Origin of the sequence: Parabacteroides sp. HGS0025 (assembly GCF_000969845.1) — a bacterium.
GTDB classification, from domain to species: domain Bacteria; phylum Bacteroidota; class Bacteroidia; order Bacteroidales; family Tannerellaceae; genus Parabacteroides; species Parabacteroides gordonii.
Genome location: NZ_KQ033902.1, coordinates 4363870 through 4421540, shown reverse-complemented (window position 1 = coordinate 4421540; position 57671 = coordinate 4363870). Strand labels below are relative to the sequence as shown.

Genomic DNA, 57671 nt, shown 5'->3' with positions numbered 1-57671 from the left:
CCCCATACATCGGGTCCGATAAAGATCACTTTATCGTTGAACATCTGTTGTAATGTATGTGCTTTTGTAGAAAGTACCGTGTAGATTCCTCCCACCTTATTACAGACTTCCCAACTGCTTTCAAAGAGATATTCTGGCGTTGTTGTCTTTGTATCCATAAACGATTTTGTTTATAATCAGAGAATTCGAAGGTGCAAAGATACATTATTTTTATATTTTTTGCCCGGTGTATGAGTTATTTAATGAAGTAATTCGTAGATTTGTGGATATTTAAATGCAAATGTTATGGCTAAAAGAAGAATTTTGAAGAAAGAAATCAGTTATGTGGCTGGTGAGTTATTTTCTGAGGTGTTAGTGTGTAAACTCTTTATTCCTGGTATCAATGAAGATAAAGCTGATGCGCTGATGGCAAGAATACTTGATATGCAGGATGAATTTATCCGTCGTGCCGGTACTCCGGATGCGAAAGAGAATAAGACACTAGTAAAAGAATATTATCGTAAACTCAGAGTCGATTTGCAGACAGAAGTAAACGCCGTTGCAGACGAAATAGGAGCGCTAAGCAAAGAAAAGTAAATAAATGAAGAAAGCTATCAGTAGGGCACTTCTTCGCATGACCGGATGGAAACTGGGGCCAATAAGCGAAGATGTGCCTAAGTGCGTGATATGCGTTGCCCCGCATACCAGCAACTGGGATTTTATTGTCGGTAAGTTATTTTATACGGCATTAGGGCGTAACGCCAGTTTTCTTATCAAAAAGGAATGGTTCTTTTTCCCGTTCAATCTGTTGTTTTCGTGGCTGGGTGGTGTACCTGTAGACCGACATAAACGGACTTCGGTAACCGATCAGATGGTTGAGGTGTTTAACGAGCGTAAAATTTTTCAGCTGGCTGTGACACCGGAAGGAACACGTAAAAGAACGGAGGAGTGGAAAAAAGGTTTTTATTATATAGCAGAGAAGGCACGGGTTCCTATTATGATCGCTTATTTCGACTATGCAAAGAAGGAAGTCGGAGTGAAGGGATTGTTTTATCCGACCGGAGATGTAGATAAAGATATTCATACAATTCGCGAACATTATCGGGATGTGACAGCTTGTCACCCGGAGAATTTCGTACAAGTTTAATTTACTATTATGGCAGACAGTTTACGTATCAGCATGATCCAGTCCCATATTATATGGGAAGACAGAGACGAGAATCTTGGTTATTACGGAGAGTTACTCCGGCGTGTAAGCGGAAAGACGGATATTGCCGTACTTCCGGAAACATTTACAACCGGTTTTTCCATGGAAGTGGAAAGATTGGCTGATACGATGGAAGGCCCTACTATCCCGGCTATAAAGGGATGGGCCGGCAAATATAATCTGGCTGTCGCCGGTAGTTTCATTGCGAAAGAAAACGGAAAGTATTTTAATCGTGCTTTTTTTATTACTCCCGAAGGAGAGGAATATTATTATGACAAGCGTCATTTGTTCCGGATGGCTGGTGAAGACGAGCATTTCACTGCCGGTGATAAACGCACGATCATAACCTACAGGGACTGGAATATCTGTTTGCAGGTTTGCTATGACCTCCGTTTTCCGGTATGGAGCCGGAATGTAAAGAATGAGTATGACTTATTGATCTATGTCGCAAACTGGCCTGAACCTCGTAAAAAGGTATGGAAAGCATTATTGCCGGCCAGGGCTATTGAGAATATGGCTTATGTTTGCGGTGTAAACCGGGTGGGTATAGATGGTAAAGGATTCACGTACCGGGGAGATTCCATGATCTTTTCACCGAAAGGAAAGAAACTGGCGGATGCCGGCAAACGTGAAGAGATAACACGTACCTGCACCTTAAGTAAGAGTGAGCTTGAAGAGTTACGCGCAAAATTCCCGGCGTGGAAGGATGCAGATGCTTTTTCGATTCTCTGAATGATAGAACGATTGAAAAAAGAGCGGTTATCGGATTTGTTCCGGTAGCCGCTCTTTTTTATGAGATAACTAAAGGCAGTGATATTGTAAAACAGCTTCCTTTGTTTTCTTCTGATTCCAGTTCTATGACTCCTCCGAAACGATGGATGATGACCTGGCATATAGCTAATCCTAATCCTGTGCCTTGTGCAAATTCATCCAGCTTATTGAAACGTTCGAATACCGCCTTCTGTTTTTCTTTCGGAATACCGATTCCCGTATCTTCAACGAAGATATCTACAGCCAGTCGTTTAGGGTTATAACTATAGCCGATCTTGATATATCCGCTTCTGGTGAATTTGGAAGCATTGTTGATGAAATTAGTTACGACCTGTGTCAGGCGGTGTTTGTCGGTATTCAGCATAACTGCTTCTTCCGGTTTTTCTATTTTTAATTCGACACCCTCCGGCATGAGTAATCTGTGGGTCTGATAAACATTATTCATCAGATCTGATAGGTTGCATTCGCTGAACGAAAACTCCATTCTGCCTGACTCAATACGCGACAAGTCCAGGATATCGTTTATCAGTTTTAAAAGAAGGTCGGAATTGGTGTTTATCAGTTTCAGAAAATCATTGCGCTCACTGGATGATAGCTCGACATCTTCTTCTGCTATGATGTTTGAAAATCCTACGATCGCATTCAGCGGAGTCCGTATCTCATGACTCATATTGGCAAGGAATGCCGATTTCATTTTGTCCGATTCTTCTGCCTTTTGTCTAGCATAGATCAGTTCCTGCTCTGCTTCTTTTCCTCGCTGGATATTCAGGCAGAGGCCGCTAAAGAAATCATCCTGTTTATTATATGTATATCTGAATTCCCACCATTGATAATCCTTATCATTGAATTTGCATTGTATTTGCGAGATATTATTTTCTAAATCACCGGATATGGCCATTTCTATATTCATATTGAATATATGCAAATGTTGAGGGAGGATATAACTGCGGAATTCCTCTATGCTGAAAGGATTTTCCTTTAAACCTACAGCTGTATAGAAGTCCCTGTCAAAATAGAACTTATTGTTTCTTAACTGGAAAGCGAAGACATTTCCCCCGGCTAATGCCAAAGACAGGAATTGTTCTCCTTTTCTCAGACTCTCCTGTGCTTGTTGTTTATTACGGTTTTCACGCAGGTAAAGATAGGTCAGGTATATTATGAGCAAAATAACTGTTATACCTATACAGATACCGAAAGATATGATATGAGATTTATATTTTTCGAAAAAAGGCATATTGACGATCTGATAGTTGCCGGGTATTTGGTTGAGAGGAATGTTCCATCGAACCATTTCTTCCCAATCGATCAGATATTCTTTTGGACTTTTTGTAATGGGAATACTACTGAGTGGCTTTCCGCGTAACACTTCACTGGCTGTTTTTACAGAGAGTTCGATTTGTGCGTGATAAGGTGTAATGTAACCTCCCAGTAAACCTTCTTTTAATCCAAAACCTTCGTTGATTACGGTGATAGTAGGTGCACTGGAAAATAGCCCCAGTCGTTTGGATGTAAAATCACGTTTACTTTGTACGAAGACAGAGTAGCGGGCTAATCCGGATAAGGCCCATAATAGCTGGGCTGATTCTGTTTCCCGCCCATTGGTTAGTGCATAGTATGTTTTTGACGGTTTGTTAAGTACTGTTTTCTCTATTATCAGGGAACTGTCTTTAGTTAATATGTATTGATTTTTATCGTCTACCGTGAAATGATAGCCAGCAACATAATTTATGCCCTGTGCTTTTAGCTCATTGAGAAAAGAACCGGTTGTTTGCTTTCCTAGATAGGTGTTGTCTGTCCAGATATTAATTCTCATAGGCCCGTATATATCTTCTGACATTTTGATTGTTTTCAGAAATTCCGGGCGATCCCAATAGCCGGTTATATTGGGGTGTTTTTTCAGCAGGTTCCAGTTTGGATAGTTAACGCCGGCGAAAATAGTTGGAACTTGTTTGGATAGCGGATGGTCACTATTCATAAATGAATAACATGCCTGATCATCATATGTCAGAACTATATCCGGGCGCCAGCCGTCAAGTGAATCCAGATAGTTGTAAATTCTAGCTTTTTCTTCTTTATCCATGTATGACTCACAATCCAGATAAAAAGTCCGAATATCCGTTTTTATGTGATTTCGTTTGAATTCATGGAGTATTTTGTGTTCTGTACCAATATATCCGTCGTACTCCGGTTCGTATGATTGAATAACCAGTATCCGTTTTAAGTCTGATGCCGATTGATTGCAGGAAAAACAGGCAGCCAGTAACAGTATGCCTGTGAGGTGGAATAGATATTTAGTTAATGCCGTTTGCATAAATACTAGTGTTACTTTTCCGGGTTATCGTGATCAAGCGACTGAAACCGTATTGTTTATATTTAAGGGAGCAAATATAACGAGTAGTTTTTGAATATCAACGAATTTTGGTTTTTTAATTTACAGGGTCAAAAAAAAGCGACTGCCGGAGGTTAGTCCGACAATCGCTCTTCATCTTATGTGGAAAATGTAATCTTATTATTTTACTTCTTCGAAGTCTACATCTGTTACGCCACCGTCTTTAGTTCCACCGGCGTTATTGTTTGCCTGTTGCTGTCCGAAGTCTGGTCCCGGTTGTGCACCGCCCTGAGCATTCTGGGCATTGTACATTTCCTGGCTTGCAGCCTGGAATACCGTATTCAGTTCAGCCATAGCTGCGTCGATACCTGCAACATCCTGCGCTTTGTGAGCTTCTTTCAGCTTATTCAATGCAGCTTCGATAGGAGCTTTCTTGTCAGCCGGAAGTTTGTCGCCCAGGTCTTTCAACTGTTTTTCAGTCTGGAAGATCATACTGTCAGCCTGGTTCAGCTTGTCGATACGTTCTTTTTCTTTCTTATCGGCTTCTGCGTTAGCGGCAGCTTCGTCTTTCATACGTTTTACTTCGTCATCGCTCAAACCGCTGGAAGCTTCGATACGGATGCTCTGTACTTTACCTGTACCTTTATCTTTTGCAGATACGTTCAGGATACCGTTTGCGTCGATATCGAAAGTAACTTCGATCTGAGGTACACCACGTTGTGCAGCAGGTATGCCGTCCAGGTGGAAACGACCGATCGATTTGTTATCCTTAGCCAGAGAACGTTCACCCTGCAGGATATGGATTTCTACGGACGGCTGGTTGTCGACAGCAGTTGTAAATGTTTCCGATTTCTTAGTAGGGATAGTTGTGTTAGCTTCGATCAGCTTAGTCATCACACCACCCATTGTTTCGATACCCAGAGACAGCGGAGTAACATCCAACAACAATACGTCTTTTACTTCACCTGTCAATACACCTCCCTGAATGGCAGCACCTACGGCTACTACTTCATCCGGGTTAACACCTTTGGAAGGAGCTTTACCGAAGAATTTTTCAACGATAGCCTGTACAGCCGGGATACGTGTAGAACCACCTACCAAGATTACTTCGTCGATGTCGGAAGTATTCAAACCTGCGTCTTTCAATGACTGGCGGCAAGGTTCGATACAAGCCTGGATCAGGCTGTCAGCCAATTGTTCGAATTTAGCACGAGTCAGTGTCTTAACCAAGTGCTTTGGAATACCGTTAACCGGCATGATATACGGCAGGTTGATCTCAGTACTTGTTGTACTTGACAATTCGATCTTTGCTTTTTCTGCTGCTTCTTTCAAACGTTGCAAAGCCATCGGATCCTTACGCAGGTCGACACCTTCTTCACGCAGGAATTCTTCTGCCAGCCAGTCGATGATTACGTGGTCGAAGTCATCACCACCCAGGTGAGTATCACCGTTAGTTGATTTTACTTCAAATACACCGTCTCCTAATTCCAGGATTGAAATATCGAATGTACCGCCACCAAGGTCGAATACAGCGATCTTCATATCTTTGTTAGTTTTATCAAGACCATAAGCCAATGATGCGGCAGTCGGTTCGTTCACGATACGGCGAACATTCAGACCGGCGATTTCACCGGCTTCTTTTGTTGCCTGACGTTGAGCATCGCTAAAGTAAGCCGGAACAGTGATCACTGCATCTGTAACTTCCTGTCCTAAATAATCTTCAGCTGTTTTCTTCATCTTCTGAAGAACCATAGCTGAAATTTCCTGCGGAGTATACAAACGACCTTCAATGTCAACACGCGGAGTGTTGTTGTCGCCGCGTACTACTTTATAAGGTACACGATTGATTTCTTTTGATACCTGATCGTATGTTTCACCCATGAAACGTTTGATAGAGAATATAGTTTTTTCCGGATTGGTGATAGCCTGACGTTTTGCGGGATCACCTACCTTACGTTCGCCGCCTTCCACGAAAGCTACGATTGAAGGAGTAGTTCTTTTACCTTCGCTGTTAGCAATAACAACCGGTTCGTTACCTTCCAGTACGGCAACACATGAGTTGGTTGTTCCTAAGTCGATACCAATAATTTTTCCCATAATTCGATAATATTTTAATTGTTATTATTTTTCGTCTTTGCTTTTTCTCTTGTCGAGTTGCACCAATTAGTATACAAAACGTATGCCAAAGTAACAATGAACGCTTCCGAATTGTTTTTGTTGTCAGAAATAATGACAATACGGCAGATGTTAAAACGATATATTTTTATCTTTGTGCCATAGGACGGATGATGACATAATTTATATGTAAAGAAGAGACTATTATCAATTAAATCGTTTATAAAATGAAAAACTATCTAGTTTTTACCATGACTGCACTTTTATTGGGAACTTCCTGTTCTTCCAAAAAAGAACAGACCGAAGGTTTTTCCGGTGCTCAGGGAGAGGTAAAGCTTATAACGCTTGATCCCGGACATTTCCATGCAGCCCTGGTACAGAAAGTATCTTATCCACAAGTTTGTAAAGATGTTTATGTGTACGCACCCGGAGGTTTTGATGTAGATGAGCATCTGAAGCGTATCGAGGGGTTTAATACACGCGCAGAGAATCCGACCGGGTGGAATGAAATTGTTTATACGGGTTCCGATTATCTGGAGAAGATGCTTGCCGAAAAGAAGGGGAATGTAATGGTTCAGGCCGGTAATAACGGAAAGAAAACCGAGTATATAAAGAAGACGCTTGAAGCCGGCATCAACGTGCTTTCTGACAAGCCGATGGCCATCAACAGTCAGAATTTTCAATTGCTGGAAGAGTGTTTTGATATTGCAAAGCAAAAGAATATCCTGTTGTATGACATTATGACGGAAAGGAATGAGATCACCACCTTATTACAGCGTGAACTTTCAACGATCCCTGCTATCTATGGAGAACAGTTGAAAGGATCTCCGGAAGAACCGGCTATTGTGAAGGAAAGCGTACACCATTTGTTTAAGCTGGTGGATAATAAGCCGTTGACCCGTCCGGTGTGGTATTTTGACGTGACTCAGCAGGGAGAGGGGATTGTGGATGTGACGACTCACCTGGTGGATCTCGTTCAGTGGGAAGCTTTCCCGGATCAGATCATCGACTATAAAAGAGATATTGAATTTGTGGATGCGAACCGTTGGACGACTTCAATCAGCCCGGAAGAGTTTAAGCAGGTGACGGGTACGGATGCTTATCCTGATTTCCTGAAAAAGGATGTGGAGAACGATACGCTGAAAGTATATTGCAATGGTGATATCGTATATAAGATCAAAGGGGTAACGGCCAAAGTTTCAGTTATCTGGAATTATACTTTCCCTGAAGGTGGTGGTGATACTCATTTCTCTGTCATGAAGGGAAGTAAGGCCGACTTGATTATCCGTCAGGGTAAAGAACAGGGGTATAAGCCGGAATTATATATTGAGGTATTGCCCGATATTGATCTGGCTGCTTATGAAAAAGAACTGGCTGCTGCCATGTCGACCGTGGCGGATAAATATCCGGGAGTTGCTTTGGATAAGGTTTCGGATAATGTATGGCAAGTTCAGATCCCTGCAACATACAGGGTAGGGCATGAAGCTCATTTCGGACAGGTGATGGAAAATTATCTGCAATATTTGAAGGATGGAAAATTGCCGGACTGGGAAGTCCCGAACATGATCGCCAAGTATTATGTTACAACGCATGCGTTGGAGATGGCGAAGGCAAAGAAGTAAAATAGAAACAAAAAGCCCCGGAGTTTGTCACGAGGGCACTGAAAAAGTCCTTTTTATAGCAATCGGCTTCTAATTAGTCAGCACATATCCACCAATATATTGGGATATGTGCTGACTTTTTCTTATCTTTATAGGTATAAATCAAGCAGATATGGTACCATCTCAACAGACCTTCCAATTCAGTCAATACTCAAGTTTATATGACTTGATAGTTCCGGCAGACAATTTATTACGCCGTATAAACGACCTTATCGACTTCTCCTTTATCCACAAAGAGCTTTTGAATAAATACTGTATTGACAATGGACGAACAGCAGAAAGCCCTGTACGGATGTTCAAATACCTTCTGCTGAAAACCATCTTTGATATATCGGATGTAGATGTAGTTGAGCGTTCGCGTTATGATATGTCTTTCAAGTATTTTCTTGGTATGTCACCTGAAGAGACAAAACTCATCAATCCGAGTTCTTTGTGCAAATTCCGCAAACTTCGCCTCAAAGACAAAGATATGCTGAACCTCCTTATTGGCAAGACCGTATCCATCGCCATCGAAAAAGGCATTATTAAATCGAAAACGATCATTGTTGACGCCACTCACACAGGTTCTCGCAGTAACCCTTACTCTCCGATTGAGGTTTTAAGACTCCGCTCAAAGCAACTTAGAAAGAGCCTTTATGATACCGATGAGTCCATAAAGGAGCATTTACCTAATAAAAACGAAGATGACAATTTAGAGAATGAACTTGATTATGCCAAAGCTTTACTTGATGTGGTATCAACAGATGAAACACTGATAAATGTCCCCAAAGTTAAAGAGCGCCTTAATATGCTCCGAGAGACTCTGACAGACATAGCAGATCACTATGTTACATCCAAAGACGAAGACGCACGCATTGGACACAAAAGTGAAGACGATTCGTTTTTCGGATACAAGACTCACATCGCCATGAGTGATGAACGCATAATAACTGCAGCTACAGTTACTTCGGGAGAAAAAGGCGATGGTCCCCAACTACCTGAGCTCATAGAACAAAGCCGCAATAATGGTATGGTGGTAGAAACCGTTATTGGCGATGCCGCCTATTCAGGAAAAGATAATATTCAACTCTCTGATGAGAGTGAAAACGGATTTGAACTGGTAGCCCGACTTAATCCGGGTATAAGTCAGGGGCATCGTAAGGAAGAACAACTATTTGATTTTAACAAGGATGTAGGCATGTTTGTATGTCCGGCAGGGCACATGGCAATACGACGTGCTAGACAAGGGAAAAAGAATCAGCCGAAAAACCAAACTATAGTATACTATTTCGATGTTAATAAGTGTCGTGTATGCTCACGAAGAGAAGGGTGTTACAAAGAGGGATCAAAAACAAAGACCTACTCGGTAGTCATTAAATCAGACGAACACCAACGACAGTTGACTTTTCAAGGTACTGATGAATTTAAGGCCAAGTCTCGAACAAGATACAAAATTGAAGCTAAAAATGCGGAACTAAAGCAAGTATTCGGATATGACAGAGCCTTATCATACGGGATCTCTTGCATGCAACTGCAAGGTGCTATGGTCATATTTGCTGCAAACATCAAGAGAATACTCAAATTAATCTAAAGTGAGGGCTGTTTTACAATAATTGATCGAGAAATGGGCTTAATGGCTCATGTGAGCGATTCTATAAGCATTTCAAAGAGTCTCGTTCAATAAAAGAAAGTTGCCAAATCCAAAGTTAGGACTTGACAACTTTAATTTTTTAGCGCAACGGAAGAGATTTGTCTGAAAATCTAAAAGGTTTTTCAGTGCCCTCGTTTGTCACTTCGGGGTTTTTTTATTACTTCATTTCCTTTTCTTCCATCATGTCGAGTTCATTCTTGTCGGAATCGATAAACTTGTATTCCAGAAAACCCAGACTTTGGTTAGGAATGACTTTCATACTTTTTGAGTACTTTAGTTTCCATTTCATACTAAGGGGAAATAATCCCTTATTAACGAATGCTGCAACGTAGGGGTGTACGTGCAGGGCGAATTTCTTCACATTGTGCTTATTCACTAAACAATCGATCTTTCCTTCCAGATTGTCGGTAAACAGGATCGACGGTTTGATTGTTCCTGTGCCGAAACAGGTAGGACAAGATTCCGTTGTATCTACATCCATAGCCGGGCGAACCCTTTGGCGGGTAATCTGCATCAGTCCAAACTTACTTAAAGGCAGGATGTTGTGTTTGGCCCGATCGTTTGCCATCGCTTTAGACATGTGCTCGAATAACTTCTGTCGGTTGGCAGCCTCTGCCATATCGATGAAGTCGACCACAATAATACCGCCCATGTCGCGAAGACGAAGCTGGCGTGCTATTTCGTCGGCGGCGGCTGTGTTTACGTCGATAGCTGTTTTTTCCTGGGCGTCGCTTCCTTTGGAGCGATTGCCGCTGTTTACATCTATCACGTGCATGGCCTCGGTGTGCTCGATGATCAGGTAAGCTCCACTTTTATACGTAACCGTACGTCCGAACAACGATTTGATCTGCTTGGTGATACTGAAATTGTCGAATATCGGCAGTTCACCGGTGTATCGCTGTACGATCTCTTCCCTTCCGGGAGCGATCAGACTGACATAATCGCGGATGTTATGGAATACGTCCGCGTCGTTTACGTAAATGTTTTGGAAAGAGGGATTGAATATATCGCGGAGCAAAGCTACTGTACGTGCCGTTTCTTCATATACGATCGACGGAACTTTTAGCTTTGGAACCTTGACGATGTTTTCTTCCCATCGTTTCACTAATGTCTTTAATTCATGGTCGAGTTCAGCAACACGTTTACCTTCTGAAGAGGTACGCACTATTACGCTGAAATTTTTCGGCTTGATACTCTGGATCAGCTGCCGTAAACGGGCACGTTCTTCGCTCGACTTGATTTTTGTGGAGACAGAGACCTTATCGGCAAATGGTATCAACACGATATATCTTCCGGCAAAAGATAGTTCGGAAGTCAATCGCGGACCTTTCGTAGAGATCGGCTCTTTAGCAATTTGCACCAACACCTCTTGTCCGACTTTCAGCACGTTACTTATACTTCCGTCTTTTTCAATTTCAGGAAGTATCTGCACTTTTGAAATAGCAGGAACCTTTTTCTGGTCGCTGAGTGCTTGTTTGAGGAACTTCTGCTGGGTGTTGAAGTTTGGACCTAAGTCCAGATAATGAAGAAATGCGTCCTTTTTATACCCTACATCAATGAAAGCAGCATTCAACCCCGGCATCAGTTTTTTTACTTTACCAAGATAAATATCACCTACGGCAAACGAGACATTGCGGGCCTCCTTCTGGAGTTCCACAAGGTTCTTGTCTTCCAATACGGCAATAGATACCTCTTTGGGTTGTACATCTACTACTAATTCACTTATCACTTAAAAAAGGGTTTTTTAATTCAGACCTTTCTAAATACGCAAAGAACAAACTTAAAAGGTCACTTATTAAGTTTGTTCTTTAGAGTTTCTTGATAGACTTATTTTTTCTTATGTCTATTCTTCTTCAGTCTCTTTTTGCGCTTGTGCGTAGACATTTTATGTCTTTTTCTTTTCTTTCCGCTAGGCATTGTTTCTAAATTTTAAATTAAACTATAATTACTAATTACTTAACTTCGTTCAGGAAGGTTTTAGCCGGCTTGAATGAAGGGATGTTATGCTCAGGAATAATGATCGTAGTATTCTTTGAAATATTACGAGCAGTCTTCTGAGCTCTCTTCTTAATAACGAAACTACCGAATCCTCTCAGGTATACGTTTTCTCCTTCAGATAATGAACTTTTTACAATATCCATAAAAGATTCTACGCTATTCAATACCGTCTGCTTGTCGATGCCGGTACTTTTTGCAATTTCGCTAACAATATCTGCTTTAGTCATGTCTATAAATTAATTAATGATTTGGACCTATTAATTTTTTGGAATGCAAATATATAGCTTTTTATTTAAGTGGAAAAAGAATTGCCCGCCATTTTTTAATAAAAAAGATTCCTTACAATTCATTATATCTGCGTATGTTTGCATTAATCAACGAGTTGGGAGTTTGAAATGTACGAAAAGAGGACAAATATGTCGCATTTGAAAAAGGAACTGAAAACCAGCAATATGCTGTTAGACTGGTATAAAACGAATAAAAGGGCTTTACCCTGGAGGGAGTCGTCCGACCCCTACATTATCTGGATATCGGAAATTATTCTTCAGCAGACCCGTGTCGCTCAGGGAATGGATTATTTCTATCGTTTCACCGAACGTTTCCCGGATGTGGCTTCTTTGGCTTCGGCCGAGGAAGATGAAGTACTAAAATATTGGCAGGGATTAGGTTATTACAGCCGTGCCCGGAATCTGCATGCGGCGGCTAAAAGTATTATGGATAAGTTCGGAGGTGTTTTCCCTTCCGAATATAAAGATGTCCTGTCTTTGAAGGGGATCGGAGAATATACGGCGGCAGCCATTGTCTCTTTTGTCTGGAATAAACCTTATCCGGTTGTCGATGGGAATGTTTTCCGGGTGTTATCCCGTTTGTATGCGGTCGATACGCCTATCGATACGACAAGCGGGAAGAAGCAGTTCACTGAATTGGCCGGGATCGTGATGAATCCGGAAAAGGCCGGAACCCATAATCAGGCGGTCATGGAGTTTGGAGCCTTGCAATGCGTCCCTCAGAATCCGGACTGTGAAGCCTGCCCGCTGAAGGAATGTTGCATGGCGTATGCATCTCATACTGTGCAAAGCTTTCCGGTGAAACAGAATAAGACAAAAACGCGTCCCCGGTATTTTCATTATCTATACATTATATATAAGGGGCAGACGTGGCTTTCACGCCGGGGGAAAAAAGATATATGGGAAGGCCTTTACGAATTTCCGCTCATCGAGACCGAACAACCGGCCGATTTTGCCGCTTTGCAGGAAACGGATGCTTTCCGGCATTTGTTCGACGGTGCCGGGAAGCTAAATGTTTCGGTCGATATACCGGAAATAAAACATGTGCTGTCCCATCAGGTATTGCATACCGCTTTTTACCGGGTAGAGATAGAGAAAATCAGTGACGCTTTAAATTCGTATCTGGCTGTTCCGTATAAAGATATCGAACGATATGCCGTTCCCCGTCTTGTACATATTTATTTGGAGAAATTAAATGGAAACTTGTCAGAATGATCGAATTTATGTTTCTTTGTAAGATATTAAAAGAATTATTACTATGTCATTGAATAAAGTCATTTTGATCGGTAACGTGGGTAAAGATCCCGACGTACGTTATTTTGACAGCGGTGCAGCTGTTGCAAACTTCCCTTTGGCAACTTCGGAAAGAGGTTACACACTTGCAAACGGTACGGTTGTACCTGAAAGGACAGAATGGCACAATATTGTGGTGCGCCGCGATCAGGTAGCCTTTGTCGAGAAATGGGTGAAGAAAGGCTCGGGTGTCTATGTGGAAGGAAAGATCCGTACCCGTAGCTACGACGATCAAAGCGGTGTGAAACGCTATGTTACTGAAATTCATGCAGACCGCATCGAATTTTATAATACCGGAACAAGACCGGCTGACGGAGCATCTGCCAATACCGGAACAAGTTTCCAGCAGGGTGGACAGCAACAGGCAACATCCTATCAGCAACCGGTTTCGCAACAGCCGGATATTTCTTCGGATTCAAACAGTGCGGATGATCTCCCGTTCTGATATTGTTTAACTAATACGGTTCCCCTTGGACTCAGACTATTATTTATCGGGCTTATTTGACCAGGTTACTATACAGGCGCTTACAGCAGGCCCTGTTATAGCATTAAGCCTCGCTTGTATACTGCTGTTAGTGTCCGGCTTCGTGTCGGCATCAGAAGTGGCATTTTTTTCTCTTACCCCGGGTGACATTAACGACATCCGGGAAGAGAATTCTCCTTCAGATCCACTTATCAGACAACTACTGGATCGTTCCGAATATCTGCTTGCGGCTATCCTAATCGCAAACAATTTTGTGAATGTTGCTGTCGTTATGCTTTGTACCTACGGTATCAATGCCCTGATCAACTTCTCGGCGGTGCCTGCTTTAGGTTTCGTACTTGAAACGATCATACTGACCTTTTTACTTTTACTTTTCGGCGAGATCATGCCTAAGATCTACGCACAAAAGAACTCCCTTCGTTTCGTTCGCCGTTCGGCTTCCGTATTGAATATGGTCGAGCGTATCTGCCGGCCGCTGTCGAAGGTGCTGGTGACTTCCACCTCCGTTATTAATAAGGCGCTGGTCAAGAAGAAATACGATCTTTCCGTCGATGAGCTATCCAAAGCGCTCGAACTGACTTCTACCGGAATACCGGAGGAGAAAGAGATGTTGGCCGAGATCATCAAATTCTATAATAAGACGGCAGACGAGATCATGACTCCCCGTCTGGATATGGAAGATATCGAGATAAAGACAAGTTTCCGTAATGTGATCGATTTCGTTATTACTTCCGGTTATTCGCGTATCCCCGTGTATGCCGATTCGGAAGACAATATCAAAGGGATCCTTTATATAAAAGACTTGTTGCCCTATATCGAAAAGCCGGATACATTCCGTTGGCAAAGCTTGATCCGTCCGGCCTATTTTGTGCCTGAGACGAAGAAGATCGACGACCTGCTGGAAGAGTTCCGGACAAACAAGATACACATGGCAATCGTGGTCGATGAGTTTGGCGGCACTTCCGGTATTGTTACGATGGAAGATATTCTAGAAGAGATTGTCGGAGAGATATCCGACGAGTACGATGAAGACGAAAAGCAATTCATCCGTCTGGCGGATGGCAGCCTGATCTTCGAAGCCAAGATCTTGCTGACAGACTTTTTCCGTGTGATCAATGCCGATCCGTCCGAGTTCGGAAAACTGACGGAAGATGTGGAAACGCTGGCCGGCCTTCTATTGGAGATAAAGGGTGATTTCCCGCGTCGCAGGGAGATTATCGACTACAATGATTATCGTTTCCAGATACTGGAAATGGATAACCGCCGTATCTTGAAAGTTAAATTCAATCGCATCCCGGAAGGCGGGAAAGGAGAGGAGTGATGAAGTCTGTTCCGGCAATCCTGGTTTCCCTGTTTATCTTTTTGTGTATCTCCTGTACGGAATATACACCGAAACCGCGCGGCTACTTCCGTATCGAGCCGCCGAAGGCCCGTTATCAGGCATTGCCTCTGGACAGTTTGCCTTATACCTTTAATGTATCCCAGTTGGTTACGGTTGAACTTCCCCCGGTGGGAAGTCCCGAAGGATGGATCAACCTGTCTTATCCCTCGTTGGGTGTGAAGGTGTATTGCAGCTACCTGCCTGTAACCCGGAGCACATTACAGACAGCAGCGGTCGAATCCCGTTCGCTGGTTTCCCGGCAGGCCAAACAGGCCAATGCGGTGAAGGAGCAAGGGTATAGCAATCCCGAAGAACAGGTATATGGCTCTTTGTTCCTGCTCGATGGAGAGTCGGCTTCCCCCGTGCAGTTCATGTTGACGGACAGTGTTTCAAACTTCTTCCGTGGCGCTTTGTATTACGACTGCGTTCCGAATGCGGATTCGCTGGCTCCTCTGACCGACTATTTACGGCAGGATATCATCGAGTTGATACAATCCTTTAGCTGGAAGAAGTAATGCCTGTCCTTTTTAAACATACGCGCCCCTTGTTTGGAGTCTGGAAGATCGAGGAGACTTCGGACGAATTGTTATCTATGCTCGGTTTCCGGTCGGAATATCAACCTTTCCTTCAGAATATAAAAACGGAGAAGCGGCGCCAGGAATGGTTAGCCAGCCGTGTGCTGCTGAAAGAACTATCAGGATCGGAATGGCTGATCGCTTATCACGAGGACGGTGCGCCCTATTTACCGGACTCTGCTTACCATCTGAGCATTTCTCATACCAATGGTTATGCCGCAGTTTTATTGCAGGAACAACCGGCGGCAGGTATCGATATCGAGTATTATTCTACCCGGATATTGAAGATACGTAGCCGCTTCATATCTCCCGAAGAAGACGCTTCCGTCGACCCGGATAATGCAGTGAAGCACCTGCTCGTTTACTGGTGCGCCAAGGAAGCCCTGTTCAAGATGATCCGGCAGCAAGACGTCGACTTTATCGAACATCTGCATATCGAACCTTTTACTTATGCGGACTCCGGACAAATTAAAGCCTATGAAACCCGTACCGGAGATACCCAGTCCTACACCTTAAGCTATGAGGTGCGCCCTGATTTTGTCTTTGTTTACAGCTTACCTTCCGGCTCCGGTATTTCGAGGTAATACCGTTCTGATCTCTTTTGTCTGTCCTTGTCTCATTATCATAATATATTTCACCTTATTATCATATATTGTGGCAACGTTGTGCCATATATTATGATACTGGAATGTCATAATATATGAGAATGCAGTATCACAATATATGATACTGCAATGAAGTGCCAGATCAAAAAAATTAAAACATAATATCTGTTATCTTGTTTTAAATTATAGAGTATCTGCCTTGCGGATTACATTTATAATAAGATATGGGGCAAAAGAAGAAAATAGCAAAGTATATTTTCCCGGCAATAGGATTGCTGGTCGTGGCTCTTACTGTCCTGAACCTGTATCTGAGCAACCGTCTTGAAAGATATCTGAAAAAAGAACTGAGCCGCCGGACAGCGGAAGCTACGGATGGTTTTTATGCGCTCTCGTTCGACGACCTGTCTATCGGTTTTGTAAAGGGAGAGTTGAAGATAAAAGGCATCAGGCTCGTGCCCGACACAACGGTGTTCCGGCAATGGGCGGCTATCGATAGCTTGCCCCGGACATACGTGAAGGCCGAAGTCGGTGTGATCGATTTTAAAGGGGTGAACCTGACATGGCGCTGGAGTTATAAGAAACTGCATTTTAACTCTTTCGAAATAAAAGATCCGAAGATAGAGATCTTTGATTCGTACAACTCCGACCGGACAGAGAAGAAGGTGAGGAATGTCAGCACTAAATCTTTGTATGAAGTGATCTCACCCTATATAAATGTATTGAGCGTGCGGACACTGAACCTGGAAGATGCCAGTGTCTCTTACACGGTGGAGAATCCGGCGACACCGATCGTCTATGCTTTGGCCGATGTCAGTTTCCGGGCGTATGGTTTTATATTGGATGAGAACTCTTCGCGAAGCGGTAAATTGCTTTATTGCGATAACTTTGAATTTGTCACTCACCAACCGCAGACGCTGCTGGCCAATAACGACTTCGTACTGGAAACCGACAGCATCAAACTGAGCACGCAGGATTCGATAATCTATATAGAAAAGATCAATCTGATCCCGCAGGAGAAGTTGTGGGTAGAGAAAAACCAGAAACCGGACAGCTATGTCGACGCACTGGTTAAAACCGTTGAGGTGAATGGCATACAGTTTAAACGGGAAGAGGCTTTGAATTATCTTACTGCCCGTTCGTTCGAAATCTCATCGTCAGACATACAGGTCTTTAACCAGGCAGGAAATACGGCGTCAAAAGATACCGTGGCTGACACTTCGGTGAAAGTGGATGCCGACTCGTTGGTACAGGCCTTGTCTCTTTACGATATCATATCGCCCGTGTTACACAGCGTCTCTATTCAATCTATCGGCATCCGGGATGCAAAAGTAGCTTATTCGCAGGTGGTGAAAGATTCGGTGGAGGTATATAAACTGGATAACTTTAATTTCCAGGCGAATGACTTCCGGGTGGATTCCGTTTCGGAGGTGAAGCATGGTCTGTGGTATTCAACCAGTTTCGCTTTTGAAGCGACCGGGATCAGTGGGATGATGACAGCCCGTAACCATCGCCTGGACGTGGAGCGTATGGCATTGAACACGGAAACGGGTGATTTCAGCATCGAGAATATCCGTCTGAAACCCCTCTCCATGCGGTCGCGGAACGACTATATGTCGGGAAGTATCGATACGATCGTCCTGAAAGGTTTACTGTATGATAAAGGGATCAGTGCCGACCTGTTTAAGATAGACCGTCCTGTCATCCGTTATAATAAAGCGCCTTCTTATAGCCGGAAAAATAAAGAACTGAAGGTTCCGGTCGATACCCGGGGGGATATTGAAGGGATATTGAATCCGTTGCTTCAGTATTTATCCATCAAAAAGATCCGTTTGAACCATGCCTTTGTGACGTTGAACGATAGGAGCGTTCCTGATCCCGTCGTTTACAGGTTGAAGGATTTTAATTTCGATGCAACCGATTTCCTGATTGATGATAGTACGAACCGAAGTAAAGGACTGTTCTTCCAGTGCGACCACTTTGGATTCAGCCTGAAGAATTTCGATAATTATTTACCGGGAAAAGAGTATCGCCTGATTGTCGGTAAAGGCGACTTTTCAACCCGGAAAGGTGTGCTTCGTTTACAGGATGTGAAGTTACTTCCTCAGGATTCGTTATGGGAAAAGCCTTCAGACTGGCAGGTTCGCTTTGAAACTCCCCTGATCTCAATTTCCGGTATGAACCGTTTACCCGAAAAGCTTGCTCAAAGCCTGGAGACGGGAACAGTTCATATACAATCGCCGGATATCGGGATAATCAAAAAAGACGGAACTTTCTTTCAAGCCTGCCTGAAAGATTTTGCAGTCAGCAAGGTCGTATGGGATAGCCTGCATTTGGCTGTTGGAGATATTCTGCTGGCTGACCCTGTGTTTTCTTATCAATTGGAGAATGCGCCGGATAAGGAGAAAAAGCAACCGGCAGAAAAGGAGTTGAAAGATATATATGAAGTATTGGGGCGTTTTACCCCTGACCTGTCTTTAGGAAAGCTGGATGTATCGAATGCCGTGCTGAATAGCGATACGGCCAGTCTGTTGCTGGAAGGGTTACACGTAAACACGGCAGGCCGTTCGTTTAAGCTGAAGACAATCCGGTTCGATACGAAGGATTTATCTTTCCCGCTGGATAATGGTTTCTATACCTTGCATATCGGAAAAATAAACCTGGATAACACCGACCTCGACCTCGCTGATATCCGTCTGCTTTCCAAATATCCCAAAATGGAGTTTGCTTATCTCCAGCCGGAGCATAAGGATTGGTTTGATGTCAAGGCGGGACGTCTGAGTCTGTCGGGAATCGATCTGCCTGCCTGGATTGTGGAGAAAGTAATCAGGGTAAGGAAGGTACAGGTAGACGATGCCGTCCTGCAGAATTTTAAGAATCAGCAAATCGTCGTCCCCAAGCGTATTGTACCAATGATCTATTCCGGTTTACAGAAAGCACCGGTTAAGTTGGCGATCGATAGCCTGGATGTCAATAACTTTTCCGTTGTTTACGAAGAACTGGCCCGGAAAGGGATAGAGCCGGGAAAACTATTCTTTACGGAGATGAATGGGAAGTTCTCCGGATTTACGAATATCGTTACCCGCCCGGATCAGTATATCCGCCTGGATGCAAACGGTAAAATAATGGGTAAGGGATACTTTACGGCTACTTGGCTATTGCCGGTCGACTCGCTGAACGACTGTTTTATCCTGAATGCCCACATGAAAGATTTCGACCTGACAGCCTTAAATGAACTGATCACCCCGCTCGCCTTTGCCAAAGTGGAAAGTGGCCGGCTGGATGATTTTACATTCAGTACGGAGGCTTCTAGCAAAGGGGCGAAAGTCGATATGTTGTTTCTTTACAGGGATCTGAAAGCGGAGATATTCAAGGAAAAGCATGGTGAAGTGATCGATAATAAGTTTTTATCGCGCCTGGCCAACCTGGTGTTGAAGCACGATAACCCGGATCATCCGGAAAAAGGAGGGCACAAACCCCGGCAATCGCACCTGACAGTTGAGCGGGATCCGTATCATTCCACCTTTAATTATATATGGCAGATACTGCGCCCCCCTCTGATCGAGTCGGTAGGAGTTTCTAAAAAGACACAGGATGTGGCGAAGGAAGTAAGCGGCTTTTTAACAAAAATAAAAAACTTCTTCCATCCCCGGAAGAACAAGGCGCAAGCTGAAGAAACGGCCGGGAAAACAAATTAACGGGTGAACTTATCCGTGGATGAAATGTTTTAACTATATAGATGTTTGTCTCGCAGATAAGTAATAAACGTAAATATGGAATATGACATAGTTCATCATCCGGAGAAATATCGCTTCGAGGTGAAACAAGATGATTTAACAGCCTTTGTACAATACAGGCTTGTCGGTAATAACCTGGATATTATTCACACGATAGTACCCGGTCCTCTGGAAGGGCAAGGCATCGCCGCTTCGTTAGTGAAAGCAGCCTTCGACTACGCATTAGAGAATCAATTAAAGCCGCGGGCAGTTTGCTCGTACGCTGTTGTATGGTTAAAAAGACATCAGGAATATGCAAGATAACCAATTTGAGAATGATGATTATCCTTTAATCGTAACTCCCAGCAAATGGGCTAGTTCGAGTGCTTGTAGGGAAGTTACAGTGGCTCCACGTAACTCACAACCTGTGATGGGGCTTATCCGTATGCCGGATATGTCGCAGTTACTTAAATCAGCACCTTTCAAGGAAGTACGGTAAAACTCCGCTTCTTTCAGGTTGCACGCATCAAATACCGTATAGGCAAACTGGCAACTCTCCAACGAACCGCTTTTCAGGTCGCTTTGATGGAAGCCGATGTATTTTAATTTGCTCATGGTTAGGTTGATATATTCAGCCTTGCAGTTGCTGAAAGTAATATGATTTAAAGACGATTCGGAGAAATTCGCACCGATCAGTTTACAATCGATAAACTCGACACGGTGGAAGCCGGATTCGGAAAAATTGACATTAGAAAGATCGCAGTTCCGGAAGATTATATCACTGAACTGCGATTTTTTTATGCTGCAACCGATCAGCATACAATTCGTGAACAAACAGGATTGTATACTGATATTTTTAGTCTTGATCTCGAATACTCTTTGATTCTTGAAAGCAAGCTCTGTCAAATCTTCCCCCTCTTTCAGGAGTACCTCATCCAGCGCTATGTCTTCTTTTAAAACGGCTGTTATCCGCGGAGCAGTTATCTTCATCTTATATCGTTTTGTAATGTGTCGGTAAAGGTAACTATTTTGATCCGGATTTCCCGTTTCATCTATCTTAATCCAGCAACTTACCGGGAATAACGATCTTGTTTTCCTTTTGTGTCCTGAAGATAATAAATTCGACCTCTTTCGATTTATCGACCTTTTGAAGTACTTCCTGCATCTCCCGGAGGTTATTGACCGGAGTTGTCCCTATCCGGACGATTACGTCGTTAGGACGGATATAATCCCGCAGCTTGCCACCCAATGCATTGACCGAAATAACGTATACGCCCCGTTCCGAGTCCATTCCCGTAGCCGAACGTTCGCCCAGTGTCTGTAGACTTTTGATCGTGGCACCGCACCAGTCGGTGATGTCGCTGCCGGCATGGTCGGCGATCATGATCGGTGTCGGCATCTTGGGTGTGTGTGCGATCGCTTTCAGGCGGGGAGAGACTACGCCGAACTGATCCATGACAAAGTTATGGAAACCGCCTTTTGTGATTGCTTCGGAATCGTCGGGAACAGTGAAATCTCCTTCCGACGGATTGAGGAATTGTACGGAGGTGACGATCGAATGTTCATCCGTCTTATTTTTGATTGCTGCCGCGTACGACATGCTGTCCGTAAAGATATTGTAGTCGACCATCAATCCCCATTCGCGCACGCTGATCGGTTTATATTCGGTCATCACGATATTGCGTGTAAAGACATCGCCGCTGTTATTGAACCAGACGTGCGGGTGGAAAGAGTTGTTGATCATGATGTTATTCTCTACTACCCGGTAGAAACCTTCCCTTAACTTGATCCCACCGTTGAGGCATAAGTTATTATATATATGGTAGTTGCTTGAACCGTCATCGAGGTCGATATCCCATCCCCGGTCGCAACGGAAGCGGTTGTTCCTCATGATGGTCGTCTGGGTGGCATCAGCCAGGATCAAGGCGGGATCTTTGGCTGCAATCGACTCCATCTCCTTGTATTTCGGATGCCAGTAGCGGTCGCGTCCCCAGGAATTGAAAGAACCGTGGTCGCCTGTTTCCTTGACCGTATCGAATATGTCGTTGAACTCCAGGATATGGCCGCCCCAGGTTCCTTCGCTGATATTGATCCCGGCGCGGGGAGTGTCGTAGATACTGTTGTGGCTGACGGTGATTGCCTGGCACATGGACAGCTCGACGCCTGTGATCTGCTTTTCGTAGAGGCCGATCGAATGGATCAGATTGTCGTATACGAGACATTGTGCCGGATAATTATTGTTTTTGGGGCCTTTACCCGGATCGATCTCATCGTACGGGACAAACTCGCCGTATTCGAAACTCGGTGAACGAACGCCGGCCGGATCGCCGACGAAGCAGATCGCACTGGCTCCGATCTGCGTCAGGTGCGAACCGGATACTTCCGAATGGCGGTTGTAGTTGGAGAAGAATACGGCATTCCCTCCCAGGTTATGCAGGTAAGCATTACGCAAGGCACAATGTTCCGTTCCTTCAAAGAACACCGCCGCTCCCCGGTAGATCGACCAGTCCGAGCGGAGCAGTTGCTCGTAAGGTTCCATAAAGGTGCGGAGGGTCTGCGTCAGTTCCAGTCCGTCAAGCGTGATATTCTTTACCGGATCGGCTTCTGTTCCCCGGAATTCGATCAGGTGTTTGAGCTGCGGAGATTCGAAGAGGACTTCGGATACGTTTTCACCCTCGAGCGGGTAGTAGTATAGAACCTGTTCGTCGGCAGCGTAGAACCATTCGCCGGGAGCGTCCAGTTCTTCAAATATATTTTCCACCATCCGGTTGTCCGGATGTATTCCCAACTGACGGTTGTTTTGCCAGCCGCCTTCCATCGATAATTCCCCTTTTTTATTTTTTCCGGTGATGCGGTAATGGAAATCTCCCCAGTCGTGTTTATGCATGGCATGTAAATAACCACCGGCCGGATTTTTCCATTTTTTTACCCGTTCGGGAGCGGTAGCCTGGGCGGAAGTCCCGTTGAAACGGACGGCTTTCTCGTCGAAGTTCGGGAAGCGGGCCAAATGACGCAATTGTCCGTCGGCAACCAGCATATCCATAACCGGACTACCGTTTACTTTCGCTTTCATGATCCCTTTCTTATAAGGTTCCCATTGCAGGTTCAAAGGTATTCCCCCTGAGAGGACGACCTGTTCGCCAGGATAGGCTTTTACGGATAATTGCCGGGTGTCGTTCCCATCCTGCGAAGTGAAAACGACCGGTTTGTCGAGAATATACTTCCCTTCCCGTAAATAAATAACAATTTCACCCTTTTCCGTCCGGGCTTTTTCCAAAGCCGCCGGAATACGGTTGAATGGATTCCGGGCACTTCCGTCGCCATCGGCTTTCCCTTCCGGGGAAACATAAAACTCGGATTGCGCCGATATCGGTAGTGTTGTAAAGGCTAGCAGTAAGGCCAATGAGGCTTTCAGTACATTGCTTTTCATTACTAATTAGATTTAAATTCCTATATAAGTGTGTTCTATCTCTTTTCTTCTGATAAACCGATCACATCGTTGCTACCCGTTCAGACAGAATAGGGCTATAGCTGAGATAATTCTTGTTATTGGCATAAATGAACAACAGGGAACCGCCTTTGATCGTATTAATGATCGGTTTGCTGACCGATTGCGGGAGGGCAGGACAGCCGAAGCTACGGCCCAGCCGACCGGAAGAAGCAATGACGGAAGGATTGGAATAAGCCGCTCCGTGGATAACGATTGCCCGCTCTTTGGCACGGTCGTTGATTCCTTTTTCCAGCCCGTTAAGCACCAGTGAATACCCGTTTTTCCCCTGATAAGTATTTTCAGTCAGGAAAAATCCCAGAGAACTTTTAAGCGAACCGTTCTCGTTGGAGAAAGAAGTCGCGTAATTCCCCCCGCTATTCTTCCCGTGTGAAACCAGTGAGGAGAACAACAGTTTCTTATGTCTCATATCGAACACATAAAAACGTTCTTCCGTGGAAGGTTTGCTGAAATCGACCAGGGTCAGAATCTCTTTATCTTTTTGTGTGATCTTATTATAACCGGCCACAGCCTGCTCGAATGCTGCATAATTGACTACTCCATCCAGCTCCATTTCGACATATAACTGCCGGCAGCTTGAAGTTACGGACGTGCGGGACTCCGGACGACTCATGGAAGAGAAGCTCGCCGGGATGAATAAAAGGAACAGATATAAGAAAACTTTGTGCATGTCTGTGTGAATCAGATCACAAAGGTAAAATATTTAATCGAAAACAAAAACCAGCGTCTCCTCGATCGGTGCCCAGTCGTAAATAAATTTAGCATGTGAAGTGGCATTCCTCACACACATGTGGGAGCGGGGAGTGGTTCCCAGCGACGGGCTGAACTCGATGAGCGTTTTCCTCGGCGCGTTGACCGGTACGCCGTGAATATATCCGCCATTGGTAAAACGGCTGGCGTAAGGAGCAAAACCACCGGTCTCCGTCGTCCCGTCCACCAGATAGATCATCCGGGGTTTCTTTTCCTGGATAACGAAAATGCCGGGAGGGGTTTCCTGGGCATAAGGCGGCCTGTGTAATCCGGTGGTTGCCGGATTCATGCTCCTGACCAGCCATTTATCCCCTATATGTTCGAGGGTGGCTATATTCTGGTTCTTGGTATCGACGAAGATCGCTTTTTTGAATACGACCGTGTCGGCTATAGTTTCGATATATTTGCGGGGCACCATCCATTCTTTTCCGGTATGGACGGAAGCCACTTTTATAAAGTTTGTGTAATCTTCCAGATGTTTAACCAATGCACCGTCGCGGCCATAGAGTTCGGGTACGGCGGTATCGGCCGGGAGATAAAGCGGTACGCCCTGGAAACGTTCCACTCCCAATGAGTCGGCGATCCGTCGGTAGGAGTCGCGGTGATAGTTCCTGACCAGCGGAGCTTCCCCGTTCTTATTCCTGTAATTCTGCAGGATCGACCAGGTGGCCGGTTCCCGTTGGGTAGACTCGAGCCAGGTGAGCCGTTCGCGTATCTTATCCCATTGGAATTCGCGGGTGGTATCTTTATAAGGATAACTGTCGGCCAGTGTATGCTGGTCGTAAAGCAGTTCCTTTTCGATGATGATCTCTTTGGGAGCCGCTTCGACTTCTTCCACCACTTCGGTGACAGTCGAGTCCGGCACCGATAGTTCATCCGGCACCGGCTTGTCCGTCTTCATCGTACAATAGCTGAGGCTAAGGGCGACAAGACAAAATACCGGAAATATAACAGCTCTTTTCATGCTTGGTTTCTTTTTAGGGTGAATATACATTTTATTATTGACATATCCACCGGTTTATCAGGAAAAGAGGTTATCCCATCCGGAATAACCTCTCCACTTTTTACTCTGCTAACATAAATGAGACATCTGTCCCATCAATCATATTTAATAACGCTTACCGGACAGCTTTCGGCCGCTTCCTTGATTCCTTCTTCGTAATCGTTAAAGTCTACGCCCTCATTCACGTGGGAACGGTCGGTTACGTGAAAAACTTCCGGGCAGATGCCTTCGCAAGTACCGCAGGCGATACAGTCTTCTTCTATCCAAACACTTTTAATTGCCATAGTTGTATACATTAAAGATGATTTATACAAGTATAACAAATCAAGGGGTAAAATGGTTGATGTAAATAAGACACGAAATCATCTTCGTTTAAAACTAATTTAACGCTTAAGGAGCTATGAATTAAAATTATTTGATTACGTTTACAGCAATAAAATCTTTGATTAACTATTCATAAACTAAAAACAACATGGATAACGCTATTTTTAGATTTCCTAAGCCTATTAATGAACCGGTAAAATCGTATGCTCCCGGATCAAGTGAAAAAGCAGCATTAAAAAGCACGTTAGCTCAATTATCGAATGAAGAATGGGATATTCCATTGATCATCGGAGGAAAAGAAATCCGTACAGGTAATACCGGAAAAGTTGTTATGCCGCATGATCATCATCATGTACTGGCCACTTATCATAAAGCCGGAGAAAAAGAAGTGCAAATGGCTATCGACGCCGCCATGAAAGCGCATAAGGAATGGTCGGAACTTCCCTGGGTAGAACGTGCTTCGGTAATGTTGCGGGTGGCAGAACTCTTCGCTACTAAATACCGTTATCTGTTGAATGCGTCCGTGATGCTGGGACAGAGCAAGAACCCCTATCAGGCGGAGATCGATGCTCCTTGTGAACTGATCGACTTCCTGCGTTTCAGTACATTCTATGCAAGCCAGGTATATGCAGACCAGCCTTATTCCGAAACAGGTATCCTGAACCGTATGGAATACCGTGCTTTGGAAGGTTTCGTTTTCTCATTGACTCCGTTCAACTTCACCTCGATTGCCAGCAACCTGAATATGGGGCCGGCCATGATGGGTAACGTTGCGGTATGGAAACCGTCTACAACGGCTATCCATTCAAACTATTTGCTGATGAAAGTATTCCAGGAAGCCGGACTTCCGGATGGTGTCGTAAACTTTATCCCGGGGCAGGGAAGCGTGATCGGTAAGGTTGTTACAGCCAGCCGCGATCTGGCAGGTTTCCACTTCACCGGATCTACCTCTACCTTCAATACGCTATGGCGCCAGATGGGTGAAAACCTGGGACATTATAAATCGTATCCGAAGATCGTAGGCGAAACAGGTGGTAAGAACTTTATCTTCGCCCATCCTTCAGCTCCGGCGGCAGATGTGGCAACAGCCATTGTACGCGGTGCGTTCGAATATCAGGGACAGAAATGTTCTGCCGGTTCGCGTGCCTATATCCCTGCTTCCATGTGGAATGAAGTGAAGGATATGGTGGGTGCCATGCTGAAAGAAATCAAGATGGGTGACGTACAGGACTTCACTAACTTTATAAATGCCGTTATCGACGAGCCGTCGTTCGATAATATCATGGGATATATCAACTATGCTAAACAAGCTCCGGATGCAGAGATCGTATTTGGTGGCAACGGGGATAAGTCGGTAGGTTACTTTATTGAACCGACTGTCATCCAGACAACAAACCCGGCCTTCAAATCGATGGTGGAAGAGATCTTCGGCCCGGTAATCACAATCTATGTATATGAAGACAGCAAGTTTGAAGAAACCCTGGAAATCTGCGATCAGACTTCTCCTTACGGCCTGACCGGTTCGATCTTCTCACGGGATCGCTTTGCTATCGATATGGCTTTCAACAAACTGCGTTATGCAGCCGGTAACTTCTATATCAACGATAAACCGACTGGTGCCGTTATTGCACAGCAACCGTTCGGAGGTTCGAGAGCTTCCGGTACAAACGATAAGGCAGGTGGCCCGTTGAACCTGATCCGCTGGACGAATCCTCGCTGTATCAAAGAGGCTTTAGTCCCACCGACGTCTTACGGTTATCCGTTCTTAGGTGAAAAATAAACACAATAAAACAGTTGGCAATCGGTAGCTTGAAACGTATGTTTCGGAATTGCCGGTTGCTGGCTGTGACCTTTTAAAAATCAGATACTATGTTAGACTTTAATAATACCGAGATTGCTTTTTCTTCTAAATCGCAGTCTGAACTGAAAAACGCTTACTTACTATTCAACACAATCAAATATCCGTGGTTGGTAAAATGTGCCAGTATCGGTAGTAATATCGCTCTGAAGATCCATTTCCCTCTGGCATGGGCTGTTAAGCCGACTTTATACAAGCAATTTGTAGGAGGTGAAACATTGCAGGACTGCACCAAAGCTATCAACCATCTCCGCCAGTTCAATGTGCTCTCTACCCTCGACTTCTCTGCCGAAGGCGAACAAACTCCCGAAGGCATCCAGGCTACATTCGAAGAAACAATGCGGTCGATCGATTTTGCCAAAGGCAACGACAATCTGGCTTATGCCGTATTCAAGCCTTCTACTATTACGACCGATGAACTGCTTGCCAAAGCTTCAGAGAAACGCAGTGAGCTGACCATAGAAGAAGTAAAGGCTTTCCGTGAATTTAAAGAACGCTTCATGGCTTTCTGCCAGCGTGCTTACGATAACGATGTCCGTCTGATTGTGGATGCCGAAGATTACTGTTTTCAGGATGCTTTGGACGAACTGACAGACGAGGCGATGCGTAAATACAATAAAAAACGTGCGATCGTATTTGCAACTTTGCAGATGTATCGGCACGACCGTATGCCTTATTTGCGTCGTATTCTGGATGATGCTAAAGAAAAGGGATATATCGCCGGTGTGAAGTTTGTGCGTGGTGCTTATATGGAAGCAGAGCGTGCGCGTGCTGCGGCTTTGGGTTATCCCGATCCGATCTGCAAGGATAAAAAGGCCACTGACGATAATTACGACGAAGCTGTCCGTTTCACGATGGATCATCTGGAACATTTCGAGATGTTTATGGGAACGCACAACGAGGAAAGTAACTATAAGTTGGCCCGCCTGATGGACGAAAAAGGCATTAAACGGAATGATTCCCGTATCTTCTTTGCCCAGTTGCTGGGGATGAGCGATAATATCTCATTCAATCTGGCTAATGAAGGATATAATGTAACCAAGTATGTCCCTTATGCTCCGGTAAGAGACGTATTGCCTTACCTGATCCGCCGTGCCGAAGAAAATACTTCGGTAGCAGGACAAACCAGCCGCGAACTGAAAATGTTGCAGGCCGAACTGAACCGGCGTAAGAAGGTGAATCGATAAACACTCACAGAATGTTTTCGGTATTTTGTTTGCCATTTGCAATATGCCGATGCAATGTGTTGTTAAACAATTATATATGCTATTGCAAATACTTTTTTTGTTTGCAATGTTATTTGTCATTTGCCATAATCAACCGTAAGAGGGATGATGGCAAATGGCAAATAGTATGGCAAATAGAATAGTTATTTGCCATGTCTTATTGTGCTTATTGATAGGATGTTATAGAAGTATATTGCAAATGGCAAATAAATACTGAAAACATTGTGTATAAAAGATGTTTTATCATGTATCACTTCTGAAACTATTGCTCCCTTCCGGTCTAAGTAAATCAAACCCTATAATAAACTAATTGTTAACTCCTTACTTAGTATAACTACCCTGTACAGGATAATCGATTATCCTGTACACCCTGATGGATTATCCTGTACACCTTGGCTGGCTATCCTGTACACCTTGGCAATAAGAAGTCCTTACATTTCAATTAGTTAGTAGGGAGGAATGAATTAGTTTCCCGGCTTCTGCCGGTTAGTAAGTCGGTATTCCAAATTCGATCCGTTGGTCATGCTCCACGTAGTTGCCGCAGGTGTAACTACCGTAAAAGAATAATCATTCGGATTTGCATTTATCATAGCATACAAAAGTATGGAAAAAAGGAATAAAACCCGTACATTTGCTGCAAAATATATAAAGCTTTTAAATCGAAAACAAAAGATGAACAAACTTATTGCAGCCGGCTTTTTGCTGGCTTGTGCGTTTTCTGTGACTAATGCCGAAGCACAAGAGGAGGAAGAATATGTATTCACTCCGGTAAAAGAATTGAAAATTACTCCTGTAAAGAACCAGAACCGTACCGGCACCTGTTGGTCTTTCTCTGCGATCGGCTTTCTGGAGTCTGAGTTGCTACGTATGGGGAAAGGCGAATATGACTTGTCTGAAATGTTTGTGGTAAACCATTCTTATAAGGACAAGGCCGATAAGTTTGTCCGTTTGCATGGCTGTTTGAATTTTGGGCAAGGGGGTTCTTCCGGCGATGTGCTGTATGCAGTCGAGCATTACGGTATCGTTCCTGAGTCGGTAATGACCGGGTTGCAGTATGGTGAAGACCAGCACGTACATGGCGAACTGGAAGGGCTGGCACTCTCTTATGTAAATACCGTGATTAAAAATCCGAACGGGAAGCTATCTACAGCCTGGAAGAAAGGGTTGGATGGTATCGTAGATGCCTACCTGGGGGAAATACCGGAGAAGTTCACTTATAACGGAAAAGAATATACTCCAAAGAGTTTCAGAGATGAACTGGGGCTGAATATGGACGACTATGTTTCTTTGACATCTTATACACATCATCCTTTCTATACAGCGTTTCCTCTTGAACTGGAAGATAACTGGCGCTGGGAGTCAGCCTATAACCTGCCTTTGGATGAACTGATGCAAGTAATAGATAACGCGATCAATACCGGTTACACGATTGTATGGGGCTCTGACGTCAGTGAAAAAGGGTTTACCCGTAACGGTATTGCCGTCGCTGCTGATGTGGCTTCTATCGAGACTGCCGGCTCGGATCAGGACAAATGGGTCGGTCTGAGCAAATCGGAAAAAGAGGAGGAGATCAAGAAGATGATCGGGAAGCCGGGATGTAAGGAGCTGACCATTACTCAGGAAATGCGTCAGAAAGAGTATGATAACTATCAGACAACGGACGATCACGGAATGCAGATCTACGGTATCGCAAAAGATCAGAATGGTAAAAAGTTCTATATGGTAAAGAATTCCTGGGGAACTGATAACAAATATAAAGGTACATGGTATGTATCAGAACCGTTTGTGGCTTATAAGACACTGGATATTGTCGTTCACAAAGACGCCCTTCCCAAAGCGATCAAGACAAAAATAGGTATTAAATAATATAGAGAATAAAAAGGACGCTGTTGAAGGCGTCCTTTTTTATTTTTATTTACTGGCTTTCAATCCTCTGATGACAGAAGAGGTGAAACCGGATAGTTCCATTTCATTCAGTCCTTTGATTGTGATACCGCCGGGAGTGGTAACCTTGTCGATTTCCATTTCCGGATTGCTTTTGTTTTCCAGTAACAGGTCGGTAGCCCCTTTTACGGTGTGGACAACGATTTCCTGTGCCTGCTTCGGATAGAAACCCAATTCGACACCGCCTTCAATAGCAGCACGGATATAACGAAGGGCGAAAGCGATACCGCTGGAAGCCAGTGCAGTACCGGCACCCATCAGGCGTTCTTCTACCAACATCGCATTACCAAGCTCATTGAATATATTTATTATCAGTTCGGATTGCTCCGGTGTCGCGTTATGGGCGGAGACGAAAGTCATACTGCTCAATACCTCGATAGCGGTGTTGGGCATAATACGGAAAAGAGCCGGAGTAACCCAGTCTTCATAACTGGTGTTTTTAGTGAGATACGAATTCAGCGTATCGAAGGTGATGCCGGCAGCTACCGAAACGATCACTTGTTTGTCGTAATCGAGAACTCCCTTTATCTGGTCGATGATCTCTTCCACCCGCCAGGGTTTTACTGCAATGACGATAATGTCTGCTCCTTTTACTGCTTCTATGTTGTTGAGCGACAACACAAAGTCAGGGTTGGCCGCTTTCATTTTATCCAATGTGGCTTGCGACTGTGCCGTACAGGTTATGTCCGATGCTTTGAACATATTTCCTTTTGCCAGTCCCTTGGCAATGGCACCGCCGATACTTCCGGCTCCGATAATCGTAATTTTCATGTCTCCGTTAATTTTTTATTGTAAAATCGTAAGATGCAAAAGTATGGAAAAAAGGAATAAAACCCGTACATTTGTCACAAAATGTATAATTGCTAATAAAATCGAAAACAAAAGATGAAGAAACTTATTGTTGCCAGTCTGATGCTGGCTTGTATGCTTTCTACTTCAGTAGGAGCACAGGAAACGGAAGAATATGTGTTTACTCCCGTGAAAGAGTTGAAAATTACTCCGGTTAAGAATCAGAACCGTACAGGAACATGCTGGTCTTTTTCCGGTATCGGTTTCCTTGAAGCTGAATTGCTGCGTATGGGAAAAGGGGAGTTCGACCTTTCGGAAATGTTTGTCGTAAGTCATTCCTATAAAGATAAGGCAGACAAATTTGTGCGCCTGCATGGTTGCCTGAACTTTGCACAGGGTGGATCGTTCGGTGATGTGCTGTATGCTACCAAACATTACGGTGCGGTTCCCGAATCGGTAATGAACGGATTGCAGTATGGTGAAAGCCAGCATGTACACGGCGAGCTGGAAAGCCTGGCTATCTCTTATGTAAACACAATTATCAAGAACCCGAACGGTAAGTTATCTCCTGTCTGGAAGAAAGGTTTTGATGGAATTATCGACTCATACCTGGGTGCAGTTCCCGAAAAGTTCACTTACAACGGAAAAGAATATACTCCGGAAAGTTTCGGAAAAGAACTGGGCTTGAATATCGACGATTATATCTCTCTTACTTCTTATACACACCAGCCTTTCTACACTGCATTCCCTATCGAAGTGCAGGATAACTGGCGTTGGGATCTTTCATACAACCTTCCGTTGGATGAACTGATGCAGGTGATGGATAATGCGATCAATACCGGTTATTCTATCGCATGGGCTTCCGATGTAAGTGAAAAAGGATTTACACGTAACGGTATAGCGATTGCCGCCGATGTTACTTCTATTGAAACATCCGGTTCGGATCAGGACAAATGGGTCGGCTTGAGCAAGACTGAAAAGGATGCTGAAATCCGTAAGATGATCGAAAAACCGGGTTGCAAGGAACTGACTGTTACCCAGGAAATGCGTCAGAAGGATTATGACAATTATCAGACTACCGACGACCACGGTATGTTGATCTACGGTATCGCAAAAGACCAGAATGGTAAAAAGTTCTACATGGTAAAAAACTCATGGGGAACTGACAACAAATATAAAGGAACATGGTATGCTTCTGAACCGTTCGTAGCTTACAAGACTATGACTATCGTTGTTCACAAAGATGCACTGCCTAAAGCGATCAAAGCGAAGTTGGGCTTGAAATAATTCAATCTCGGAAGATAAAACAAAAAGAGGCGTTCCCCGGTAGGAGTTGGGGCGCCTCTTTTCTATTTATACAAAGATGTGCTTCTTTATGGAACCAGTATCAGGGTGTAATTAAGATCTGATGCTGCTTTCTGTAAATCCTGGTTCAGCAAGGTCAGGCTGTCGCCTTCTGCCTGGAAGTAAAATTCCATGCTGCCGTCGCTTGGGATCAATTCGTAAACAACCGCTTCCGCATCGACCGGAGTACCTTTTTTCACTTTGCGTTTACCGGTAGAGGAGAAAGTCTTATCCTGTCCGTTCTCAGCTTCCAGGTAGGTGGCATCCATTTCATAAACGCCGTCGTCGCTGTCCTGCTGATAGAATAAAGTCAGGTCATAAACAATGCCTGGGCCGTCTGCTGCAGGGAATGTGCCTTTATATTTTTTCTGAATGACAGAACCCTTTTTAGGATCGACCTTCAGCGAGTCGCGCATATTCACAGGCTTGCTCGTTTTCCCCGTTACTTCAGGTAAAGCCGGTGCATCGGGCACTGCTTCTGCTACTGCGACACTTTCTTCTTCTATTAAAGCGGGTTCGGCTGTTTTCTTCCCACTACATGCAGCTAGTAAAGCCAGAGCTGCTACTGCGATAAAATACTTTTTCATTATTCTGCATTTTTATTTATTAGTGACTTTGCCGATATAACAAAAGTCCCCCTGCATTTTGTTTTGCAGGAGGACTTTTTTAACTATATAACAGGCTGTTTCTTACTTTTTATCCGGCTCGTCCGGCTTTTGCAGATATTCGGAAGGGATGGTGGTCGCACTTCCGTCGCGTCCGGCAAAATAATGAGGCGACATGATCTCTATACCGGCCTCGTTGAACGTGTCCTGTATGTTCTGGTGCAGGTCTGAATAGATCTGCGATAACTGGTCGGCCTCTTTTATATATGCGTTGATCTGGTAGCAGGGGTAATAATCCTGTAGTTCCGTTTCCAGCACGAAAGGCTTCGGATGCGGCAAAACGCCCGGCGTTGAACGGGCTGCATCGATCAGCAGCTGATGAACCTGCCGCCAGGGAATATCGTAACCGATACTGACTGTCGAGTGGATGATCAGGCCGAACTGCCGGGCGGAAGCACTGTAGTTGACCGTATGTGACGACATGATGAAAGAGTTCGGGATCGTAACCACTTCATTCTTGGGCGTACGGATACGGGTCACGAACGGCGTTTTCTCGATCACGTTACCGGTTGTCTCGTTCAATTTGATGCGGTCGCCGAGTTTGAACGGACGCATATAGGTAATGACCAGCCCTGCAATGATATTACCGATCACCGTACTCGATCCCAGCGATACGATCAGTCCGACAAAGACCGATATACCCTGGAATACACCGGAGTCGGAGCCCGGCAGATAAGGATAGATCATTGCGATCATAAAAGCATACAGCAGGAAACGTATGATATTGAAGGAAGGTTGCGCCCAGTCCGGATAGAACCCGGTGATCTTCAGCTTCTCACTCTCTATTTCGTTCGCTATGTATTGGATACCTTTGATGATATATTTTACACAGTAGTAGATGACAATGATAATGAATAGATTGGGGATATATTCAATAACCGATTTAAGAACCATTTTGATCGGTTCAATAATATAAGTGAATAACTTCATTGCCAGGTTCTCCGTCTGCGGGAATATGGCAAACAGCATCGGGACACTGAACATAAGTTGTATCAGCAGTACGATATAACGCAGGATATTATTCAGGAATATAAGTATCCTACCTTGCCGGTGGGTATTCAGGAATTCATAATCGCGTATGGTGATGGAATGGAGCTTGTTCTGTTTCAGCCAGATGATCTTTCGGCGTAGCTTTTTGAACAGATAGTTCGTCAGCTTGAAGAACAGATACTGGACAACCAGTACCAGCACGAATAACGCCACCCGTTTGACAACCTGAAGCAAGCCGTGTTCTTTTTTCAGCGATACGATCTTATCGTTGACAACGGACTGGTATTTTTTAGCCAGGACTTCCCTTTCCGTATTTAACCAAAGGGCGTCCTGGTCTGTGACACTCAGTATCACTTTTTCCCCATACATGATATCGGTCTGGTATTCGCTGTTGAATATATGTACGGAGTCTGTTTTCAGGCTGAGGTCTTTACCGATTTTCAGGATCATGTTAACCGCGTTCTCCGCCCGGTCGTAGGCAGATACACCGCCTCTTTTGGCATAGAAAGTGAGAAGGGTGTCGCTGTCGATGATAAGCGGTACGCCGGGAGTCAGCGTCCGCAGCGAGTCGATGCTGCGGCGTTGTTCTTCCCTCTTAAGCGAGTCGGTAGTTATGTGCATATTCAGCGCATCGTTCAGTTCGGTTCGCAGCATTATCTCGTTCAGTTTCATTTCCTGCAACTGAAGTTCGAGTTCCTGCATCCGGATGGAATCCTGCCGCCGTTTTTCTTCGAAAGCCGCCGACGAGTCGACGACTGCTTCGTTCGTTTTGTTCTCTGTAATAACAGCATTCAGTAATCCTTCCGCCTTTTCCCGTATCTGTGACGTAGCCCGGGACGGCATAAGGAATATCGCCGACAATACGGCAATGCATAACATCAAACGTTTCATTGTGTTTTTACTCTAAGCTTTAATTATATGTATTTATTTGCCGCCGGCCGGTAAATGTTTCAACCAGTAGTCGGCCATGCTCTTCCGCAGATGCAATGTCGTTCCTTCGCGTTCGTAGATACCGTGGCTGCGCATCGGGTAACTGATCTGGCTGAAGATCTTTCCGTGTTTCACCAGTTCGTTTACCAGCATTTCGCAGTTCTGGTAATGTACGTTGTCGTCTCCGGTTCCATGTATCAGCAATAAGTTTCCTTTCAATCCTTCGGTATAGGAAATAGGAGAGCCCTTGCGGTAACCTTCCGGATTGTTTTGAGGGGTATTCATGTAACGTTCCTGATAGATCGTATCGTATAAGCGTTGGTCGGCAACGAATGCGATGGCGATACCCGTATGGAATATTTCCGGATACCGGAACATGCAGTTCAATGTCTGGCTACCGCCGCCGCTCCATCCGGTGATGCCGATACGGGTCGGGTCGATGAACGAAAATTGTTTGGCGAGATCCTGTATGCCCCGTGCCTGGTCTTCGGAAGCAAATGTCCCGACCTCTCCGTAGATGCATTTGCGCCATTCGCGTCCGCGCGGTGCATTGGCTCCCCGGTTTTCGATGCTGACGTAGATATATCCCTGGTTGACCATATACTGTGTCCACAGGTCGCCGCCGCCCCATACATCCTGTACGGTCGATCCGGCCGGTTCACCGTAAACCTCGATGATTACCGGATATTTCTTTGACGGGTCGAAGCCGATAGGCTTAATCATGCAAACGTCGAGTTCCAGATCGCCGGATTTCGCTTTGACGAACTCTTTCGGGTTCAGACCCAGCGCGTTGTATTGTTCTTTGGCTTTCGCATTGTCTTCAATCATGCGTACGGATTGGTTTTTCGGGAATGATACCATGTCGATGATAGGTGGTGTTACCGAGTTGCTATACGTATGTACGGCCCATTTGCCGGTGGGTGACATATTATAACGGTGCTGTCCGGGTTGGCTTTCCGGGCTGAGGCGTTTTACTTCCCCTTTCCCGAACAGGTTGGCACTGTACAGGTAGCGTTGTGTGTAATTGTCGGGCGAAGCGATGAAATAAACCAATCCTTTCTGAAGATCGCTGCCTACCGGTTCGATATAATCGAAGTCTCCCTGGGTAACAGGTACGATCTCCTTACCGTCGCGGCTGATGCGGTACAGATGGCGCCATCCGCTGCGTTCGCTTTCCCAGGTGAAATACCGGTTGTTTTTCAGCCACAGGATATTGTCGTTCGTGTCGAGCCAGGCGGCATCCTTATCTGTAAAGATATTTTCGGGTGTGGCGCTGCCTATCCGGGCAATCCATACCTTGTTGGTATTCTGTTCCCGGTTCAGTTGCTGGATGAACAGTTCGTTGCTTTCCGGGATAAACTCCATACGTGGAATATAGTTGTTACGAGCATCCCCCGGAATATTGATCCAAGTGGTTGTCCCTCCTTCGGCCGGAACGTAACCCACTTTTACGGCCGAGTTGCTGGTACCTGCCTTGGGGTAGGGGAAATGCAGGATGGATGCATAGATCGAGTCGACATTGTTGATGATGTCGAATACGCCGGTTCCTTTCGTGTCGCTTTGCCAGTAGGCGATATATTTACCGTCCGGGCTCCAGCGGAAACCGTCGCGGCAACTGAATTCTTCTTCGTATACCCAGTCGAACGTCCCGTTTACGATCGTTTGGCTTCCATCATCCGTCAGCCGGGTTATTTTGCCGGTGTTTATATCTTCCACATAAATGTTATTGTTGGAGACATAAGCAACCCTTGTCCCGTCGGGCGAGAACTTGGCAAACATCATGGATGATTCGGGCAGGCCTTTTCCCAATTGGCGCAGGTTGCCGTCATGCAGGGAAAGCACCCAGTAATCGCCACGGGTATCATAACGCCATACACGTTTCGTATTATTGAAGATCAATACTTTATCATTGTCATTACTCCACGATAATCTTCCCATGCCGATCTTCTTGCCGGTCGATTTATCTGTAAACATACTAGAGGGGGATAATCACTTCACGGGCATTGTCTTTGGCACGGTAGGCTACGACATCCATTCCTCCTTCTTCTTTGTTTTGTTCCAGACGGCTGTAGCGCTCCCCGTCTTTCAACCAGTTCATGGCGCCTACGCCTTTGGTCTGAATAAGTTTTCCACTAAGTACATCTTCCAGCTCAAGTGTTTTTTGAGCGCTACACAAACTGCTGCAACAAATAGTAATAGCGGCGGTAACAAATAGTTTATTTAGTTTCATTTGTATTAATTGTGTTTGTTTCTGTATTTGCAAATTACGTAAAGTTCTTTGAGATAACAAAGCGGAACTCTTTATTATTATCTTTGTGGCTTCAAAAGAATTTAATAATAAAATAAAATCGAAGAATGAGATCAATTTATGCAGTCGCATGTTCTGCGATGGTGATGTTGAGTGCGTTTACCGCTTGTGATAATAGCAATGATAGTTTTGAATATTCTCCGGAACAGTTAGCTTATTTTGAAAAGAATCGTGAGTATATCCGTGAAAAGAAAAAGGAAAAAGATGCTAATGGAGAGTTGGTTTATCAGGAATTGGTGAAGTATGGAGATACAACTTTGTACCGGGTAATTGACAGTAAGGGAAGTGGTGATTATCCGTTGGGTGACAGAGTGTTGAAATTTCGTTTGGAAGGCCATTTGATCGATGGGACAAACTTTCAGAAAAATGATACAATGAGATTTGCAGCCAATAACTTGATATATGGTTTGCGTGGAGTTGTTCTTGAAACTGCAGTTGGTGATTCTGTAGAAGCTATTATGCCAGCATCTTTAGCTTATGGATATCAGGATTACGGTTCGGTAGTTGCTGGTTCAACATTAATATTCAGATATAGAGCTGAGAATATACAGTAAAAAATATTATAACAGAAAAAGGCCACCTTCGAAATATCCGTTGGTGGCCTTTTTTATAATAAAGAACTAATTAAGCATTAAGTACTTTTTTGAAACGGGCAAGGAATTCTTTAGCCTCGTCCATTGTCAGGCACAGCGGGGGAAGCAGACGAATCGTGTTCGTTCCGGCAACACCTGTAAATACCTTTTCTTCAAACAACAGTTTGCTGCGTACTTCCTTGATCGACTCTTCAAATTCGATACCGATCATCAGCCCACGGCCACGGATCTCTTTGATACCCGGCAATTTGTGTAATTCTTCGATCAGGAATTCGCCAACCTTAGCGGCATTCTCGATCAGATTCTCATTCTCCATAATGTCCAATACGGCGATAGCTGCCGCACAAGCCAGGTGGTTACCACCGAAAGTAGTACCCAGCATGCCATAAACAGGCTTGAACATCGGGCTGATCAACAAACCGCTCATCGGGAAACCGTTACCGATACCTTTGGCAACAGTGATCAGATCCGGTTTGATATCCGCATACTGGTGGGCGAAGAATTTACCGCTACGTCCGTAACCGGATTGTATCTCGTCCAGGATCAGGCAAGCCTCGTATTTGCTACACAGGTCGCGCAGTTCCTTCATAAAGTTATCTGTCGGAAGCTGGATTCCGCCAACACCCTGGATACCTTCAATGATAACAGAAGAAACATCCCCTTTTTGCAGTTCCGCTTCAACAGCTGCCGCATCGTTCAACGGAAGATAAGTAACGGCCAGGTCTTCATTTACCGGAGCAATGATCTTCGGATTATCCGTTACGCGAACCGCTGCGGAAGTACGTCCGTGGAAAGCATGCTTGAAAGCGATCACCCGCTTTTTACCGTTATGGAATGAAGCCAGCTTCAAGGCATTTTCATTCGCTTCCGCTCCTGAGTTGATCAGGAAAAGGGAATAATCGTCGTAACCGGAAGCTTTTCCCAGTTTGTCGGCCAGCTTTTGTTGCAGGCTGTTGATTACCGAATTGGAATAGAATCCCAGTTTGTTAACCTGTTCGGTGATAGCGGCTACATAAGTAGGATGGCTATGGCCGACGGAAATAACGGCATGTCCGCCGTACAGGTCGAGATATTCAATCCCTTCGGCATCCCATACATGGCATCCTTTTCCTTTTACGATCTCTATATTAAATAAAGGATATACGTCGAATAGTTTCATAATCTTGTTGTTTAAAAAGCTGACGGTTTGAGATGTAATCCAACAGTCTCTTCCAGACCGAACAGCAGGTTCATATTATGCACAGCCTGACCGCTGGCTCCTTTCAACAAGTTGTCGATCATAGATACGACCAGCAATTTGTTATCATATTTCTGTAGATACAGGAGACACTTGTTCGTATTTACCACCTGTTTCAGATCCGGATTCTTGTCTGTAATGAAGGTGAAAGAATGATCGTCGTAATACTCTTCGTAGATACGTTTGATCTCTTCCAGGCTTACTTTACAGTCTACATACGTCGTGGCAAAAATACCACGGGAGAAATTACCCCTTACCGGTATGAAGTTGATATTGCTTTCGAAGCTATTCTGCAACTGGCGCAGGCTCTGTCCGATCTCTGCCAGATGCTGGTGTGTGAACGGTTTATAGATCGAAATGTTATCGTTTCGCCAGCTGAAATGAGAAGTCGACGAAGGCTTAACACCGGCTCCTGTCGATCCGGTGATCGCATTTACGTGCAACTCTGAATTCAGCATCAGGTGTTTAGCCAGCGGCAAAACGGCTAACTGGATACAAGTGGCAAAACAACCGGGGTTTGCAATGTGTCGGGAGTTGCAGATACGTCGTCGGTTCAGTTCGGGCAAGCCGTAAACGAAATCGTGTTCGTCGCTTTCGATACGGTAATCCATGCTGAGGTCGATGATCCTGACGTTTTCCGGAACGGTATGGCTCTCCATGAATTTCTTTGTGTCGCCGTGGGCGGTACAGAAGAAAAGGAGGTCGATGCTTTCCAGAGGAAGCTGGTCGGTAAAACGCATGTCGGTTTCACCAAACAGGCCACCATGAACGTCAGTGATCCGGTTTCCGGCGTTACTGGTACTATTCACAAATGTAATCTCGGCGTCCGGGTGATTAAGCAGCAGACGGATCAATTCGCCTGCCGTATATCCCGCACCACCTATAATTCCAATCTTAATCATATTTCTTCGTCCTTATGGTTGTTATAATACACACGCAGCGGTGTGGAAGTTACTTTGATAAAGCCTTTTGCATCTTCTGCCGTCCAGCCTTTCTGCATTTCACCGTATTCACCGAATTTAGTCTTCACCAGGTCGTCTTTCGATTCTACACCGACGGTGGAGAAAGAAAGCGGGCGAAGTTCGAGGATAGCCGTTCCGTTCACGTTACGCTGTGATTCCTGCAACATGGCTTCGATATCGCGCATTACCGGTTCCAGATACTGGCTTTCGTGCAGGAACATGCCGTACCAGTTGGCTACCTGGTCTTTCCAGTATTGCTGCCATTTGCTCAATGTATATTTTTCAAGGAAACGGTGTGCACCGATGATCAGCATGGGAGCAGCAGCTTCAAAACCTACACGTCCCTTGATACCGATGATCGTATCGCCTACGTGCATGTCGCGGCCGATACCGTAAGCAGCACCGATCTCTTCCACTTTCTGGATCGCTGCGATCTTGTCTTCGAATACTTCACCGTTTACGGCGTGGATTTCACCCTTCTTGAATTCGATGCGCAGTTCTTCGCTACCGGTCTTTTCCACCTGTTTCAGGTAAGCGCTTTCAGGTAAGCCCTGTGCTGAGTCGAGGATTTCGCCACCACAGATGGAAGTTCCCCAAAGACCTACGTTATAAGAATATTTCAGTTTGGTAAAGTCAGCAACGAAACCGTTTTCTTTCAGGTAATTGATTTCGTAGTCGCGTGTCAGTGCCATGTCACGTGTCAGGGTGATGATCTCTACATTGGGAGCCAGCACCATGAATGTCATGTCGAAACGGATCTGGTCGTTACCGGCACCTGTCGAGCCGTGAGCGATTGCGTCTGCACCGATCTCGTTGGCATAACGGGCGATAGCCAAAGCCTGGAAAATACGTTCCGAGCTAACGGAGATAGGGTACGTACCGTTACGCAGCACATTACCGAACACCATATATTTCAGACTCTTTTCGTAATATTCTTCTGTTACGTCGATAGTAACATATTTAGTTGCGCCCAGTTTATAGGCGTTTTCTTCATTCTGTTTAAGCTGTTCTTCGCTGAAGCCACCAGTATTGGCACAAGCTGCATATACTTCGTAGCCCTTTTCTTTGGCAAGGTACATTACGGTAAAAGAGGTATCCAAACCCCCGCTGAATGCTACTACAACTTTCTTTTTCATTGTCTGTTTGTTTTTGTGAGTTCCGTATGGGTGTTTCGCGAAACGCCCTTACAAGATCTCCTTTATTATTTATTATTTTTATTTCTCTCGTCTGCTTCCCGTTTGGCACGATGCGGATCGGCCGGGTCGAACAACATGGCTGTACAGATGCAATATTTGCGGCCTGTACGTTCCAGGATGTCATGGTTTACACAACCATTGCAACCGCGCCAGAAGGATTCATCGTCTGTCAGGTCGGAAAATGTGACGGGTACATATCCCAGTTCCGTATTCATTTTCATTACAGCCGCCCCGGAGGTCAGACTGAATATTTTAGCTTTCGGCCAACGCATGCGAGCCAGCTGGAAAGTCATATCCTTAATACGTTTGGCAATGCCCAGCCCCCTGAAATCCGGGTGAACGATTAATCCGGAAGTCGTTACATACTGTTTATTTCCCCACGATTCTATATAACTGAAACCTGCAAACTTATCCCCTGCCAACGCAATGATTGCTTTCCCTTCAATCATTTTCTGGGCCACATATTCATGCGTACGCTTTGCGATACCGGTTCCGCGTACTTTGGCAGCGGCCTCAATAGTATCAAGAATTATGTCGACATATACCTCATGAGAGGCATCAGCGATCATTACATCGATTTCTGTTTCTTGTTCCATTTCTCTTAAGCTTGTTCTTAGTCTTCTTTTGTTTATAAACGGAAGATCCGTAGTCTCCCTTATCGCCCTTATATAAAATGTGATAATGCTTTTACTATTCTGTCACGGCTGATCCCTTCGCGCGGGATGATCAGGATCGTGTCGTCTCCGGCTATCGTCCCCAGTATTTCATGCGGAGCATGGGTGTCGATATCCGAAGCAATGCCCATCGCATATCCCGGTCTTGTCTTTACAACAGCCAGATTGCCGGAAAATTCGATGTTGGGATGATGCTGTGTCTGTGTTTTTTTTGGTTGTATCAACGCTGAATAATCAGGCAGACAATATACATAATCTCCGTTCGCATCGTGTACTTTGGCTACTTTCAGCTGCTTGATGTCGCGCGACAAAGTAGCTTGTGTAACCTGAAATCCGCTAGCTTCCAATTCTTTAAGCAGCTCTTCCTGATTACATATCGTCTTCGTCTGTATGATGCGACAAATAGCATCCAATCGTTCCTTTTTTGTACTCATGTTTGTATATTTATGCAAAACGGTTGCAAATATAAAGTGAATAATTGAATAAATATACATTTGGCTCCGGTTTTTTTGCATAATTATTTATCCTATATATCTCTTGAGCAAAAATGCCTTTATAATTGTTCTATTCTTATAAAGAAATGATAATTTTGTATCAGTAAAAACTAAATGAGAGAGATGAAGAAGATAACAGGTTTATTAATGGCGGTATTCTTACTGCTAAGTAGTTGTGGTAGTGTGCCTTTGACGGGAAGAAAACAGGTGTTGCTTGTTTCGGATCAGGAAGTGTTGTCATCTAGCCTGACACAATATGGCGATTATATGAAATCGGCAACGAAATCTACCGATAAGGCTAAGAGTGAAATGGTTACCCGGGTAGGGAAGAAGATTGCAGCGGCCACCGAAGCTTACCTGAAGGCGAATGGAATGGAAAGCGAGATCAAAAACTTCCAGTGGGAGTTTAACCTGGTGAAAGACAATCAGGTGAATGCTTTTTGTATGCCTGGTGGAAAGATCGTAGTTTACGAAGGATTATTGCCTTTGGTGTCGTCAGACGACGAACTGGCTGTCGTGGTAGGACACGAAGTGGCGCATGCCGTTGCCAAACATAGTAACGAACGCATGAGCCAGCAGTTGATGACCCAATACGGCGCAGCTATCCTGGGACAGGCAGTAAGTAATAAAAGTGCAGCCGTACAGACTGTGGCCAATACGGTCTATGGGGTAGGAGCACAATATGGCGTAATGTTGCCTTTCTCACGCAAACATGAATCGGAAGCCGATTATATGGGACTGGTATTTATGGCAATGGCCGGTTATAACCCCGAAGTGGCGGTGAACTTCTGGCAGAAGATGTCTGCCGGTAAGAATGGTTCGACTCCCGAGTTTATGAGTACGCACCCAAGCGATGCGACTCGTATAAACGATATTAAAAGATATCTTCCGGAGATTGAAAAATACCGGACAAAGAAATAAGACAATAGAATGGGGATTACACAGTGATCCCCATTTTTTTCATCAGGAAGCAGGCATTCATATTCTCTGCAACGCCTTCACGAAGCTGATAAGAGAAAGTCAACTCCTCGTTCGTGATATCTGCTTCAAAGCGGTAATTCTTTATCTGGTTCGGGAATTCCTTTTCCAGTTCGCCCAGCGCCAGGTCGTGTGTGGCGATAATTCCGCAGGTCTGGTAAGACACCAGCTGTTTCATCAGGGCCAACGAACCTTTCTGCTTATCGATGGAATTGGTTCCTTTCAATATTTCATCCAGGATAATAAATAACTTTTCTCCCTGGTGCAAACGGTCGATAATCATTTTCAGGCGTTTCAGTTCGGCAAAGAAATAAGACTCGTTGCTCACCAATGAATCGGATGTACGCAGGCTGGTCACCATCTTGGCCGGATATACAGTCAGCGAGTCGGCATAGACCGGAGCACCGATGCAAGCCAGCAGATAATTGACTCCTACAGTACGCAGATAGGTACTTTTACCGGCCATATTTGCCCCTGTAATGATCAGGAACCACGGACTTTTCTCGATGGATATATCATTCCGTACACAAACGTCGCGGCGAAGCAACGGATGCCCCAACGCTTTACCGCTCATTTTGAAATAAGCATCGGCTATTTCCGGATAAATATATCCCGGATGGTTGAAGGCAAATCCTCCCAGCGAACTGTAAGCGTCGAAACGTCCCAGGGCATCGAACCAACGGGGAATGTCTTCCGCATGCTGTTGTATCCAATTTTCCAACCTCATGGCTGTCCGGGTATCGCGTAAGATAAAGATGTTGAGGATAATTCCGATGAAACTGACGCGTTGGTCGAGGGCTCCGATACATTTCGACAGCTTCTTCAACGCTTTCGAGGCTGTCCCGTCTACCCCGGTAAACAGCTTGCTTATTTCCGACAATTCAGCCGATTTGAAAGCATCGCCTTCTATGCTTTTGATCAACAGGGAATAGGTGGAAAGTATCTTTTCCATCTTATTCACGGAGTTGTGAAGGTCAGTGATCTGTTTTGCCCGGATATTCGTAATAAGAAGTGCAATGGCAAAGAATATTCCGAAGGCAGATAAACCGATCACCTCCAATGCCAAACCTATAAATATAGCGACCCAGATGGCGGGAACAATCCAGATCAGGCATTTCCAAAGTGTCTTTGTGATAAAGTGGGGAGTATGCCGGGTCAATGAAGCCAGAGCACTTACGTCTCCTTTTTCTTTCGGGTACAGCCTTCCGGTGACAAAGAAATGTTGCCTTAGCTGGGTGAGCGTGCTTAGTTCCAGGATGGCTTCCTGGCGTTTGCCTATTTCCTGCTTGTCGGTCAGCGGATTGACAAACCAGTCGATAAGCGTCTCTTTCCCTACCGCTGTCACTGTCCGGTTGATCGACTGGAAGATCGAACGGTTGCCGAACAGGTCGAGATCCAGGCTGAACGAATGGTCGGCCGAACTCTTTTCCGGTGCTCCGTCGAAAGCGCTGAAATCATAATCCAGCCCCTTCAATTCATCATTGCATAATTTCACTAAGGTGTCTGCATATTCCTTTAAATAAGACAGATGTGTATGATAAGCCATTAATGCAATGAATGGGATAATGAACAATACGACTGTTCCGGCCAGCACTTGCCAGCCTTCTGCTTTCAGCAACCATATAGCTGCCACGAGGCCGGCTACCAGTAACAGGCGGATCGTTCCGCATAAATGCATTTTCTTTCTCAGACTATCCGAACGGCGTGTATAAGCTGTAATCGTTTCCTTATAATATTGGTATACTTTTTCCATGCGGACAAAGATATAAAAAATGAACATACCAGTTAAGAATTGGTTATTAATAAAAGGCAGGTTGCTGAAATGACTATAATTCAGATGATTTGGGAGAATCGTCTGTTTGTGGTAATAGTAACTTTGTTCTGTCTTGTAAAGTTTATATGATAACGTTTATGAAAAAGATAGCTTTGTTTCTGTTGGTATTGTTCATCCAGGGTTTTGCGAAAGTGACAGCCCAGGTACTTGTGAAAGATCCTAAGATGGAATATAATGCGGATAGTGTGCGTGCCGTATTGGATAAGGCTCCTTATTTTTCGCTGTTTAAGGATAACTATTTTATCGGTGGTACGACGATCGGCCATAAGCCGACCGCAGCCAATTCGGATGTGAAGTTCCAGTTGAGTATCGCCCAACGGTTAACCAAGAGTAAGTTACCTTTCGATACCTATCTTTTCATTCAATATACACAGAAAGCCTTTTGGAATGTCTTCCAGAAATCTCTCCCTATGCGCGACCTGAACTTCAACCCGGGAATAGGCTTGGGGCATCTGATCATTCATCACAATAAATATATAGGTAAAGGCTATCTGATGCTGGAACACGAATCGAACGGGAAAGACAGTACGGCTTCGCGCAGCTGGAATAAGGTTACATTTGCTACAGCCGTCGTTCTCAATAAAAATTGGGAAGCCCAGTTTAAAACATGGATACCGATCGTGGATGGTAAGTATAATAAGGATTTGTTGAAGTATAACGGTATATTCCAGGTGGCAACCAATTTCCGGACAGACAATAAGCGGTTTAACTGCGGAGTGATCCTGACGAAACGCAAAACCTGGCTCAGCTTTAATACGCAGGTCGAGTTAAGTTATAAGTTCAACAATAACGAGAACCAATATTTTTTCCTTCAATATTATAACGGATACGGAGAAAACCTGCTGGAATACAATCAGTTTAAAAGTATGCTACGGATCGGGTTTGTGATAAAACCGCAGGATTTCAGTATCTATTGAGAATCTGTTTCATAGAGTGATTGATGTTCTTCTTTCATTAATCTGCAAGCGTTACATGAAATAATTGCTTGTAAAATATCATATAATCTAAATAAAAACTATATTTGTAGTGTCACATGGAAGGATTATAGCGATAATCTGTTTTGTGGCAACATATATTTAGAAGTAAAGCATTTTTGCGATATTATTCCGGTAACACGAAATCCCCAATTTCAAAACTCATCGGGGTAATAGCAACAAAATGCCCATGCTAATTGTATATACTTATGTGTATAAAATATGGCGTGGGCTGTTGTCTATTATCATGGGTTAGGCATGGGGATGCCTCGTGTTACGGTAATAGCAGTAGCTTCACGCCTTTTTTGTGTCTTGAAACTACTGCTTTCTGTTATATCTGCTTTTATATTAATTTTTTCCAACTAATTAAGAGGGTGTACATCAGTTACTATCGCAACTGCCCGTCCGTGAGGATATGGCAGTTGATTTTTGACAACGAAAACAGGAGCTAGTATGATTAAAAAAACTTATCTGACAAGAGAAATGTTGCAGTCCAGAGTGAAAGAACTGGAAGGCGCTATGAAGCACATGGCTGTAAACAGTAAAGGCTTGGAATATGAAAATGTCCGTTTGAAGAGATTACTTTATAAATCCCTCCATATCGGTATTAATGCCGACGATATCGACCAGTACGATTATTCCGGCATTATCCTGGAAGAGGCAGCCAAAGAGCTTTCTTTGTCTATTCATTGCCTTGAATTATCCACCCGCGTAAAGAACGGCCTTACTGCCCTCGAAATAAAAACTGTAGCAGACCTTCTCCACGAAATCCGCGATTACAAGATGGAACGTATCAAGGAAAGGCGCATGCTCGGCAAGAAATCGGTTGCCGAAATACTGGACGCTCTGCGCAAGAAAGGGTGGGTGGATGAGTATAACAGGTGCTATTTGTTTGGGTATCTGTGAAGGTAACAGGCGTTCTGTCTTGTCTTTTTTCCCCACAATTTTTATCCACGTGGGGAATTATTCCCACTACTATGGGGAATACTGCCCATTTGTGTGGGGAATATTACCCATTTAAGTGGGGATTATAAGTAATAAAGGCCTAAAAGTATACAATTTCTTACCAATCGTATTGCTCTACATATTGGTCGAAAAGCGGATCGGTATGGATACCTTGTCGCATAAAGATCAGACGAATGATCTTTTGTTCGTCAGGGGTAATTAATCGTTCTTTCTTCTGGATGCGGTAAAGGGTTCCTTTACTAAAATTTGCATTTATTGCCCGCTTGATGGCAACTGCTTTGTTATGAGGCAGATCATCCAGTAAATGAGTAATCCCTAAAGCGTACCTGTCCTTTTGATCTGCTTTGAAAAAGGGACAGTTATCTGCTTGTGGCGTTGTGCAATCGGGGTTTACGATCGAGAAAACTGTCCGTTCCGGTGTGAGTTGTTTCGAAACGAGATAACGTAGGCATTTCGTAGAGTGCTTGCATTGTTCATTCAGACAGTAAGCAAATTCATAAGGGACGGATTCGTATTTTGATTCAGGTTTCATGTGCGTTGTATTTAGTTGAGGTAAACTTACGGTTTATTTTTGGAATATGGAGGATATACAGTGGGAAAATAATATGTAGATATTTTTTTTTCAACGCTGCATGAATAATATATGGTAAAAGTTCTTGCTGAGAATTATACTTTTGTATATTTGTGAAAATAAATTTAATTGAATATGAGATTTAAACTAACCTTACAAGTACAACCGCATGCTTTAGGACGTGAATTACCTCTGAATTATAGCTATGAGTGTAGTGCAGCAATTTATAGGATATTGTCCCGTAGTGATGAAAATTACTCGTTATGGCTGCATGAAAATGGTTTTATTACCGGTGGAAAACGTTTCAAATTATTTACCTTTTCAAATTTCATAGTTCCCCAATATGGAATAGACAAACAACGCCAGCGTTTAATAATAAAATCGGATACTGTTGAATGGTTTATTAGCTTTCTACCTGAGAAAAGTACGCAACAGTTTATAGAAGGTGTATTTCGTCAGCAGGGCTTTCAGATTGCTGATAAAATATCAGGTGTCGAGTTTCAGGTGCGTGAGGTACAAGTTATGCCGCCACTAAACTATCAGAAAGAGATGTGTTTTGAGACATTATCTCCTGTTTGCGTTTCAAAGCGTAGGGATGATGGGAAATCTGACTATCTGTCTCCTTCCGATCCTTCCTATGTGAGAGGACTCCTTACGGGGCTGTTGGCTCGTTATGATGCTTATTATGGAAAAGAGTATGAGGGAGAAGTCTATTGTGATTTCCAGGTGCTCAATGAACCAAAGTCTGTTTTAGTAAAGATAAAAGCAGGAACACCTCAACAAACATTTGTACGTGGCTATCGGTATCGTTTTAAAGTAAGCTTACCGGAACCCTTGATGAAGATCGGCTATGAAAGCGGATGGGGAGAGAAAGGGGCGATCGGGTTTGGAGCCTTGGGAGTAGTTGAAATATGAGATTGCATGAAAAACCCCAAATGCGGGTTGGGCATTTGGGGTAGGAGTGCGATTGATAAATAATTCTTATTTCAATTCTATACTGTGCAAAGATAGATATTTTTAGTGGTATTCTTGACTATAGATATATAAGGAATAGTGAATTTTGTAAATACTTCTTTGGCCGACATTTTGGATAGATTGATTTTTTTGCTTTCCTTTGCTGACAAAATGAAAAATGTATAGTATGAAAATTCAACTGTTATTTCGGTGTTCTACGAAAAATGTAGATATAAAAATTGTATTAAAAGCAACTATTCAGATAATTATTGTTATCTATGTTTTGCTAAAGATAGGGGTAATCGTACTTGGATAGAATTATTAATAGTCTGCTTATTATAGCTTATGCAAATAGTAAAATATTATACAGGCAATCCTATGCTGAACAATGCTTTGATGACAGTTAAAGCATTGGCTGGTTTATCTTCTATATCAGAGTTGACAGCCGAAATGTTAAAGAAGGTGATAACGAAGGTTCATGAAGAATTACCATACTCTCTGATGAGTCTCAATTTGAGATTTAAAAGTTATACAATGCTATTTACCAAGAATGGGCCTTTGTACAATGACAAAAAGTTAGGAAAGCAGATTTATCAGAGTCTACTGCTGAAGATTATAGATGAATTTAAAAATGAAGGAGATAGCGTTTGTGATATTTCAGGTTTACGATATGAAAAATCTTTCTCTCAACTTTTTTCTGAAATATTGATTGATTTGGGTGTTTCGAAAAAAGATGTGGAAAAAAAAGATTTGACTTTGAATAGATGCTGGTTCCCTTTACTTGGTGGATTGGGATCTGATGCTCAAGCATTGCCAATGGCTAAGTATACATATAATGTACATCCAATTTTTATTGTGATTCTTCAGTTTCTTCCATTGTCAGCTCTTATATTTAAGAAGGGAATCTTATTGGTTGATTCTTCCAATATTGCACTTTGTGAAAGTTATATTCAAGAAAATGTAAAAGTTGTGATAGGCGAGGCAAAAAACATGTCGACAGGTTTACCTATTGAGAATATAAAATTTTATACCAAAGGACATTATATAGTGAAAGCTCTTGATATGATGCTAGCTGCTGATATGGATTTTGAGTGTTCGGAATTTAACCTTTGGAGTTTTTCTAATTCAGGAGCAGGAGCAAGTTGTGGAATAGATCGCATACCAAGTCAGTTATTATTGAAGTTAGATATACTGTATGTGAGACATAAGAATGAAATAACAAATATTCTTCATAATTCAGTATATGCAAATAGTTTTTTGAATTGCCTGGACTCCAATAATGAATGGTTTGGACTATATCCAGCTAAGAACTATGAAGGCGTTTCTGTGGAATTTTTTGAATCTTACTGGGGAGTTATAGGACAGAAAAAAGAAACTGAAATAGCCAAATATATAGCATATCTTATTTCTAAATATAAATCAGGTAATTTTGAAAAATATTTAGGAAAAACGGATGCGTATGATTGTAAAATCTATAATTATAAGGATGAGTTGAATAAAGTCTTGCTGCAAGCTACCCAAAAAGGAGAATGGTCTTTTAATCATCAGTTGTATATACAAGATTATAAAGAAGATATACCGGTATGGTTTGCTTCTTATAGTTTATATAAGCTTATACATTATTATTACCAAAAAGGAATATATAATACAGAATTACCAATAATAGTGACTCCCGATAATAATCAGGCCAGATTGTGTCGATGGATTATCAGTCTAATTAGCAGGGAAGATATGAAGTATCAGAACGATATGAAAGATCGTATTTTACATGGCGAGGATTCTGATAATTCTATTTTTGATGAATTGTTGATTAGAGGATGTTGTGATCGGAATGTGAGTATTTATACTGTTTTTCCTCTATTATACAATGAGGAAGGCAGGAAAAATGTGCGGGGATTGAAGTCGTTATTACGATATTATTATACTTCTTCCGAATTATTTCTGGATGGAGATTTATGTATTTTCCCGAAAATGGTTATATCAAACGACTATCAACAGTGGTTTGAATCTATCGATTCATTCGTTATGGCATATCTCCGGTATCGAATGGAGAAGGTTGTCAATCATGAAAAGGAGGGTGAATATGTAAAGAAAATCTTTAAAAGTATTCCTAAAGAGGATTTACGCGAACAGCGTATTTGGTTTAAAGATATTCTCGACAGATTGAATGATTACGGAAAGGAAGGAAGCTGGGAGGAGGATTTACTTGTTTACGATCCAATGGGAAACTATAACTTCTCTACCTTTATATATGCCGTCCGAATGAAATTTAGTAAAGTTGTATATGAATATTCAAAAGTTAAAACAGAAAATTAACCTAATAGAAAGAAATTATGAATGAATTAAGAAACATTGCTGGAGATATTTTGTGTGATGCAACTGCTACATTTTTAAATGGAGCAGGATTGGCTACCGGTGAGGATCAGAATACGGTTTTGCCAAAGTTGTTTAAAGAGACAATAAACGGACGAAAGGAAGATGTTCCTTATGTTTCTGCACAGTCATGGAGGCGTTGGTTAAGAGATACTTCCAATGAAGAGAACAATTGGACTCCAAGTGAATTGCATGCTATTGATTTTAACGCCAAAGGTTCTACAGCTAAAATCTCTACAGAATTGAATCCGATTGATTATCCGGAGGATGATTTATTTGGCTATATGAAAAGTGGGAGCAAAGGAGAAGAAAGTATTCAGAGAACTTCACCATTTAAGACTTCTATTTTGAGGGGGATAAGAAATATGAGAGCATTGAGCACTGATGATGCATTTGTTTTCCCTAAAAATGGCAGTCCTTTACCTTATTCTACCAAATTTTATTCTACTCACCTGGAAGGATTTTTTAATTTGGAATATTATCGTTTAGGCATGTACGTTAATACTTCCAGTCGTCAGGAATTATCATCGGAGTTGATAGAAAAATATACTTCAGATCTGTCTGTAGATACTATTCAAAAGAATGTCATTCGATATACATTGAAAGATGCGGAACAAATTCGTAAGGCAAGAGCTGCAGGTTTGTTGAGAGGTTTGGCATATCTTCGTGGTGGAGCTAAAATGGCGGCTTTTGGTGCTGATGTATCTCCTAAAGTGATTGTATTTGCGGGACTTTCTTCGGCTAATCCCTGTTTTAATAATCTTTTTATCGGTAAGGGGGAAAAGCCGGAATTAAATATTGCTTTGATTGAAGAAATAGCTCAAGATTATGCTGATAAATTGGCAACGCCTATTCATATCGGTATCAGGAGTGGATATCTGGGAAATGAAGATCAGGTGAAAGCATTGGTAGAAAAGGGTTTTGTCGTAGATTCTCCGGCAAGTGTGGTTAAATCTTTTATCGCTAATTATTTAAGCTGATGGATAAAGTTCTGGAAATAAAATTTTCAGGATGGACTGCGACTCCGAGGCTTCCTTTTGTTCTTTCCGGGAATGCTCTTTGTATGCCGGTTCCTTCTTATTCCCTTATTCTGGGAATAGTGGGGTGTTGTTTAGGACGTATTGTCTCCCCAAAAGAAGTAAAGATCGGCTATCAATACGACTATGATACTGTTGCTGTTGATATTGAGACGAGAAGACGCTTGCAGTTTGATGGAAAAAGGATTAAAGTGCATGATAAAGGAAGCGATGCTTATCAACGTGAGTTTCATGTCAACCCGAGATTGACTGTCTGGATTGACAGAACTGATTGGAAAGAGTTTTTTGATTGCCCGATAGGTACGCCTTCTTTAGGTAGATCACAGGATTTATTACAGATTTGTGAGGTTACTATAAAGGAGATTACCTCTGTTCCTGAAACAGAATTAGCAGGATGTATGATTCCGTTTGATCCGGAACATATAATTCCGGGACAGTTGATACAACTTGCTGAGGCTTTTGAGGAGAATGAGACAATAGGGAGCGGCAGAATGCCGACCCGGTCGTCTATGTTTGTTGCAATTCATCCGGATTCGGATAAAAAAATAAAAGTTATCCGGAATCATTTATATCAAATAAAGGATGATCCGTCAATCGGTTTTTATCTACATTCTTTTTATGGAGATTGAAGATCTAAAGAAGGTGATGGCCAAAGGTGATGGAAAAACAACTTTGGTTGATCATACATTAGCAGTTATAAGGACAGGGTTGGCTTTGCTCCAGTCCTTGTCCTTATCAGATGATGTTAGAGGTTTGTTGAAAGAAAAATTTGTAATTGCTGCCACATTGCATGATTTAGGCAAGGTACATCCTCTGTTTCAAAAGCGTTTAGCCGGGGATAAAATTGTGACTATACGCCATGAATTGGTCTCACTTTGGTTTTGTACGCAATTTTTAAACATCGACGATGATATTCTTTTTGCAATAGTTACTCATCATAAATGTATTGAAGGTGCTGATGCTGGTAAATGTTTTGATTTATATGATTTGATTAAAACTGACTTCAAGCAGTTGCATGATGACTCTTTAGGAACTATGGATGTCTCCACTCTTAAAAATTGGTTGGAACTGTTCCCTTTAGATGTAGATTTAAAATTAGCCGGACAACAAGAAGCTGTTATTTATGGAAAGAGGTTGAAAACTCTAAGGAAAAAGTTTCAGCATGAAATTTTATCTTTAGATGAGCGAAAGTGGTATTCGTTGTTGAGAGCGTTATTACAGGCTGCAGATCATATTGCTTCGGCCGGTATTATTTCCGTTCCTAAATATGAAGATATAACACTAGAAGATATACAACCGAAGAAAGATGGTGTTGTTCTCCCATTCAGACATTTTCAGGAAGTAATGCTTACATGGAAAGGAGATGTTGTTTTGCATGCTCCGACCGGTTCCGGTAAAACGGAAGCTGCATTAATTTGGATATTGGCAAATCAGACGGATAATAACCGGCTTATTTATCTTCTTCCTTATACAGCTTCTATTAATGCAATGGTGAATCGCCTGAAAGCAGTATATAACAAAGATTCTGTTATCGTTCAGCATTCTAAGTCATTGAACTTTATATATGATGAGTTGGTAAATGAGGATTCTAATATTAAAAAGAACTATCGGGAGTTGGAAGCTGCTGCCAGAAATAAGAACTCTTTAACGCGTGAGATTTATTATCCGGTAAAAGTAGCTACACTTCATCAGGTATTGCGTACACCATTGTATGGAAAAGGCTGGGAGTTCTCTACCTTGGATTATCAGAATGCGCTGTTTATTATCGATGAGTTTCATGCTTATAATGCATTGCTTACAGGAATGATGCTAGGGACTGTACGTTTGTTTCGAAAAAATTTCCATGCAAAGTTTATGTTTATGTCCGCTACTATACCTGACTTTTTGTTGGAAAAGATAATAATGGAGGTATATGAGGGTGATAGAAGTGTACTTCTCCGTCCGGATAGTAAATTTGAATCGGATGCTGTCATAATAGGACGAAAGCGTCATCATTTAGTTTGTCATGATGGTGAAGGTATTATGCAAGCGATTCCGGATATTGAGAATGCTTTGGAGTCAGGACTTTCAGTCTTGGTTATCGTAAATAATGTACGGACTTGTCAGCAGCTTTTTGAGAATATAGATTTTGATGAGAGCAAAAAAATGATGCTTCATGGCGGATTTAATCTTAAGTCAAGAAAAGAGATAGAAAAAGTGATAACTCATGAAGATCGATCTAAACGTCCTCAATTACTGGTTGCTACTCAGGCTGTTGAAGTTAGCCTTGATATTGACTATAATATGGCATTTATAGAAAATGCTCCTATTGATGCATTAATTCAACGTTTTGGACGTGTTAATAGGAATGGGAGTCTTTGTGATGAATATGGTAATAAGATAATGGCTGAAATTCATCTTTTTGAAAATATAGAAGGAAGAACCCCTTTTTATGATGATATGCTTCTACAAAATACGTGGTGTTTTTTATCACAACTTGATGGAGTGGATCTTTCTGAAAATGACCTGGTAGATGTATGTAATAATGTATATAAAGAGGGTTATACTGGAGAACAGGCAGATGATTTTAACCAAGGTTTATTAGCAGTGAAGAACTTTGAAAGAGATTGGATTGCTGGATTTTGTGCAGATTGGGTAGATCTCCTTTTTGATAGGAATAATCAGAAGATAGATATCTTATGTGATAATTTGTATCCTGATTATTGTATGCTCATAGAAGAACAAAGATACATTGAAGCAAACGAGTTATTGGTTTCGGTTTATCCTTACCATAAAGCAAAGTTTGTAACTTTATGCAAGAATGAAAATAAAAAAGGTCTTAAAGTCCTTAAGGTTGAGGATTTATACTATGATCAGGAAAAAGGATGTATAGAGAAAGTAGCAGAATCTTATGAGATAATGTAATTTCTTTTATTCTAAATTAAATATTATGCAAATCACCGGAACACATTTCAATTATTATCAAATATGCAAACGAAAACTTTGGTTGTTTGCTAATGGTATCAATTTTGAGCATACTTCAGATTTGGTGTATGAGGGGAAATTGATCCATGAAGATTCTTATCCACAACGTTCAAGTAAATATGAAGAGGTTGAGATCGATGGGATTAAAGTGGATTATTATGATGCAGCGAACAAAGTAATTCATGAGATAAAAAAATCTGATAAAATAGAAACAGCACATGAATGGCAGTTGAAATATTATTTATATGTCTTTGAGCGTAATGGTATCGTTGGTTGTTCCGGTATTTTGGAGTATCCCACTTTGAGACAGACAAAACAAGTCGTGTTAAGTGATGTTGACAGAGAGGTGCTGGAAGATATGAAAGGAGAGATCAGCAAAATAATTCATTCAGAGACTTGCCCTCTTAAAGATAAAAAGCGTATCTGTAAAAACTGTAGTTATTATGATTTTTGTTATACTGTAGAACCTGATGATTTATGAAAAAGACATTTTATTTGTTCAATCCCGGAATATTGGAGCGAAAAGATAATACCTTGAAATTTATTCCTTATTCAGATGACGAGGATGGACGAGAGGTTTTGGGGACTCCCCGGTATTTGCCTATTGAAGATATCAATGAATTTTATGTGTTCGGCTCTTTGCGTGCCAATAGTTCATTGTTTAATTTTCTGGGACAGAAAGATATTGCGATGCATTTCTTTGATTATTATGAGAACTATACAGGCTCGTTTATGCCGCGGGACTCTTTGCTTTCAGGAAGGATGATTTTAGCTCAAACATCTGCCTATCAATCGAAAAAGAAACGTATGGTAATTGCACGAAAGTTTATTGAAGGAGCAGCCTATAATATGGTAAAAAATCTTCAGTATTATAATCGTAGAGGAAAAGACATGGCTGATATTATGGATATAATCAGTAATTATGCTGAGAAAATTTCGGATACGGAGTCTGTAGATGAATTGATGGGAGTAGAAGGAATGATCCGTCAAACATATTATGAGGCATTCAATTTGATCTTAAATGAATTCGAAATGGGCTCCCGGACAAAACAACCTCCACAGAATGAAGTAAATGCTTTAATGTCGTTCGGAAACATGATGTGCTATACTTTATGTTTGAGGGCTATACATCAAACACAGCTTAACCCGACGATCAGTTATTTACATACCCCTGGCGAGCGACGTTATTCATTAGCCTTGGATGTGGCTGAGATTTTTAAACCTATCATTGTAGATCGAGTGATATTTAAGGTTCTAAATCGTAAAGAGATACAAAGTAAGCATTTTGATAAGAAGTTAAACAAATGCTTGCTAAACTCGTCAGGAAAAAAGATATTTGTAAAAGCGATTGAAGATCGGTTGGAGGAAACGATACAGCATCGTTCGTTGGGTAGAAAAGTTAGCTATAGACATTTGATCAAACTGGAATGTTATAAGTTAGCTAAGCATTTATTAGAAATAGAGGAATATAAACCTTTTAAAATGTATTGGTAATGTATGTGATCTTAGTTTATGATTGTGGAGAAAAACGGGTCGCGAAGATGTTAAAACTTTGTCGGCGTTATTTGAACTGGATCCAGAATTCTGTCTTTGAAGGTGAGATATCCGAAGTTCGTCTAAAGGAGTTGATAATGCAGGCAGAAACCTTTATGGATAAGACCTGCGATAGTATCATTATTTTTAAGAATGCTTCAAAAGTGACAATGGATAAGCAGATTGTAGGTAGAGAATGCAGCTCTATTGATATATTCCTGTAACAATAGATATTTGTCGATCCTGTAATTTTTGAAATATACAGTGGTTGAAAATATGAAATAAGCTCTTTGACTTGTTGATTTATAGCTGTTTATGTGATATGTCGATCTCCAGTGTTTTTTATATTATTGGAGGTCGACATATTTTATCAGGAAAAATGGTTGTTTTTAAATTTTGAACTTATTGATATTTATAAGTTTATGTTTTTGGGACGATAAGGTATTAATTGAACTTAGTAGAATAGAAATTTGTTGATATACGGTTGATTACGCCCAATGGTATGTATTAATTGAACTTAGTAGAATAGAAATGAAGAAGGTTTTTCTGTAGATACCATATTGGAAAAAGTATTAATTGAACTTAGTAGAATAGAAATTATTCATATGAGCGATTTTAAATCACGCCTGATCGGTATTAATTGAACTTAGTAGAATAGAAATAG

49 protein-coding genes, 1 pseudogene and 1 CRISPR repeat array (1 of these 51 running past the window's edge) are annotated in these 57671 nt (G+C 42.9%); of the genes and pseudogenes, 28 read left to right on the top strand and 22 right to left on the bottom strand.

Annotation, left to right across the window (positions count from 1 at the left end; translation table 11 throughout):
- Positions 1-158 carry the beginning of a glycosyltransferase gene (locus HMPREF1212_RS17170; RefSeq protein WP_028728606.1) on the bottom strand. It extends 1501 nt beyond the left edge of the window, so 158 of the gene's 1659 nt are visible here — the first part of the coding sequence; the start codon lies at positions 156-158; its stop codon lies off the left edge, out of view.
- Between the two features lie 127 nt (positions 159-285).
- Between HMPREF1212_RS17170 and HMPREF1212_RS17165 the strand changes: the two genes are divergently transcribed.
- Genes HMPREF1212_RS17165 through HMPREF1212_RS17155 form a run of 3 tightly spaced genes read left to right on the top strand, consistent with a single transcriptional unit; the run spans position 286 to position 1918 of the window.
- On the top strand, positions 286-576 hold the full coding sequence (locus HMPREF1212_RS17165) for a hypothetical protein (RefSeq protein WP_028728605.1): 291 nt from the start codon (positions 286-288) through the stop codon (positions 574-576).
- Positions 577-580: 4 nt separating this feature from the next.
- Entirely contained in the window at positions 581-1126 is a 546-nt protein-coding gene (locus tag HMPREF1212_RS17160) for a lysophospholipid acyltransferase family protein (protein WP_046150150.1), read from the top strand.
- Between the two features lie 9 nt (positions 1127-1135).
- The gene (locus HMPREF1212_RS17155) at positions 1136-1918 is read left to right on the top strand and encodes an amidohydrolase (RefSeq protein WP_046150149.1); all 783 of its coding nucleotides are present in this window, start codon (positions 1136-1138) and stop codon (positions 1916-1918) included.
- A gap of 58 nt (positions 1919-1976) precedes the next feature.
- Here HMPREF1212_RS17155 and HMPREF1212_RS17150 read toward each other — a convergent pair whose 3' ends face one another.
- The gene (locus tag HMPREF1212_RS17150) at positions 1977-4268 is read right to left on the bottom strand and encodes a sensor histidine kinase (protein WP_046150148.1); all 2292 of its coding nucleotides are present in this window, start codon (positions 4266-4268) and stop codon (positions 1977-1979) included.
- 198 nt (positions 4269-4466) lie between these two features.
- Entirely contained in the window at positions 4467-6383 is a 1917-nt protein-coding gene (dnaK, locus tag HMPREF1212_RS17145) for a molecular chaperone DnaK (protein WP_046150147.1), read from the bottom strand.
- A 245-nt stretch (positions 6384-6628) separates the two neighbouring features.
- Between dnaK and HMPREF1212_RS17140 the strand changes: the two genes are divergently transcribed.
- Complete coding sequence (locus HMPREF1212_RS17140; RefSeq protein ID WP_046150146.1) at positions 6629-8023, top strand: putative oxidoreductase C-terminal domain-containing protein; 1395 nt, start codon at positions 6629-6631, stop codon at positions 8021-8023.
- A gap of 151 nt (positions 8024-8174) precedes the next feature.
- Entirely contained in the window at positions 8175-9632 is a 1458-nt protein-coding gene (locus tag HMPREF1212_RS17135; RefSeq protein ID WP_046148182.1) for an IS1182 family transposase, read from the top strand.
- Between the two features lie 217 nt (positions 9633-9849).
- Here HMPREF1212_RS17135 and HMPREF1212_RS17130 read toward each other — a convergent pair whose 3' ends face one another.
- Positions 9850-11421: an Rne/Rng family ribonuclease gene (locus HMPREF1212_RS17130; RefSeq protein WP_028728599.1), complete on the bottom strand. Its 1572-nt coding sequence runs from the start codon at positions 11419-11421 to the stop codon at positions 9850-9852.
- Positions 11422-11644: 223 nt separating this feature from the next.
- Positions 11645-11917 (bottom strand): HU family DNA-binding protein, encoded by a 273-nt coding sequence (locus tag HMPREF1212_RS17125; protein ID WP_028728598.1) that lies wholly within the window; start codon positions 11915-11917, stop codon positions 11645-11647.
- A gap of 189 nt (positions 11918-12106) precedes the next feature.
- Between HMPREF1212_RS17125 and mutY the strand changes: the two genes are divergently transcribed.
- The 7 genes from mutY (at position 12107) to HMPREF1212_RS17090 (ending at position 20352) form a co-directional block, all read left to right on the top strand.
- Positions 12107-13192, top strand: coding sequence for an A/G-specific adenine glycosylase (gene mutY, locus HMPREF1212_RS17120; RefSeq protein WP_046150145.1), 1086 nt, complete (start codon positions 12107-12109; stop codon positions 13190-13192).
- 43 nt (positions 13193-13235) lie between these two features.
- A complete protein-coding gene (locus HMPREF1212_RS17115; protein WP_028728596.1) occupies positions 13236-13715 on the top strand; it encodes a single-stranded DNA-binding protein in 480 nt (159 codons plus the stop codon).
- Between the two features lie 25 nt (positions 13716-13740).
- Positions 13741-15075, top strand: a complete 1335-nt coding sequence (gene gldE, locus HMPREF1212_RS17110; RefSeq protein WP_028728595.1) for a gliding motility-associated protein GldE — start codon at positions 13741-13743, stop codon at positions 15073-15075.
- Entirely contained in the window at positions 15075-15650 is a 576-nt protein-coding gene (locus HMPREF1212_RS17105; protein WP_028728594.1) for a gliding motility lipoprotein GldD, read from the top strand. The genes gldE and HMPREF1212_RS17105 overlap by 1 nt, the downstream gene beginning before the upstream one ends.
- Positions 15650-16294: a 4'-phosphopantetheinyl transferase family protein gene (locus HMPREF1212_RS17100; RefSeq protein ID WP_046150144.1), complete on the top strand. Its 645-nt coding sequence runs from the start codon at positions 15650-15652 to the stop codon at positions 16292-16294. Before HMPREF1212_RS17105 ends, HMPREF1212_RS17100 begins: the two co-directional genes overlap by 1 nt.
- 245 nt (positions 16295-16539) lie before the next feature.
- Positions 16540-20010 carry a hypothetical protein gene (locus HMPREF1212_RS17095; protein ID WP_046150143.1) on the top strand — a complete coding sequence of 1157 codons (3471 nt, stop codon included), beginning with the start codon at positions 16540-16542 and terminating at the stop codon, positions 20008-20010.
- A 75-nt stretch (positions 20011-20085) separates the two neighbouring features.
- Positions 20086-20352: a GNAT family N-acetyltransferase gene (locus tag HMPREF1212_RS17090; protein ID WP_028727941.1), complete on the top strand. Its 267-nt coding sequence runs from the start codon at positions 20086-20088 to the stop codon at positions 20350-20352.
- 18 nt (positions 20353-20370) lie between these two features.
- Here the strand turns inward: HMPREF1212_RS17090 and HMPREF1212_RS17085 are convergent, their stop codons facing one another.
- From HMPREF1212_RS17085 to HMPREF1212_RS17065, 5 genes are all read right to left on the bottom strand, one after another.
- A complete protein-coding gene (locus HMPREF1212_RS17085) occupies positions 20371-21018 on the bottom strand; it encodes a pentapeptide repeat-containing protein (RefSeq protein ID WP_046150142.1) in 648 nt (215 codons plus the stop codon).
- Positions 21019-21085: 67 nt separating this feature from the next.
- The gene (locus tag HMPREF1212_RS17080; protein ID WP_046150141.1) at positions 21086-23458 is read right to left on the bottom strand and encodes a PDZ domain-containing protein; all 2373 of its coding nucleotides are present in this window, start codon (positions 23456-23458) and stop codon (positions 21086-21088) included.
- Positions 23459-23519: 61 nt separating this feature from the next.
- Positions 23520-24206 (bottom strand): murein L,D-transpeptidase catalytic domain family protein, encoded by a 687-nt coding sequence (locus tag HMPREF1212_RS17075; RefSeq protein ID WP_046150140.1) that lies wholly within the window; start codon positions 24204-24206, stop codon positions 23520-23522.
- A gap of 33 nt (positions 24207-24239) precedes the next feature.
- Complete coding sequence (locus HMPREF1212_RS17070; RefSeq protein ID WP_044192213.1) at positions 24240-25250, bottom strand: L,D-transpeptidase; 1011 nt, start codon at positions 25248-25250, stop codon at positions 24240-24242.
- A 134-nt stretch (positions 25251-25384) separates the two neighbouring features.
- The gene (locus HMPREF1212_RS17065) at positions 25385-25573 is read right to left on the bottom strand and encodes a ferredoxin (RefSeq protein WP_028727937.1); all 189 of its coding nucleotides are present in this window, start codon (positions 25571-25573) and stop codon (positions 25385-25387) included.
- A gap of 188 nt (positions 25574-25761) precedes the next feature.
- On the opposite strand from HMPREF1212_RS17065, the gene pruA reads away from it, so the two are divergent.
- Entirely contained in the window at positions 25762-27393 is a 1632-nt protein-coding gene (gene pruA, locus HMPREF1212_RS17060) for an L-glutamate gamma-semialdehyde dehydrogenase (protein ID WP_046150139.1), read from the top strand.
- Positions 27394-27482: 89 nt separating this feature from the next.
- Positions 27483-28658, top strand: coding sequence for a proline dehydrogenase family protein (locus HMPREF1212_RS17055; RefSeq protein WP_046150138.1), 1176 nt, complete (start codon positions 27483-27485; stop codon positions 28656-28658).
- 503 nt (positions 28659-29161) lie between these two features.
- Here HMPREF1212_RS17055 and HMPREF1212_RS27495 read toward each other — a convergent pair.
- Positions 29162-29287: a hypothetical protein gene (locus HMPREF1212_RS27495; protein ID WP_255353070.1), complete on the bottom strand. Its 126-nt coding sequence runs from the start codon at positions 29285-29287 to the stop codon at positions 29162-29164.
- Between the two features lie 82 nt (positions 29288-29369).
- Here HMPREF1212_RS27495 and HMPREF1212_RS17050 point away from each other — a divergent pair, with 82 nt between their 5' ends.
- Positions 29370-30563, top strand: a complete 1194-nt coding sequence (locus tag HMPREF1212_RS17050; RefSeq protein ID WP_052725038.1) for a C1 family peptidase — start codon at positions 29370-29372, stop codon at positions 30561-30563.
- Between the two features lie 45 nt (positions 30564-30608).
- Here HMPREF1212_RS17050 and proC read toward each other — a convergent pair whose 3' ends face one another.
- Entirely contained in the window at positions 30609-31412 is an 804-nt protein-coding gene (gene proC, locus HMPREF1212_RS17045) for a pyrroline-5-carboxylate reductase (RefSeq protein WP_028727933.1), read from the bottom strand.
- 114 nt (positions 31413-31526) lie between these two features.
- On the opposite strand from proC, the gene HMPREF1212_RS17040 reads away from it, so the two are divergent.
- On the top strand, positions 31527-32717 hold the full coding sequence (locus HMPREF1212_RS17040) for a C1 family peptidase (RefSeq protein WP_028727932.1): 1191 nt from the start codon (positions 31527-31529) through the stop codon (positions 32715-32717).
- Positions 32718-32803: 86 nt separating this feature from the next.
- Here the strand turns inward: HMPREF1212_RS17040 and HMPREF1212_RS17035 are convergent, their stop codons facing one another.
- From HMPREF1212_RS17035 to HMPREF1212_RS17025, 3 genes and pseudogenes are all read right to left on the bottom strand, one after another.
- Positions 32804-33361: a copper resistance protein NlpE N-terminal domain-containing protein gene (locus HMPREF1212_RS17035; protein WP_028727931.1), complete on the bottom strand. Its 558-nt coding sequence runs from the start codon at positions 33359-33361 to the stop codon at positions 32804-32806.
- A gap of 102 nt (positions 33362-33463) precedes the next feature.
- Positions 33464-35320: a mechanosensitive ion channel family protein gene (locus HMPREF1212_RS17030; RefSeq protein WP_046150137.1), complete on the bottom strand. Its 1857-nt coding sequence runs from the start codon at positions 35318-35320 to the stop codon at positions 33464-33466.
- A 33-nt stretch (positions 35321-35353) separates the two neighbouring features.
- A pseudogene (locus tag HMPREF1212_RS17025) lies at positions 35354-37589 on the bottom strand (S9 family peptidase).
- A 125-nt stretch (positions 37590-37714) separates the two neighbouring features.
- Here HMPREF1212_RS17025 and HMPREF1212_RS17020 point away from each other — a divergent pair.
- Positions 37715-38221, top strand: coding sequence for an FKBP-type peptidyl-prolyl cis-trans isomerase (locus HMPREF1212_RS17020; protein ID WP_046150136.1), 507 nt, complete (start codon positions 37715-37717; stop codon positions 38219-38221).
- 70 nt (positions 38222-38291) lie between these two features.
- Here HMPREF1212_RS17020 and HMPREF1212_RS17015 read toward each other — a convergent pair whose 3' ends face one another.
- From HMPREF1212_RS17015 to argR, 5 genes are all read right to left on the bottom strand, one after another.
- Complete coding sequence (locus HMPREF1212_RS17015) at positions 38292-39419, bottom strand: aspartate aminotransferase family protein (protein ID WP_046150135.1); 1128 nt, start codon at positions 39417-39419, stop codon at positions 38292-38294.
- Between the two features lie 11 nt (positions 39420-39430).
- A complete protein-coding gene (gene argC, locus HMPREF1212_RS17010; protein ID WP_028727926.1) occupies positions 39431-40399 on the bottom strand; it encodes an N-acetyl-gamma-glutamyl-phosphate reductase in 969 nt (322 codons plus the stop codon).
- Positions 40396-41595, bottom strand: a complete 1200-nt coding sequence (locus tag HMPREF1212_RS17005; RefSeq protein WP_028727925.1) for an argininosuccinate synthase — start codon at positions 41593-41595, stop codon at positions 40396-40398. Before HMPREF1212_RS17005 ends, argC begins: the two co-directional genes overlap by 4 nt.
- Before the next feature lie 65 nt (positions 41596-41660).
- The gene (locus HMPREF1212_RS17000; RefSeq protein ID WP_046150134.1) at positions 41661-42251 is read right to left on the bottom strand and encodes a GNAT family N-acetyltransferase; all 591 of its coding nucleotides are present in this window, start codon (positions 42249-42251) and stop codon (positions 41661-41663) included.
- A gap of 68 nt (positions 42252-42319) precedes the next feature.
- Complete coding sequence (gene argR / locus HMPREF1212_RS16995; RefSeq protein ID WP_028727923.1) at positions 42320-42763, bottom strand: arginine repressor; 444 nt, start codon at positions 42761-42763, stop codon at positions 42320-42322.
- Between the two features lie 183 nt (positions 42764-42946).
- Here argR and HMPREF1212_RS16990 point away from each other — a divergent pair, with 183 nt between their 5' ends.
- Positions 42947-43744, top strand: coding sequence for a M48 family metallopeptidase (locus HMPREF1212_RS16990; RefSeq protein ID WP_028727922.1), 798 nt, complete (start codon positions 42947-42949; stop codon positions 43742-43744).
- Between the two features lie 16 nt (positions 43745-43760).
- On the opposite strand, the gene HMPREF1212_RS16985 is transcribed toward HMPREF1212_RS16990, so the two are convergent.
- The gene (locus HMPREF1212_RS16985) at positions 43761-45554 is read right to left on the bottom strand and encodes a MutS family DNA mismatch repair protein (protein ID WP_046150459.1); all 1794 of its coding nucleotides are present in this window, start codon (positions 45552-45554) and stop codon (positions 43761-43763) included.
- Between the two features lie 158 nt (positions 45555-45712).
- On the opposite strand from HMPREF1212_RS16985, the gene HMPREF1212_RS16980 reads away from it, so the two are divergent.
- Entirely contained in the window at positions 45713-46552 is an 840-nt protein-coding gene (locus HMPREF1212_RS16980) for a phospholipase A (RefSeq protein WP_046150458.1), read from the top strand.
- A 510-nt stretch (positions 46553-47062) separates the two neighbouring features.
- Positions 47063-47515: a DNA-directed RNA polymerase subunit alpha C-terminal domain-containing protein gene (locus HMPREF1212_RS16975; RefSeq protein ID WP_046150133.1), complete on the top strand. Its 453-nt coding sequence runs from the start codon at positions 47063-47065 to the stop codon at positions 47513-47515.
- Between the two features lie 157 nt (positions 47516-47672).
- On the opposite strand, the gene HMPREF1212_RS16970 is transcribed toward HMPREF1212_RS16975, so the two are convergent.
- Positions 47673-48107 carry a DUF6078 family protein gene (locus HMPREF1212_RS16970; RefSeq protein ID WP_046150132.1) on the bottom strand — a complete coding sequence of 145 codons (435 nt, stop codon included), beginning with the start codon at positions 48105-48107 and terminating at the stop codon, positions 47673-47675.
- 174 nt (positions 48108-48281) lie between these two features.
- On the opposite strand from HMPREF1212_RS16970, the gene cas6 reads away from it, so the two are divergent.
- The 8 genes from cas6 (at position 48282) to cas2 (ending at position 57231) form a co-directional block, all read left to right on the top strand.
- Entirely contained in the window at positions 48282-49061 is a 780-nt protein-coding gene (cas6, locus tag HMPREF1212_RS16965; RefSeq protein WP_046150131.1) for a CRISPR-associated endoribonuclease Cas6, read from the top strand.
- Positions 49062-49478: 417 nt separating this feature from the next.
- The gene (locus tag HMPREF1212_RS16960; RefSeq protein ID WP_157317037.1) at positions 49479-51416 is read left to right on the top strand and encodes a hypothetical protein; all 1938 of its coding nucleotides are present in this window, start codon (positions 49479-49481) and stop codon (positions 51414-51416) included.
- Positions 51417-51433: 17 nt separating this feature from the next.
- Positions 51434-52453, top strand: a complete 1020-nt coding sequence (gene cas7i, locus HMPREF1212_RS16955) for a type I-B CRISPR-associated protein Cas7/Cst2/DevR (protein WP_046150129.1) — start codon at positions 51434-51436, stop codon at positions 52451-52453.
- Positions 52453-53139: a hypothetical protein gene (locus HMPREF1212_RS16950; protein ID WP_046150128.1), complete on the top strand. Its 687-nt coding sequence runs from the start codon at positions 52453-52455 to the stop codon at positions 53137-53139. Before cas7i ends, HMPREF1212_RS16950 begins: the two co-directional genes overlap by 1 nt.
- Positions 53129-55414, top strand: a complete 2286-nt coding sequence (gene cas3, locus HMPREF1212_RS16945; protein ID WP_198293274.1) for a CRISPR-associated helicase Cas3' — start codon at positions 53129-53131, stop codon at positions 55412-55414. Before HMPREF1212_RS16950 ends, cas3 begins: the two co-directional genes overlap by 11 nt.
- A gap of 25 nt (positions 55415-55439) precedes the next feature.
- On the top strand, positions 55440-55955 hold the full coding sequence (cas4, locus tag HMPREF1212_RS16940) for a CRISPR-associated protein Cas4 (RefSeq protein ID WP_028727913.1): 516 nt from the start codon (positions 55440-55442) through the stop codon (positions 55953-55955).
- Positions 55952-56968, top strand: a complete 1017-nt coding sequence (gene cas1b / locus HMPREF1212_RS16935) for a type I-B CRISPR-associated endonuclease Cas1b (RefSeq protein ID WP_028727912.1) — start codon at positions 55952-55954, stop codon at positions 56966-56968. The genes cas4 and cas1b overlap by 4 nt, the downstream gene beginning before the upstream one ends.
- Positions 56968-57231, top strand: a complete 264-nt coding sequence (gene cas2 / locus HMPREF1212_RS16930) for a CRISPR-associated endonuclease Cas2 (protein ID WP_046150126.1) — start codon at positions 56968-56970, stop codon at positions 57229-57231. Before cas1b ends, cas2 begins: the two co-directional genes overlap by 1 nt.
- A 217-nt stretch (positions 57232-57448) precedes the next feature.
- Positions 57449-57669: direct repeats of the CRISPR family, unit length 29 nt; unit sequence GTATTAATTGAACTTAGTAGAATAGAAAT.
- Between the last annotated feature and the right edge of the window lie 2 nt (positions 57670-57671).

What these genes read in the sequence shown, in the direction of transcription:
- argC (WP_028727926.1), bottom strand. Translation starts at nt 40,399, where the DNA reads ATGATTAAGATTGGAATTATAGGTGGTGCGGGATATACGGCAGGCGAA.
- HMPREF1212_RS17005 (WP_028727925.1), bottom strand. Translation starts at nt 41,595, where the DNA reads ATGAAAAAGAAAGTTGTAGTAGCATTCAGCGGGGGTTTGGATACCTCT.
- HMPREF1212_RS17140 (WP_046150146.1), top strand. Translation starts at nt 6,629, where the DNA reads ATGAAAAACTATCTAGTTTTTACCATGACTGCACTTTTATTGGGAACT.
- cas4 (WP_028727913.1), top strand. Translation starts at nt 55,440, where the DNA reads ATGCAAATCACCGGAACACATTTCAATTATTATCAAATATGCAAACGA.
- dnaK (WP_046150147.1), bottom strand. Translation starts at nt 6,383, where the DNA reads ATGGGAAAAATTATTGGTATCGACTTAGGAACAACCAACTCATGTGTT.
- cas3 (WP_198293274.1), top strand. Translation starts at nt 53,129, where the DNA reads ATGGAGATTGAAGATCTAAAGAAGGTGATGGCCAAAGGTGATGGAAAA.
- HMPREF1212_RS17085 (WP_046150142.1), bottom strand. Translation starts at nt 21,018, where the DNA reads ATGAAGATAACTGCTCCGCGGATAACAGCCGTTTTAAAAGAAGACATA.
- HMPREF1212_RS16950 (WP_046150128.1), top strand. Translation starts at nt 52,453, where the DNA reads ATGGATAAAGTTCTGGAAATAAAATTTTCAGGATGGACTGCGACTCCG.
- HMPREF1212_RS17125 (WP_028728598.1), bottom strand. Translation starts at nt 11,917, where the DNA reads ATGACTAAAGCAGATATTGTTAGCGAAATTGCAAAAAGTACCGGCATC.
- HMPREF1212_RS17030 (WP_046150137.1), bottom strand. Translation starts at nt 35,320, where the DNA reads ATGAAACGTTTGATGTTATGCATTGCCGTATTGTCGGCGATATTCCTT.
- HMPREF1212_RS17135 (WP_046148182.1), top strand. Translation starts at nt 8,175, where the DNA reads ATGGTACCATCTCAACAGACCTTCCAATTCAGTCAATACTCAAGTTTA.
- HMPREF1212_RS17165 (WP_028728605.1), top strand. Translation starts at nt 286, where the DNA reads ATGGCTAAAAGAAGAATTTTGAAGAAAGAAATCAGTTATGTGGCTGGT.
- proC (WP_028727933.1), bottom strand. Translation starts at nt 31,412, where the DNA reads ATGAAAATTACGATTATCGGAGCCGGAAGTATCGGCGGTGCCATTGCC.
- HMPREF1212_RS17075 (WP_046150140.1), bottom strand. Translation starts at nt 24,206, where the DNA reads ATGCACAAAGTTTTCTTATATCTGTTCCTTTTATTCATCCCGGCGAGC.
- HMPREF1212_RS16960 (WP_157317037.1), top strand. Translation starts at nt 49,479, where the DNA reads ATGCTGAACAATGCTTTGATGACAGTTAAAGCATTGGCTGGTTTATCT.
- HMPREF1212_RS17095 (WP_046150143.1), top strand. Translation starts at nt 16,540, where the DNA reads ATGGGGCAAAAGAAGAAAATAGCAAAGTATATTTTCCCGGCAATAGGA.
- HMPREF1212_RS17020 (WP_046150136.1), top strand. Translation starts at nt 37,715, where the DNA reads ATGAGATCAATTTATGCAGTCGCATGTTCTGCGATGGTGATGTTGAGT.
- HMPREF1212_RS17015 (WP_046150135.1), bottom strand. Translation starts at nt 39,419, where the DNA reads ATGAAACTATTCGACGTATATCCTTTATTTAATATAGAGATCGTAAAA.
- HMPREF1212_RS17080 (WP_046150141.1), bottom strand. Translation starts at nt 23,458, where the DNA reads ATGAAAAGCAATGTACTGAAAGCCTCATTGGCCTTACTGCTAGCCTTT.
- HMPREF1212_RS17050 (WP_052725038.1), top strand. Translation starts at nt 29,370, where the DNA reads ATGAACAAACTTATTGCAGCCGGCTTTTTGCTGGCTTGTGCGTTTTCT.
- HMPREF1212_RS16970 (WP_046150132.1), bottom strand. Translation starts at nt 48,107, where the DNA reads ATGAAACCTGAATCAAAATACGAATCCGTCCCTTATGAATTTGCTTAC.
- cas7i (WP_046150129.1), top strand. Translation starts at nt 51,434, where the DNA reads ATGAATGAATTAAGAAACATTGCTGGAGATATTTTGTGTGATGCAACT.
- HMPREF1212_RS17155 (WP_046150149.1), top strand. Translation starts at nt 1,136, where the DNA reads ATGGCAGACAGTTTACGTATCAGCATGATCCAGTCCCATATTATATGG.
- HMPREF1212_RS17055 (WP_046150138.1), top strand. Translation starts at nt 27,483, where the DNA reads ATGTTAGACTTTAATAATACCGAGATTGCTTTTTCTTCTAAATCGCAG.
- HMPREF1212_RS16990 (WP_028727922.1), top strand. Translation starts at nt 42,947, where the DNA reads ATGAAGAAGATAACAGGTTTATTAATGGCGGTATTCTTACTGCTAAGT.
- HMPREF1212_RS17160 (WP_046150150.1), top strand. Translation starts at nt 581, where the DNA reads ATGAAGAAAGCTATCAGTAGGGCACTTCTTCGCATGACCGGATGGAAA.
- mutY (WP_046150145.1), top strand. Translation starts at nt 12,107, where the DNA reads ATGTCGCATTTGAAAAAGGAACTGAAAACCAGCAATATGCTGTTAGAC.
- HMPREF1212_RS17105 (WP_028728594.1), top strand. Translation starts at nt 15,075, where the DNA reads ATGAAGTCTGTTCCGGCAATCCTGGTTTCCCTGTTTATCTTTTTGTGT.
- HMPREF1212_RS27495 (WP_255353070.1), bottom strand. Translation starts at nt 29,287, where the DNA reads ATGATAAATGCAAATCCGAATGATTATTCTTTTACGGTAGTTACACCT.
- HMPREF1212_RS17065 (WP_028727937.1), bottom strand. Translation starts at nt 25,573, where the DNA reads ATGGCAATTAAAAGTGTTTGGATAGAAGAAGACTGTATCGCCTGCGGT.
- HMPREF1212_RS16975 (WP_046150133.1), top strand. Translation starts at nt 47,063, where the DNA reads ATGATTAAAAAAACTTATCTGACAAGAGAAATGTTGCAGTCCAGAGTG.
- HMPREF1212_RS17040 (WP_028727932.1), top strand. Translation starts at nt 31,527, where the DNA reads ATGAAGAAACTTATTGTTGCCAGTCTGATGCTGGCTTGTATGCTTTCT.
- HMPREF1212_RS17090 (WP_028727941.1), top strand. Translation starts at nt 20,086, where the DNA reads ATGGAATATGACATAGTTCATCATCCGGAGAAATATCGCTTCGAGGTG.
- HMPREF1212_RS17035 (WP_028727931.1), bottom strand. Translation starts at nt 33,361, where the DNA reads ATGAAAAAGTATTTTATCGCAGTAGCAGCTCTGGCTTTACTAGCTGCA.
- HMPREF1212_RS17000 (WP_046150134.1), bottom strand. Translation starts at nt 42,251, where the DNA reads ATGGAACAAGAAACAGAAATCGATGTAATGATCGCTGATGCCTCTCAT.
- cas2 (WP_046150126.1), top strand. Translation starts at nt 56,968, where the DNA reads ATGTATGTGATCTTAGTTTATGATTGTGGAGAAAAACGGGTCGCGAAG.
- HMPREF1212_RS17070 (WP_044192213.1), bottom strand. Translation starts at nt 25,250, where the DNA reads ATGAAAAGAGCTGTTATATTTCCGGTATTTTGTCTTGTCGCCCTTAGC.
- HMPREF1212_RS17100 (WP_046150144.1), top strand. Translation starts at nt 15,650, where the DNA reads ATGCCTGTCCTTTTTAAACATACGCGCCCCTTGTTTGGAGTCTGGAAG.
- argR (WP_028727923.1), bottom strand. Translation starts at nt 42,763, where the DNA reads ATGAGTACAAAAAAGGAACGATTGGATGCTATTTGTCGCATCATACAG.
- HMPREF1212_RS16980 (WP_046150458.1), top strand. Translation starts at nt 45,713, where the DNA reads ATGAAAAAGATAGCTTTGTTTCTGTTGGTATTGTTCATCCAGGGTTTT.
- cas6 (WP_046150131.1), top strand. Translation starts at nt 48,282, where the DNA reads ATGAGATTTAAACTAACCTTACAAGTACAACCGCATGCTTTAGGACGT.
- HMPREF1212_RS17115 (WP_028728596.1), top strand. Translation starts at nt 13,236, where the DNA reads ATGTCATTGAATAAAGTCATTTTGATCGGTAACGTGGGTAAAGATCCC.
- HMPREF1212_RS17150 (WP_046150148.1), bottom strand. Translation starts at nt 4,268, where the DNA reads ATGCAAACGGCATTAACTAAATATCTATTCCACCTCACAGGCATACTG.
- HMPREF1212_RS16985 (WP_046150459.1), bottom strand. Translation starts at nt 45,554, where the DNA reads ATGGAAAAAGTATACCAATATTATAAGGAAACGATTACAGCTTATACA.
- pruA (WP_046150139.1), top strand. Translation starts at nt 25,762, where the DNA reads ATGGATAACGCTATTTTTAGATTTCCTAAGCCTATTAATGAACCGGTA.
- cas1b (WP_028727912.1), top strand. Translation starts at nt 55,952, where the DNA reads ATGAAAAAGACATTTTATTTGTTCAATCCCGGAATATTGGAGCGAAAA.